This window comes from Bradyrhizobium sp. BRP19, from assembly GCF_020194195.1.
Taxonomy (GTDB): Bacteria; Pseudomonadota; Alphaproteobacteria; order Rhizobiales; family Xanthobacteraceae; genus Bradyrhizobium; species Bradyrhizobium yuanmingense.
The window spans coordinates 1-57671 of sequence record NZ_JADYVZ010000024.1; the positions used below are offsets into that span (position 1 = coordinate 1).

Consider the following 57671-nt stretch of genomic DNA (forward strand, 5'->3'; position numbering starts at 1 on the left):
TCAAATCATAACAAGCTCAGGAGGGAATTTAGATGTTGATGAGGAAACTCGCGCTTTCCATGGCCGCGCTTGCGGCATTTGTCGCGATGCCGGTTCATGCCGACACGCCCGGTGTGACGGAATCGGAAATCAAGGTCGGGGCGACTTTCCCATTCAGCGGTCCCGCGTCTCCGCTCAGCAACACCGGCAAGGGCCTCATCGCCTACGTTCGCTCGATCAACGACCGTGGCGGCGTCAATGGCCGCAAGATCAACCTCATGACCTATGATGACGCCTACAGCCCGCCGAAGGCCGTCGAGCAGACCAGGAAGCTGATCGAGGGTGACGAGGTGGCATTGCTGTTCAGCCCGCTCGGGACACCCGGTCTCAGTGCGACCGTGAAATATGTGAACGGGAAGAAGGTGCCACACCTTTTCGTCGTCAGCGGGGCGACCAAGTTTGCCAATTTCACCGACTTTCCGATGACGACCACGGGACTGCCGAGCTACAACACCGAAGGCAAGATCTACGCGAAGTACATTAGCGAGACCAAGCCCGACGCAAAGATTGCGATCCTGTACCAGAACGATGACCTCGGCCGGGATTTCGTCGCGGCGTTCAAGGAGGCGCTGAAAGCCGATTTCGACCGGAAGGTGGTCGCCTCGCCCTACGAAGTTACCGAACCCACCATCGAATCTCATGTGGTGTCGCTCAAGGCCTCGGGGGCCCAGGCCTTCGTGATCGCGGGCACGCCGAAATTCACCGCTCAGGCAATCAAGAAGGCGAACGAGATCGGCTGGTCGCCGCTGACCATCATCAACTATGTCTCGAGCTCGGTCTCCGCTACCATTGTGCCTGCCGGAGCGGACAAGGCGGTCGGGGTTATTGCAGCGACTGTCACAAAGGATCCGAACGACAAGCGGTGGGCCGACGACCCGGGTATGAAGTGGTATCGTGAACACTTCGAGAAATATCTTTCCGGCTCCGACATTGGCGACAACAATTACCTGTTCGGGACCCAGCAAGGTCAAATCCTGGAGCAGGTGCTCAAGCAATGCGGCAACGATCTGTCGCGCGAGAACATTCTGAAGCAGGCGCGCAGCATCAAAGGACTCGTGCTTCCGACGCTGATGCCTGGTATTGCGATCAACACCGGCCCGAGCAACAGTATGGCGTACACGCAGCTTCAGCTGCAACGCTGGACCGGAAGTTCCTGGGAGCAGTTCGGCAGTGTTCTGAGTGCCGACCAAAACTAATCAGCACTAGGGCGCCGGTGATGCCGGGCCCTCCGTATCGGCGTTGGGGGCCTGGAGATTGATTTTCTACCTCAAAGACTCCGCTTCGACACGGTCGGCTGACCAATTTCAGCCGAGCATTCTCGGACATCCAGAAATCGCGGATTAGTCAGTGCAGTCGAGGTTGATGGCATCACAGGCGCAAATGGAAGCTCCAATTGTTTTCTTTCACGCATGAAGCGCGGAAGCAGCTTCAGCGGATCAGCTCCGAGTGCCTCGGCAATGCTCGATGACGTCAAGGCGCCGATCGCCACCTTCGTACTTGGCTACGAAAGATTGCGGTTTGCGGAGTTTCTGGACAAGCGAAAACCGCCGCCAGCGGTTGCCCACATGGCGGCGGTTCACGGTTGAGCGAAGCTCGACTCCCGGCCAGTCGCTCCGGTGCCTTACCGCACGTACCAATATCCCCACCAGCGCTGGGACACCGGCCGGGCCTGCGCCTTCATGGCCGCGACGTCCGCAACCGGGCGAAGCTGCGGGCCGTAGATCGCGGGCGGGTAGACGTCGTCCCAGAACACAAGTCCGCCCTGGACGGCGGCCGCCCGCTGTGACGGAGCAAGTGCGAGCTCGGCGGCCGGCGCCATGGATGTCGCCAAAGTGAGGCCGAGAGCGGCCAGGGCAATGGATGAAGCAACGGCGCGGAAGTTCATTGGATTGAATCCCTCATCAAATGCGATGGGTGATAATGCGACGGGTTCCGGATGGTTGCAAGGGTACGGGCAGGCCGGCTGACGCCGAATTTCCGGTTGCAGGGGCGCATGGTCTCGCCGAGGCGCGTCGGATCGACCGTGACGGGCCTTGATGCATCGGACTGCGAGAACGTCTCTTAGATATGTGGTCGTCATATATAGAGAGTGTTCGATGATCACCTCCGGCCGAGACGAGATCAGGCAGAGGCTTGCAGCGTTGCCGCGTGCGCGGCATGCATGCAAAGGAGACCGAACCTTGAACATTTTTTCGGCGCTCGTGTATCCTCGAGAACCATGATGTCGACACACTGCTCACTCTTGATAGGACGCGCACGATCCAGGACGACTCCCAGGACGACTCTCATGACTTCTGCGTTTGTCTCTGCTTCCATTTTCGGCGCTGGTCTCATTCTCGGATACGCGCTACGCGCCTGGCGCGTCCAACGAAGAGCCGTGAGCTCATCCAGCAGCGCCTCGCGCCGGGCCTCGCGGCCCGCTCCGACCTCGACGTTCGGCCACGCCCGGCGAGCCTTTTAGGCATCATCCCATTCGATGACGGTATCCAGCTTCACACTGAACCCGATCGGACATGACGACATGAGTGAGCCCAAGAAGGATGCGCCGCGACGCTACATCGTGGACGGCGCCGGACAGCGCGTGCTTGTCGGTCTGACGATCTCGGAAACGATCGAGTTCGAAGCGCTGGACAAGCCGGACGCCCGTCCCGGCGCCGAGCTGCTCGGGGAGGCGGCGCGCGTCCGAGAGGCCAGGCTTGGCGAACGTTGGGTGGAGCTCTACGTCAAGCACGAGCGAGCGTGGAGTGACTGGATGGCCCAGACGCGTGCGCAGTCGCCGCTGCCGTGTCTCAACTGAAAATGGTGAACGTCCATTCCCTCCCCGAGACCGTCTCGCGCATCGGTGGCAAGAGGCTGAAGCTCATCACACCGCGAGCATGCGACTCCCCTGGATGCTCATCAGGGTGAGGTTGCCGGTCGCATAGGCGCCGGTGTCGATATTGGCGCGGTTGGCCAGCAATTCGGCGCTGCGGACCGGCGTATGGCCGTGGACGATATATTTGCCGAACTGCTCCTCACTGCGCAGGAATTCCTCGCGAATCCAGAGCAGATCGCGCTCGGTCTGCTGGGCGAGCGGCACGCCCGGGCGAACGCCGGCGTGGACGAAGAAGAAGTCTCCGCAGCTGAAGCTCAACCGCAGATTGTCCAGGAATTCCAGATGTTCGGTCGGCATGGCGCGAATCAAGTCGCGCAGGATCGATGCTGGCTCGTCGCGCTTGAGATCGGGGGGAGCAAGCCCGTAGGACATCAATGTCTGGGTCCCGCCGAAGGCAATCCAGTCCTCGAATAGGGAAGGATCTTCGAACACCCTCACCAGAAAGGCCTCGTGGTTGCCCTTGAGGAAGACCGCATTCCCCCGCCGGCTCCGCTCGACCAGGATGTCGAGGGTTGACCGCGTATCCGGGCCGCGATCGATGTAATCGCCCATAAAGACTTCGATGGCATAGCGCGGCCGGCTCCGCGCAACGTCGGCGTCGATCACCCGCAGCATGGGCTCGAGCAGATGCGCGCAGCCGTGAATATCCGAGATCGCATAGATGCGGACGCCGTCCGGCAATTGCGGTTTGGGAAGCGACGGGTGGGATCGCGCGAAAGATTTCATGGCGCTCATCGATCGGGTGGTCGGAAAAATATCCCCAAGTCACCGGCACCGGAGAGCGTCCATCCAACGCGAACAACGCGAGTTCCGTGGGGCCGCAGCTCGTTGTCGGTGCCGATCACGCCAAAAGAAGGGCACGGCATGTTTTGCCGACTTGTTTCATGGACTTCAGGAACGAGAGGGGTCCGCAGGAATTGCATCGCTGGCTCGAAGCATGCAGCAAGTCTGCATGACTCGTTGCAGATTCTCGCATACATCCGCAGATAGAAATCCCTGGAAACTCTCGCAAGTGATCCGATGTTTGCGTTCGTCGGCAGCAAGCAGCGCCTCAAACTTCAGCGAACAGCGGCCCGTGCAACGATGGCGTCGCATTGGATGCGGAACTTGATTCAAAATAGGGCAGTTCGCTCGCTCGTATGTCAGCACTGTGACGACATTTTCAGCGCACCGAATTTCGCCGCGCATCTCAACGCGACACATCGTCCGTGCGCCGCAAAAGTTTCGCGTGCAGCGCCACAATGTCGCTGCGATCGACCAACACTTTCCGTGCGGGGAATTGACGAGTCTTCAGCATCACGATGAGCGTCAGGCACTCTCTCGATACGCAGAGGTTCGAATGGCTGTTGCAACTTACGGTTCTGAAAGCGCTCATGCGCTGTCATCTGCGCGCGGCAGTGCGCTTCAGAGGCCCTTTCAGGTCGTCGTCATCGCTGCTGATTTTCTGTTGATCCTGCTGAGTTACGCGGCGGGGGCTTCGCTGTATGGCGTGGCGGTCGCGTCGCCGCCCGAGGGTGCATCGGTGGGAGCCGGATTGTTCGTCGGTGTGGTGTTCGTCGGGATCGCCTATTTCCGGGACGTCTATTCCACGCACCGCCTGCTCAATCTGGTTTGGCAGCTTCGAATGGCGGCGTTTATCTGGTTGACGTCGCTCACGATCCTCGCCGTTGCGGCCTTCCTGCTGAAATCGACGGATAATCTGTCGCGCGGCACCGTCATCGTCTTCGCCGTGATCGGCGGGCTCGGCCTGATCAGCCTGCGCTTCGTCTGGCAGGCCGTGTTCGGCACGAGCTTTGCCAGAAGCCGCCTGGTCGACCGCAAGGTGATCCTGCTCAGCCTGAAGCCGCTCGACTTCACCTCGAGCCGCTTCAAGGATTTGCGCAGGAACGGCTTCGACGTCATGCGCCATTTCGTGCTCGGAGAGGATCGGGATGACGGCCAATGGGAGCGGCAGATTCGCGACGTCATCCGTCAGTCGCGCGCGGCCAATGTCGACGAATATCTGCTCGCGATCGACTGGAACGAATTGCCGATGCTGCGCAAGCTCGGGCCATATTTGCGCGCCGTTCCGCAGCCCATTCGCCTGCTGCCGGACGATTCCGTTGCCGACCTCGTGACCCGTCCGTTCCTGCCGGTCAGCGGAACCGTCGCGGTCGAGATCCAGCGGCCGCCGCTCACCATTCTCGAGCGGCTGCAGAAGCGCTGTCTCGACGTCGGCGTCGCTCTGTTCGCGCTCGTGCTGCTGACGCCGCTGCTGCTGACGGTAGCCGTGCTGATCAAGCTGGATTCGCCGGGAAGCGTCATATTCCGGCAGTCGCGCCGCGGCTTCAACGGCAAGCCGTTCGAGATCTGGAAGTTCCGCACCATGACGGTGTCCGAGAACGGCGAGACGGTGACCCAGGCGACCAAGGGGGATGCCCGGGTCACCAAGATCGGGCGCTTCCTGCGCATGACCAGCATCGACGAGCTGCCGCAGCTCTGGAACGTGCTCCGTGGGGACATGTCGCTGGTGGGACCGCGTCCACACGCGCTCGCCCATGACAATTACTACGACGAGCTGATCAGCAAGTATGTCTACCGCCATCACATGAAGCCGGGCCTGACGGGCTGGGCTCAGGTGAACGGATTCAGGGGCGAAACGCCAACGATCGATCTGATGGAAAAGCGGGTCGAGTACGACGTCTGGTACGTCAGCAATTGGAGCATCTGGCTCGACCTGAAGATCATGGCCCGCACCGCGTCCGCCGTGATGTTCCAGGAGGCCTATTAGCCGCTCGATCTCTCAATCGCCGGAAACCTCCGTCCCGGGGCTCAGGTTCCATTTCGCGGCGGCCTGCGGAAGAGCCGCATGATCGCATCGCGCAGCGCGAGCAGCGGCGGCACGAGCACGAAGAAGGCTCCCATTGCGACGGAGACGATGACATGGCGGATCGAGAAAGGCTCGTCCTGCTCGATCTGGCGCCGGCTCGGGTCGATGGGCGCGGGTGAGAGCGTCGTCGCCATGGGGTGGCGGAGCGGCTTGCGTGGAGGGACCACGATCAACACGAACAGGATGTTGAGCAGGACCCAAATAGTCAAAATCGTCAGGACGATCAGCATCCGAGCCTACCGGAAAAATAACTGCGAGTAATGAGCCGAGATTAGCCCCGGGGAACGGAGAAAGAAAGATGCCTAAAGTTTCGGCATTTTCAGGCCTCAAGGCTCGGATTGTCTCGTCTTATCGATGGACGATGGCCCAAAAGCGCACTCTCTTGGCGACCACCGTATCCGTCAATCCTTGCTTTTGGCTAGAGCAATAACTGCAAGTTGTGGATTCCGGACGAATACGGAGCCCGCGAGCAGGGTCCGGAGCGCTCGCCGCATCTCGGTCCGTGCGCGAGGGCGCACGGGATGCCCTTCAAGCGACCGCCAAGCACGAATAAGGCCCGCTGCCAATCGGCAACGGGCCCGAGCTCATTCCAGTTGTTCAGTGGGAGCGGCGCCTCGCCTCCGCCTAGGCGTGCTCGACGTAATAGCTGTTGTGGTGCTTGCCCTTGTAGGCCTCGATGCGCTTGAGCATCTTCGGGTTCGCGCGGTTGAGCACGGCGCCGATCAGCTTCTTCTGGAGGACTTCCGAACCCGAAACCGACTCCTGCAGAGCGGTTCGCGTGGTCTGGCCCCATTCGATCACGTAGACCATGGCGTCGATCAGGAAGCTAACGGCCTTGGAATCGGCCACCGGCATCACCGGGGCGAGATCGATCACGATGTACTCGTAGTGCTCCCTCAGCACCTTGAGCAGCTCGGCCATTGCCTTGGATCCGATGACGTCGGCCGAATTGACCATGCGCGAGGCCACTACGGAGGGCAGGAAATCCAGTCCCGTCTCCTTGCTTCGCTGCACGTGGTAGCCGAGGTTCGCGGGATCGTTGAGAGCCTCCACGAGGCCGGTCTTGGCGTTGGGCGCGAGCTCCCGCGTCAGCGAGCGCGTGTGCAGATCGCCGTCGATCAGAACCGTGCGATGCCCGGTGAGGGCGATCAGCTGCGCGAAATTGGCGGCCACCGTCGTCTTGCCCTCCTTTGGTAGCGAGGAGACGATGCCGATCACCTTGATCTCGCGGGTCAGACGCGCGACGTCGATCGAAACTTTGATGTTGCGCAAGGTCTCGGCAAAGCGTGAGAACGGATGATCGACGACGTAGCGGGACAGATCGGGAGGGCCGGTCTTCGCTGACGTCGGGAGCAACGTGCCGGCCGTCGTCGGCGGACGTATGTCCGGCAGCACGCCGAGGCATTTCACGCCGAGCTCATCCTCGACCTCGCCGGGGGTCCGCAGCACGTCGCTCAGCAGTTCACGCGCAAATGCCGCGCCGAAGCCGAGGCAGAGGCCGCCGACCAGGCCGCCCACGAGGGCGAGGACCGTTCGCGGCGAGCTCTTGCGGTCCGGCTTGGTGGCGGTGCTGATGAGGCGGGCCTCGCTGAGGGGAAAGCTCTGGTTCTGCGTCGCGCTCTGCAGCTTTTCCAGGAAGTTGTTGTAGAGATTGCGGTAGGTGTCGGCGGCACTTTCGAGATCGCGCAGCTTGACCTCGGCCTGGCCCTTGTTGCCGGCCTGGGCGACGAGCTCCTTCACGTTCTTCTCGAGCGAGGCCTCCCGGCTCTTCGCGATCTCGTAGTCGCTGCGATAGGCGTCTGCGATCCGACGCAGTTCGTCGGCGATGTTCTTGCGCAGCTCCTCCATCTTGTTGGCCAGATTGACCGCCGCAAGGTGGGACTTGCCGTAGCGCCTGGACCAGTCGGCATATTGCGCCTGGAGGTCGAGATATTGAGCGCGCAGACGGGTGATCACCGAGTTGTTGAGGGCGTCCGTCACGGTTGATTGCGCAACATCCTGATCGGAGATCGTGTCGATCCGGTCAAGCCGGGCCTTGGCTTCGGCGGTCGCAGCCCGCGCCTGAACTAGCTGCGTGTTGAGGTCCGACAATTGCTGCTCGGACATCAGGCCGCGGCTGGTTCCGACGATGTTGTTCTCGGCCTTGAAGGTCTGGACGGCGCGATCGCTGGCCGATGCCTGCTCGCTCAGCTCGAGGCTGCGCTGCTGCAGCCATTCGGTGGCCCGCTTGGTGGACTGATATTTGGCCTCCAGGGCGCCGACGAGATAGGCATTGGCGATCGCGTTGGCGATCTTGGCGGCTTTGTCGGGGCTCCGCGCTTTATAGCTCAGCGACAGCACATATGTCGTCAGCACGCGCTCCGTACGCAGATTCTTCTGAATCTGCTGGACGACTGCATGTTCGATTCGCTCCTGGCTTGCTGGTTCGCCGGAGCCGAATAACGAAGTCAGCTTGCCGATGATGATAGAGAGCAGGCCGGGCTTGGAGCCGTTGAACTCCGGGTCTTCTGTCAGCTTCAGGCGGCGGACGACGGACAGAATGAGGTCGTCCGAGTTGATGATCTCCACCTGGCTGTCGACGTAGCCCGTGTCGATCAGGGCGCTGCTGGCGTTGCTGTCCTTGTCCAGAACTTGCGTCTGCCGCGTATCCATCATGATACGGGCATTTGCCGTATACATGGGCTGCGCCATGGCCAGGTAGACGATCACCAGGGCCAGCGAAGCTCCCGTACAGACCGCGATGATCGGCCATTGGCGGCGAAGGACGTCGGCCACCCGCTCGAAGCTGAGGACCGCCCCGCCGAATTCGATGCCGAATCGGTGCCCCGACTGGAAATGTTCCCTAGGCTGGTACATGTGCTAATTCGCTGCCTTTGACGATCATGGATCAATTCGGAAGGGGGACGGGCTTGAATGGATTGGCCAGCTTGGTTCTCCACTCGCCTTCGAGCAGTGCTCCGCCACGGCCCGGCTGCGGCGAGGTCTTGATTTGCGATTGGGCCTGGACGCCGGAGCCGTCCTCTCCGGCGCCGGAATAACCGGCCTGCACGTTGAGATCGCCGATCCGCTGCACGAAATCCCTGATCTTGCGCGCGGCGTCCGGCTTGGTGGACGTGCAACGTGCTTCGGCAAGGCGCAGCGCAGCGCCGATGGACGAGCGATCGGCTGAAGCCGACGCCGAGATGAGCGTCTGGACGGACGGCAGCACCGACGGATTCGTCGCGACATAGCGCGCGAGCCAATACCGCAACTTCTCCTTGTCATTGCGCAACCGCTCGAGGAGCGAGGACGGCGACTTCACGAAGGTGTCGAGTTCGAGTTGCGAGGCGCGGTCCGAGAATTCGACGCACTGCGCGCGGCAAGCACCAGCGCTCGACACGATCAGCGCAGAACCAATCAAGACAATCGCTAGCCATCGCGGCTGCGCATGACGACGTGTTAGTCCGCGGCCCATCCGTGTTCCTTGCTTCTGTTGCAATAGGAGAACAGGCGAAACTTGACAGGTAACTGTGTCATCTTTTTGTGCGACGCAAAAGCTGGTGCAAAGCTGGCGACAAAACAAACGCGAGCCCGCTTGTTCGCCGGTTGCAAAAACAAGTTCTACAATGCCTGCGAGATCGGCAAATCACGCCCATGAATGTTGCAACCTGAAAACATATCGGGCACTCGCGCAGCCGCTCGTCGCAAAACCGACACAAGTCACGACGCGCGTTTATTGTTCCCCATTGGCGAAAGATTTTTTCGCGCGACATTGGCACGCAGCAATCAATGTGCTGCAAGGGCCTCGATCGCAACAGTGCCGAATTTCGCGCACACTTTGCGCGCAAATACTCGCAATCATCCCATGCCGATTGGCTTGCGCGCCGAAGCAGGCGCACGTCGGATGAAAAGTGGCATGAACTTGGCGCTCGCATGTCCGAATGATCTGCAAGCTTTGAAATTATTGTCGGTCGTCATGCATCGAATGCGGCTCCGCGATTGCAGAGATTGATCACGCGTTGAGACCTGATACACACTGCTGCGGTGCAACAGCTACGGAATGTTGATGTGACGGAGTTGGTTCATCGTGAGAAGGCGCACGTCCTGCCGCTCGACAGCATCCGGGGGATCGCCGCGACTTCCGTGGTGATCCACCATCTGCTGCTGATGCCAACCTTTCTCGCGGCATTCCCGCACAACGCCTGGATCAACTGCTCCTTCTTCAGGAGTGCATGGCTGCTGGTCGATCTGTTCTTCGTTCTCAGCGGAATGGTCATGGCGCTCAGCTATGTCGAGAACGACTTCACGCGCTTCTCGCTGCGCGAATTTATGGTACGGCGCCTGGCGCGAGTCTACCCGCTGCATATCGTCATGCTGCTGGCAAACCTCGTCTTTCGCCTGCTGCGCATCGGCCTGGTCATGGCGGGGGTGGTCGTCGCCGCGCCTGCGGCGTTCGAAGTGAACAATGCCTATTCCTTCGGCCTCAACGTCCTGCTTCTCCACTCGATGGGGTTCATCGACTATCTCAGCTGGAATGCGCCGAGCTGGAGCATCAGCGTTGAGTTCTACACCTACCTGGTGTTTGGTCTGATCGTTCTCATTGCCCTGCGCATGCGCTCGCTGGCGTGGTTCTATGTCCTCTCCGGGCTGCTCGCGGTCGGAAGTCTCGTCTTCATCATCTTCGTGCTCGAAAAGAAGAGCATCGAGCTTCAGACGGATTTCGGCTTGCTACGCTGCTTCGTCGGCTTTTTCCTGGGCGTCTTGATGGTGAGGATCGTCGATCGCCTGCCGGCCAAGCCGGGGCCTGCCGTGCAGGGCGCATTGCAATTCGTCGCCATGATCGCGAGCATCGTCCTGGTGTCCCTGGCGGAGGCCAATCCTGCCGCGACCTTCCTCGCGCCAGTGATGTTCGCGATCTTCCTCGGCAGCCTGCGGGCCTTTCCGGATGCGCTGCTGGTGCCGCGGATTCTGGTGGCCAAGCCGCTGATCTGGTTGGGGCGTCGTTCGTATTCGATCTATATGGTGCACGCGCTCGTGGTGCTGCTGGCTGAATACTTCGTGCGGGGCGTGGGGGCGGGGCGAATCGCCGCCCTGGATTCGATCTGGGCAGGCCTGCCGGCGACGCTGAATCTCGTCGTTTCACTGGCCGCCGTGCTCGCGGTTTCGCACCTCACCTATCTCTATGTCGAAATTCCCGGCGGCAGGCTCCTGCGAAATGCATTCGGAAGCCCCCCGGATTTTGCGCCATCCCCCGCCCGATCGGCGCGGCTGAGCAACTGAGCCGCGCATGAGCACCTTCGCGCTGCAACCCCGCAGGATGATGCTGATCAGCCTCAATATCGAGGCGATCGCGCTCGCAGCCTATCTGGTCCGGGATGCCTTCGGCGGTATGATGCGGTACTACACCAGCATCATGCATTTGGACGCGCTTTGGTTCGTGCCGGATGGCATTGCGCTTCTGTGCCTGGTCCAGTTCATCGTGCATTGCATCTTGCGCAATCGCAGTATCATGGCTGCAGTTGTCCTCGTGCAGATCATGCTGTCGCTGGTGCTCGGCTACTTCATGCTGGGGACGGTCAACGCGGCGATGTCGTCGTTTAAGATGATGCTCCCGGTGTTCGTCGGATTTTGTTTCTGCGACACCAGTCTGGGCTCCTACAAGAAGTTGCTGTCGGTCATCGCCGCGACGTTCTACCTCTCGCTGATCGGCGTGCTGCTGACGAAATTCTACTTCATGCCCTGGGTCGGATACAAATATGAGTCCTTCGGCGCCGTTCGTGAGGCGGGTCGCTTATGGTGGGCCTATGGCGGTGACGATCAGCGTCTCACGGGCTTTGCTGCCGAAAGTACCATGGCGGCCTTCTTCATACTCGTGTCCTTCGCAATTACGTCGATCCGTAAGAGCACGCTTTGGTGCCTTCTGTACGGCTCCCTTGCGGTCTACATCATCCGTCTGACGACCAGCAAGACGACCATGATCGTCCTCGTGCTCTACTTGATTCTGCTGGTGTTCGTGCGGATGCTCCCGGAGAAGTCGCGCTTCTCCGCGATACGGAACATTGCATTGTGGTCGTTTGCCGCGATCCTGGTGCCGTTCTTCATGATCGTGCTCGCTTCGGGTACCGCCGCGGTGCCGCACACGACCCTGTTCAGCATCGTCGACCGCATCAACAACAGCTGGCAACTGCCGTTCGTCTACCTGAGCCAGCTCATGCCCGTTGGTCTCGTGACCGGCTGCGGCGTGGGCTGCTTCAACTATCCGCAGAAGCTGTTCTCGCCGCTCGCCGCCTTCTGGGTTCCCGTCGACAATTTCTACATCGGCACGTATCTGATGTTCGGACTCCCGTTCGTCGCATTCATGGTGATGGTATTCCGGGCGACGTTCGGCACGACCGACGTCTACAAGCTGACGCTGATCTTCGTCGTCAACTTGTTCACGATCACCGTTCTGAATTACGGCCCGGCGTCCGGCCTGCTGATCATCGCGTTGAGCTTCAGCGAGGTGTTCTCGCGGCGCGCGACCACCGCGCGGGCGGGCGACGCCGTGCCAATCATCGTACGGCCACCGATGCCGTCATTAGAAGGCTTCCGCCCGGATGTACCGGCGGCGAGCGGAAGCAGGTGAGAACGAACAATGCATAAACGGCTCGCATTCATCGACACGCTGCGCGGCATTGCCGTGCTGGCCGTCCTGGTCCAGCACGTATTCGAGGTCATCCTGGAAAAGCACCCGACGGGTGTCTATTACGGGCCCCTCCACGACATATTCGGCTACTACATGAACTTTGGCCGGTTCGGGGTCGTGTTGTTCTTCTTCGTGAGCGGCTTCGTCATTCCGTTCAGCTTCCCGGACAGCGCCACGCCTGTGCGCGATTTTACGATCAGCCGCTTCTTCCGGCTCTATCCGGCTTATTGGACTTCGATCGTTGTCGGGCTCGTGTCGGTGCAGCTGCTGGATTCGAAGAGTTTTCCGCTGGGGCAGATCGCCGCTAACGTGACGATGTTGCAGACTTTCGTGAACGTCCCGAATCTCTGGGTGTTCTATTGGACGCTGGCGATCGAACTCTTGTTCTACGTCGGATGCACCATTCTCTTTGCGATGGGGCTGCTCAACCGGCGCTTCACGGCGGTGACCATCGTCGTTGCCGCCGCGCTGGTGGGAACCACAGCTGCACTTTTCGTTGAGAGCAGGGCAGTCTCCTCGGTGATGGAGGTCGGCTTGAACCTCTCGGCGATGTTCCTGGGCAAGATCATCCGCGACACCGTCATTGGCGGCAAGCTGCGGTGGACGCATGTGACCGTCTGCACGCTTCTGTATGCGGTCTTCGCCGCCACCCTGTCCGACCGCCGGTTCGGCGGCGTGTATCACGAGAATTTCTTCTACAGTTATTCGATCGGATCGGCCTATATCTGCGCGGCGCTTGTCTTCATCGGCTTTGCCGTGTTCGGCGAACGGATGGCCTGGCGTCCGATGGCATTCGTCGGCGTGATCAGCTATTCGGTCTATCTGATGTCGCCGTTCGCGATCGTCTACGTCCACCGCCTGGTATGGTTCGGCGACGGACCCCTCGGATGGTCGATCTTCCTGGTCGTCATCCTGGCATTGTCGATCCTCGTCAGTTGGATGACATACACGTTCATCGAGAAGCCCAGCATTTCCTTCGGGCAAAGATTCCGCTCCGCGCGAAGAAAGCCTGTCGTCCTCGAGCCAGTGCTCAGCACCCAGGGTGCCGCAGAGTGATCAAGGCACCTCACCAGCCGGGCGCCGCCTATGATGGATCGTTCCTTCCTTCGGTCCAGGGCCTTCGTGCCATCGCGGCGCTGAGCGTGCTGATGGATCATTTCTACGACATGCCGAAGGCAGGCATGTACGACATCCCGAATCCCGGTTTTCTGCCGCCGCTCTGGCCCTGGCTGCAGTCGGTGATCAATGTCGGCGGGCACGGTGTCGAGCTGTTCTTCATGATCAGCGGCTTCCTGATCCCGGCCAGTCTGATACGCCACGGTTCGCTGTCGCGGTTCTTCTTCGACCGCGTCCTGCGCATCATGCCGGTGTTCGTCGTGCTGCATCTTGCGCTGTTCGCGATCGGGCCGATCGTGGCCTACAAGTTCTTCCGCGGCATCGATCTCACCAGCTATCTCGGGATCTTTGCGGCCAACCTGTTCTTCGTGCAGGACGCGCTCGGCCTGCCCATTGCCCAGCAGAATGCGTGGACGTTGACCTATGAGTGGGCATTCTACATCTGGTTTGCGCTGACATTCTCGATGTGGCGCGCCGGCGGCAGGCTGCTGGCTGCGCCTCTGATCCTGCTGGGCGTGGCCTGCCTGATGCGCTGGCCTATCACCGCGTTCTTCTGCATCGGGATGCTGTTCAGCGCGACGGGATTTCGCATTTCCATTCCCGGACGGCTCGGTCTGGTCGCAGGGCTCGTCTGCGGGGCCGCGCTGTATGCGAGCCTGGTGCTGTTTCATCCGTTCGTGGGCCTCATTCCCGGATTTCTGCTGTTCGCCATGGTGCTCGCCCCGGAATCAGGCCTCGGGAAGGCCCTGAGCACGCCGGCGCTCCAATATATCGGCAAGATCAGCTACAGCCTCTATCTCGTGCACCCCTTCGTGCTCTTCCCCTTGCAGGTGGTTGGCCTGAAGCTGGTTGCCGCCGGCGTCGACCGCTGGCTGCTATGGGCGGCTTTCATCGGACTCGGGCTGGTGATGTCACTGGCTGCAAGTGCGATCAGCTATGAACTGATCGAGGTCCGGCTGAGGCGCTTGCTGGACGGCGCGTTCCGCAGCACGTTCTTTCGACCGCTGAAAGTGGGGCAATCGGCTTGAGAAAGCGCGTGTCGCGCTCACTTCACGGTACGACCGGCGAGCCTGTGATAGGATCCAAGCAACCGTTCGGCAATGTGGTCCCAGTTCAGAGGGCCGGCCGCGGTCTGCCGCGCGCCGTCAGCCAACGTTGTGGCGAGTGAATTCGACGTCAGCACGCGCTCGAGTGCATCGGCGAGCGCAGTGGCATCGCCGGGAGGGACCAGGAGACCATTGACGCCGTCCGTCACGACGTCGGGAATGCCACCGGTGGCGCTGGCGACGACGGGACGCGCATTCCCATAGGCGGATGCGAGCACTCCGCTTTGTGATGCATCCTTGTAGGGCAAGGCAACCACCTTAGCAGATTGAAATAGACGTCCGGTATCCGCAGGCGAAATGTAGGCATTGATGGTCTTGACCGTCGGCATTGCCTCCATCCTGGCGCCGAGCCGTGTCATCTCGGGGCCGCGCCCGGCGACGATCGCTTCATGCGCGACGCCGCGCTGGGCCAACATGTCGATCGCGTCGATGAAGATGTCGAGGCCCTTGTAAGCCCACATCCGTCCAAAAAACAGGATGCGTCTGGATTCGGGCTCGGTGAACGAGCTTTTGTCCGGCGGAACCATCAGCACGCCGTGCATGCTGGAAACCGTCTCGCCCTTGAAGTCGGGCGAGGCGCGATGAAAATCTGCAATGCAGCTCTCGCCGTGCGTCGTGACGATCGAGGCGGCCGCACGCATGCGCCCGCGCCAGGCATCTTCACGGGGCGAGGTGCCGGAGCCGCCCTCCGAGTGCGGGATAGCATCGTGAACGGTCAGCACCAGGGGAATGCCGAGCGGACGCAGGAACTGAATCAGCTTGGACGTGTAGATCTCGGGAACTTCGTGACAATGGATCACGTCCGGGCGGAAGGAAATTATGTCGATGAACGAGGCAGGGATGCCGATTGCGCCGCCGCGCCGCAGACTGAGGTCGCGAATCCGTGTCTCGAACGGCGCCGTCACAGCGATATCGGCAAGCTCCCATTGCTGGTTCGCGTCTTTGCGGTTGAGCACAAGCCGAACGTCGCAATGATGCGCCAATCCCGATGCGAGGCGGTAGGAATATTCCGCAAAATGCGGCGCGTAGATGGCCACGCGGAGGCGCTGGGCCATGCTAGTTCTTTCCGCTCCAGAGGTCGATCGGGAATGCACTCATCAAGGCACGATGATCAAAGTTGAGGCGCGCAGCTCCCCCCATCTCGCGACCTTCGTCAATACTCGTCGCAAACTCGACGGCGAACCGGCCGGTGCCCTCATAATAGTCATGATACTTGAACTCGGCCTCTCCGCTGCTCAGCCGTACGTATCGAGCCGGTATCCCGAATGCCTCGGCGACGATGATGCCGTGGAGCGAGCTGGCCAGCACCAGTTCAGCTTCGAGAATGGCGTCAATTCGCCGGTTCCAGGATCCCAGCGGTGAGACCACCGTATCGGCGGCAGGGTCGACGATGTTCAAATCGTGCAAATTCGGAACAAACACCCACGGCTTCTTGGCAGTAGGGCGAAAACGATTTGGAAACAGCTGAGGAAGCAGCAAGGCCGGATCTCCGAACACTTCGGGAACCGCGATGCCCCGGCGCTGCAGAACTTCCCGGGTACGGGGGCCGCGCACCGCTCGCACGTCCAAATTCTGCACGCGATGGTTGAGGTCACCTTGGCCGGGGCGTCCGTTTACGCCGCTTCCCCAGATCACATCGCCATTTCGCGCGTAGTGGAGCACGGAGCCGATCGCGAACAAGCGCGCTTGCCGCGGCACCTCATCGGCGAGCGTATAGCCGAATTGCCGCAAGAGATGGTCAACGACAACGATCGAAAGATGATCACCGAAATTGATCGTTCCGTCGTCGGGACGCCAGAAGAACAAGTCCACGTGCGGATAGGGCAGTTGATGAATAAAGTCGCAGCCGACCTCGTTGATCAGCCGTCGTAGATTGCCTCGAAAATTCATGCTGCCTCGGATGTAGCTGCTTTCTTGCCGTAGTGTCCTCGTAAACAAGGCGACTATTGGACCATAGCAGCCAATGGCTCATCGACGAATGTCGACCTAACCCCGAATTGTGACAGGCTTCCAGTTGCGCCACGAGATTATCAAGCCGCGCTCGATCGTTTCGGGCGTCATTTGGTCGGCGCTCGATTCCGCGGTCGGGCAGGCGCTCACGCTCGCAATCTACATGATCATGGCGCGGCTGCTGTCGCCGCAGATTCTCGGCATCGTGGCAACGGGAGCGCTGGCGCTCGAGTTCTGCCGGGCGGTCCTGATCGAGAGCATCGCGATTGCCGTCCAGGCGCGTCCCGATCCGAAGGATGAGGATTACACTGCCTCGTTTTGGCTCATCGCGGGCCTCTCCTTGTTTGCAGCACTCGCACTGTTCGCCTCGAGCGGCGCCATCGAACGACTCTCGGGTCTTTCGGATATTGCCATCGTTCTCAAGGGATTTTGCATCGTCGTGGCCGTGCAAGGCCTGTCACGGACGCACGAAGCCTGGCTGACGCGCAATCAACTCTTTCGATCCCTCGCCATCCGTTCGCTTTCTTCAATCTCGGTTGGCGGAGCCGTAGGGATCGCGCTGGCGATACAGGGTTACGGGGTCGTTGCGCTGGTCGGACAGCTCGTCTCGACTTCGTTGATCTCGCTGGTCAGCCTTTGGGTCTTGACACCCTGGCGCCCTCGGCTCCGGGTCAGCCGGCAGGCTGTTATCGATCTCCTGAGCTATGCGCGCTACGTGGCACTGACGGGAATCACTAACTTTGCCAATGCCAATTCCGATCTGATTTTCGTCACGTGGTATACCGGCGCCGCCGGCGCGGGCTTCTACAGCCTCGCCAAGCGCCTGGTCAACGCCGTGAGTACCGTGATCGGGAATGCGTTGAACCGCGTGTTCTTTTCGACCATCGCTGGCCTCCAGCATGACCGGGAAGCATCGCGTTCGACGCTGGTCGACTTCGTCAAGTACACGTCACTGCTGACGGCCCCGCTTTTCGCGGGCATAGCGGCTCTGGCACCGGATCTCATCGTCGGTTTCTTCGGATCCAAGTGGGGCGAGGCCGCCCCTCTACTCGCGATCATGTCGATCACCGGGTTCTTGACCACGATCGGCCTCTACAATCACTCGGTGATCCTGGCATTCGGCAAACCGCACTGGCAGACTTGGCTGACGCTGATATACGCGGTTTCGAACATAGCGATCTTCATCGTCGCTGCGCCATTTGGCCTTATCGCCATCGCTGTCGGCTATGTCGTTCGCGCCTTGTTGCTGTATCCACTGTCCGCCGGAGCCTCGATGCGGATCTTGGCGCTCGGCATCAGGCCCTATGCCGCGGCGCTGATGCCGGCACTTGCGGGCTCCGCGGTGATGGCCTGCGCGGTGGTTGCTGCCTCCATTACCATGCCGGCCACGTCGCCATGGCTGCGTCTCTCCGCGCTCGTGCTGCTTGGTTCTTCGGTCTATCTTGCCGTTGTCATGGCGGTCGCCCGGCCGGCCGTGGTGCGGATATGCCAGGAAGTCTGGGGTCGTGTGCGGCGATCGTCTAAGACCTAGCCAGAATTCGGCCTGCACGCACCAGCTAGCTTGCGTTGGCCGCCTGTCTGGCCTCGGCAAGATCGAGCGGCTCGGGCTTCGGGACGCGGGCTGATCTTGCCCCGCCAGGCGCAAGCCGGTTGATCACTCTTCTAGCGGGATCTTCGACGTAGCGATATGTCACGTCGGCAACGACTGTCAGAACGATGCAGCAGACCAATGCAAACACCGGAAACATGCTTGGCTGAAGTCCGAAATAGTGCCAGGCCGGCTTGAAGAGCAGGATCAACAGCACTTCGTGCATCATGTAGATGGCATATGACGTGTTGCCGAGGCGGCCGAGCCAATCGGAGCCGGGAAACCGCGCGAAGGCGCTTTCTCCCGTGGCTGTGACGAGGATCGCGAGAGAGAACAGTATGATTGCAAGGTCGGGCTTGGCAAAGAAGTTGAGAACCAGAACCGAGACGGCAAACAGCGCTATTCCGGCGAATGCAACCGGCTTCTTGCGATAGCCGCTCGAGAGCCTGAACAGGACGGTTAGGAGAATCCCGTTCAGGAAGCTCGGAAGCGCCCGTAACATCCCGAAATCGAAAGTTGCCCCGTACATCTGAGAGCGTTCCTGCCAGATCGGCAGGTGAGCATGGGCAAGGATGCCGTAAGAGAGCGCGACGATGATCGCCAGCATCAGCGGCGAGATCCTCCCGGCCAGCAGCATGAACAATGGGAATAATAGGTAACAGAACAGCTCGGCGCTGATGGACCAAGCCGGCGAGTTGAAGCTGAGATGATCTGTAATACCCCACGCCTGCACGAGGAAGAGGTTTTGAATGAAATCCGTCAAGCTCGCGTGCGAGGTCGGACCGGATATGCCCATGAGAGCAAGGACCGCGAATATCAACAATGTGAGCAGATGCAAGGGGTAGATTCGCGCGATCCGCCTAATGAGGAAGCGCGCATAGGAGCGCGGGCCTGTCGAGGTTGAAGGATAGGAGTAGGAAATCACGAACCCGGACAGGATGAAGAACATGTCCACGAACAGGCCATAGGACCCGTTCCAGGCCGGTGAGATGCCCTTGTCGATCAGCTTCAGGTGGAAGATGAAGACCCCGAGCGCGGCGACGAAGCGGTAGAAGTCGAGAACGACAAAACGTCTTGCTTCACTGGCTTCCATCGGGGCTCGGTTTCCTTGCACGTTTCGTCGCTCTTCTAGAGACGAATTGTGACGCAAGTTCGCAAGCGCGGCGGCCGATGGCGGCACAACCCGACGATCCCTCCGAATTCATGGGGCTCATCCAATTGCGGATGGCAGAGAGCCCTTTGCTCATCGATGAGGCAGGCGCCCGACCAACGAGCGATCAGGGGCCGGGACATGGTCCCGGCCCCCAGCGACGTTGGCGCCCGTTTGGGCAGGTCTCACTGGCTCAAACGAACACGAAGTCGTGGCTCGTCAGGCTGGAGACGTAGACGTTCTTCAGCAGAATCGAGTCGGTCGCCGAGAACGTGATGAGCGCGTTCGTGCCGGACTGCGTGATCTGGAGGTGGCTGTAGTCCTCCGCCAGCAGTTTCGAGATCGCGATCGTGTCGTGCGTCGTCCCGCTGCCGGCCTGGAAGTTGAGGATCTGGTCCTGGCCGTGGTCGTACGCGATGGTCGTCGAGTTCGGCGCCGCCGAGAACACGTCATTGCCGGCCCCGCCCTGGATCGTCACGCCGCTGGCGACGGCCGTGACGTTGTGGGTGCCATCGGACTTGGTCTGATCGATGAACTCGAGCGCCTTGGCGGTGTTGTAGCTCTCGTGCTGCGTGACGCCGGCCTGTCCGTTGAAGTTGAACAGGAAGACGTCCCTCGAGCCGTCGGCGTGGCTGGCGATCTCCTGGGTCTTGATGCCGGCGCTGTTATAGATGTCGGTCAGCTTGCTGCCGTCATTGTTGATGACCTGGGTATAGTCCAGAGTGCCGTCGGCGTGGGTCCTTGTGATCTCGACGATCTTGCCCGAGGCATCGAGGTGCTGGTGCTGCGTCGTGTAGGACTGGCCTGTGATGTTGTAGTTCCAGTTGTCCGACGTGCCGTCGGCGTTCTTGATGTAGGCAGCGGTCTTGATACCGCCGGTGTAGACCGTGGTGGAACTGTAGCCGTCGCTCTTGGTCGTCACCTCGCTGGTGATAATTCCTTTGGCGTCATACCAGCCCGAGGTCTTGGTGCCGTCGGCGCTCTGCACAAGGGTGAATGCCAGGCTGTCGTCGGCGTGGGTCCGCACGATGTGCGTCAGGAAACCGGTGGTATCGTAGGTATCGTGCTCTTTCGTGTAGTTCTGACCGATGACGTTGAAGAGATAGACATCCCTCGAGCCGTCGGAGTGATAGTCGGTTTGTGTCTTCTTGAGGCCTGAAGCGTCGTAATTGGTCACGACGCTGCCACCGTCGCTGCCGACGACCTGGGTATAGTCGAGCGTGCCGTCGGCGTGCCAGCGGGTCACCTCCGTCGTTTTGCCGGTCGGATCGAGATGCTGGTGCTGCGTGGCATAGCTCTGACCGGTGATGTTGTAGGTGTAATTGTCTTGGCTCAGGTCGGCATTGGTGATGTAGGCCGCAGTTTTCAGGCCGTTGGTATAGACCGTTGTCGAGCTGTAACCGTCGGCCTTCGTGATCACCTCGCTGGTGAGGACCCCCTTGGCATCGTACCAGTCCGTCGTCTTGGTCCCGTCCTTGCTCTGCACCAGCTTGAACGCCATGCTGCCGTCCGCGTGCTTCCGGATCAGCGTCGTGAGGAAGCCGGTTGCATCGTAGACATTGTGTTCGGTCGTGTAGTTCTGGCCGGTGATGTTGTAGAGGAAGACATCCTTGCTGCCATCAGCGTGGTACTCGGATTGTTTCGTCCGTACTCCCGTCGAGTCATAGATGGTGACGACGCTGCTCCCGTCGTTGTTGACGACCTGGGTATAGTCGAGCGTGCCGTCCGCGTGCTTGCGGGTGACGGACGTGACCTTGCCGGACGGATCGATGTGCTGGATCAGCGTGGTGTAGCTCTGGCCGGTGATGCCATAGGCATAGTTGTCCAGACTACCGTCGGCGTTCTTGATGTAAACTTTTGTCTTGACGCCGTTGCTGTAGAGGGTTGTCGAGGCGAAGCCGTCGGCCTTTTGGACCACCTCGCTGGTGAGGCTGCCGGCGGCATTGTACCAGTTGGTCGTCTTGGTGCCGTCGGCGGTCTGCATCAGCTCGAAGGCCAGGCTGCCGTCGGCATGCAGGCGCGTCAGGGTCGTGAGGAATCCGGTCGAATCGTAGACGTCGTGCTGGGTCGTATAGTTCTGGTCCTTGATGTTGTACGTCCAGACATCCTTGCTGCGATCGGCATGGTAGGCCGTCTCGATCAGTTTCACTCCCGTGGCGCTGTACAACGTGATCACGCTGCTGCCGTCACTATTGTAGACCTGGGTCGAGTCCAGCGAGCCGTCGGCATGGCTGCGGATCACCGAAGTGACCTTCCCCGAAGCGTCGAGATGCTGCACCTGGGTGGTGAAGCTCTTGCCCGTGATGTTGTAGGTATAGTTGTCCTGCGAGCGGTCCGCGTTCTTGACGTAGGCGGCTGTCTTCACGCCGTTGGTGTAGAGCGTGGTGGAGTAATAGCCGTCGGGCTTCTGGACGACTTCGCTCAGCAGGGTGCCGGCCGTGTTGTAGGTGTCGGTTGTCCGGGTTGCGTCGGTTCCGACATGAACGAACTTCGTCTGCACGCCGCCGGTGTAGCTGATCACGTCCTTGGAGCCGTCGCTGTGGACGATGGTGGTCGAGGTCGGCTGTCCGCTTGAATTGAGGCCGGTGTCGGATTTCGAGAGCAGCTTGCCGCTCGAATCGTAAGTCCTCGTGCTGGTCCAGGTCGCCGCCGAGTTCGTCACCGAGAACGAATATCCGCCCTGGATCTTCGAGAGCGCGTTGCCGTAATGGGCGATCATGTAGTCCATGGTCGCCTTCGACGCGACCTGCAGGACGTGGGAGTCGGTCAGGGTGATTGTCTGCAGCGCCGTCGAGTCGCTCAGATCGGACAGTTGCGGTACGATCTCCGCAGCCGTTCCGGTGACGCTGGTCCTTGTGTCCGGGGCGGGCGGCGTGGTCGGGGGCGCGTCGATCTCGATGATCACAGGGTGATCGCTGACCGGAATGGTGATGGTGCTGACGTCGGTGTAGCTGGCGATCGCTGTGGTGCCGGTCAGCGTGTCGTACACCTTCACGGTATGATGGACGGCGCCGAGGTTCACCGTCACCGTCTGGGCCGCATTGGACAGCTCGGTATCGGTGGCATCGTTCCAGAGCTTCGGCTCGGCCCAGACGACGAGTTCGTAGGCGCCATTGCTCTTGCCGAGCACCATGCTGTTGCCGGTGGCCGGCATGTTGCTCAACGTGTAGTTCAATGGGTCAGTCGGCTGCAGGCCGCCCTTGCCGTCGTCGGCCAGAATGGTCGTCAGGTTGTGAATCGCCGTCGCGGCGAGCTTGGGCGTGCCGTCGGAATTGAACAGGCCGAAATTGGCTTCGGGATTGGTGTTGGCTGCAGACGAGTCGCGGTCGAACAGCTCGTAGAGGTAAGTTGCACTCACGCCGGCCTTGTAGGCGACGACAAGCGTGTTCAGGATCGATTTGGCCTGCACCATCTCGTTGGCGCCGAGATACTGGGTGTTGTTTTGCGTGGTGTAGCCGGTTTCCGTGATGACGACAGGCTTTCCCGGAGCCGCGGCCATGACGGCGCTCAGCGTCGCCGCAATGGAGCTGCTCGGATTGAGGCCGGTGCTGACATAAGCGTGGGCGTTGGCATAGTCGACCGAGCCCGACATGTTGCCGAGCTGGCTGTAGCCTTGCGGATCGTTGTAGGCCAGTGACAGATTGTAGACGGGGATGCTGGCGAGCGTCGCGTTGGCATTGACGGCCTGATAGAGCGCACTCTGGAACTGGGCCGCGGCCGAAAGGCTGGAGCTGCCATTGTAGCTGAAGGGCTGGTGATTGGCCTCGTTGAGCCCCTCGATGGCGGTGATGCTGCCCGAATAGCTCGTCGCGAATTTTTGGAGCGAGGCGATGTAGTTCTGCAACCCGACCGTACCGGACTGGGGCAGCGCAGACGATACCAGAAAGTCGAACTTGTAGCCGGCGGCGGCCAGGCCCTCGACGACCGGCTGCGCAGCGGGGTTCGTCCCCATCGCGTCGCGGAGATGGGTGACGCCGATATATTCGAGGCTGTCGGCCATCAGCGCGAGGTTGTTGTAGCCGGTCCATCCGAAACCGGCGTGCGTGTTGACGCCGATGGAGTTGATGAAGCTGCTGGCGGACAGGATTGTTTGATCAGGCATTGCAAACTCGGGTTTCAGCGCGAACGAAATTGCTCGCAGGGATTTGCGTCGAAGCTTCTCTGTCGAGTGTGAATTTCAGATAAAAATCGAAGCTACAAATCGCGAGTGAAATGCGGTTCCTTGTGCAGGAACAGCTCGACTCGTATTGCAGCAGAATGCTGATGCGATGCCCGTGCAGGATGGCGTGAGAATGGCGCTTTCAAGATTTCCACGATTCACGCTGCTAAATATATGCGCAAGCTGTGCGAGTTCGATCCAACGCTTCGGCTTGAGAGCGTGTCATACGAACGCGGCGGTGGGGTGCGACTCTTTCGTCTGCGTCATCGGATGGCACAGGGAGTCGGCAGATGCCATTTTCATGGGCGATCAATCTGAAAGATTTTATCGCACTGGTTGTATCCGTATTTTCCCGGATATGACCGCTTGGTTTGATCGGGAAGGCGCAATGGTTCCGTCCAGGACCTGAATTTGAGCCGTGGCCCAACGGCTCAGTTGCTCGCCCGCTGTGTTCCGATCCGTGCCGGATGCGGCGAATTGGGCTAGCCGCGACGGGCCAGCATCAGAAAATCGCCGCGCCATCCGACGATCGCCGTTGCGAGCGCGGCGATCACGATCTTGCCGGCAAGCCATGTCGCGGGCTCGGTCGGCATCGCGCCGAGTGATCCGATCAGGACGGCGGCCACCAGCGCCTGCGCGACCAGTGACCAGCGCGGGAATGCCTCGAACCGCAGGGTCGGACCGAGCGCAAACAGAATCGCTGCCAGCGTGGCGAGGCAAGCGCAGCCGACCGCCTGTTGCGGCGACAGGCCGGCCCATGCCGCGGCCAGCGCGACGGCAGCGACGATCGCGAGCTGGCCGGCCGCAACGATCACGAGCCTCGTTGCGAGCTTCTCTAGGTGCGGAACGACCGCGACGGTCGCTTGGAGATGCGTGTGCAGGAAATAGAAGACGGCCACAACAGGTGCCGTCGTCAGGAAGCCATCAAGGCTCTCCCGCGGCACCAGGATACGGGCTGCATCCGGAATGAAGCCGACGAGACCGCCGAGCAGCACGAGGGTCGTGCAGACCATGAACTCGAACATCCGCCGCGTCGATTGCACCGACTTCATGACGGTTCCGTGCTCGAAATCCTTCACGACATCGGGATAGCTCACGGTGTGGATCGCTGCATTGAGGACCCAGAACGGGCGTTGCAGCAGGTCGAGCGCAATCGAGAATCCGGCGCCGGCGCCCGTCGCGCCCAGCCGGCCGATGATGATGAACCGGAGCAGCACCGGCACCGAGAGATGGATGACGGACGCACCCGCCGCCAGCATGCCGTAGCGGGAGAAATCCTTCCAGTCAGCCAGCATCGTCCGCAGCGGAACGCGCTCCAGGGGGGTGCGATAGGCCACCAGCCCCGCGAGCAGGCCCAGGGCGTGGCCCGCACTGACGCCGAGCAGCGCCGCTTCCGCCGTTCCCCAAATCGCCGCACCCGCGGCGGCTCCGGTCAGAAGGGCGGTAGCGCGAAACGCCAGGAGAGAGGAGGCGACACCCAGCCGGTCGGACAGGCGGACCGACAGCAAATAGAGGTCGGTCAGGCCCTGAAGCACGGATATGCCGAGGCCCAGCGCGATGATCCCTGCCGGGAGCACGCTGGCCAGAGATGCGCAGCCGCCGACCACGACGAGCGCGCCCGCGCTCGACAGGCCCGCGGCAAAGAGCGACCACCTCAGCCGCGCCGCCTCGTTCTCCCCGGCTGCTGCCAGAAAACGCAATCCGGCGAGCTGCAGCCACTCGAACATCAGGACGCAGAGCAATTGGCTCGAGGCCAGTGCCAACGAGAAATTGGTGTAGTCGGCGGCGGGCAACAGATGACTGATCGCGAAGATCAGGATGATCGCCGCGGCGCTCTGATAGAGGTAGCCCGCCATCGCGAAGAGGCGTGTCATCTCGGAATGAGGCGCTCCTTGCCGACGGCCCGCGGCGCTTCAGTCGTTGCTGCGCGCACGCGCGACATCCGCTGCTCGCGCAATTGCTCATACAGATTCTTGTAGGATGACAGCACGTCGGCAAATACCCATTTGTTGGTATCTGCGATCAGGCGCCGGCTGATCTCGTCGATCTTGTGCGGATCAGACGCGACTGCAAGCATGCTGTCGGCCAGGGATTGGGGATCGGCTTCGGTCAGCCAACCCGTCACGCCGTGCTCGATGACCTCGGGCATGCCGCCAAAGCGCGTTCCGAGCAGCGGCCTGCCGGCCGCCTTGGCATCTGCGACGACGAGTGGACCGGGGTCGTGCCAGATCGAGGGCGCGACCACCACGTCGACCTGCCTGTAGAAATCGTCCGGCGCCACGAAGCCCATGAACTCGATGCGCGCATCCGGCGCGAGCGCCTTGAGGCGGCGCTGCTCCTCCTCGCTGACCCGGCCGGCGATCATCATTCGGATGCGGTCGGGGGGCAGCATGGCAAGGGCATGCATCAGGTTGTCGATGCCCTTCTCCTCAGTGAGGCGGCCGATGAACCCGAACGTCACTTCCGTGGTGCAGACCGGGCGAGGGTAGGGCTCGCGCGGCGGCTCGGTCGAGGCGTTGCGGATCACGGTTCGGATCGGCGTCTCCGCGAACATGCCCATGTCGGTATGGATCGACAGCACGCGCTCGCTCACGCCGACCACGGCGCTCAGCCAGTGCGTCGCCCGCTTGCGATGGAAGGTCAGGATCCCGCAGCTCGTGCAGGTGTGCTCGCAAGAGCGTCCCTTGTCGAAGCGCGAGCAGCGCGGGCAGGTCAGATAATAATCGTGAAGCGTATGCAGCACCGGCACGCCGAGCTGGGCGGCGACGCGCCAGATCGCGGTGGTGAGACCCGACAAATTGTTGGAGTGCAGCACGTCCGGCTTGAAGGCCCGGATGCGTTCCGCTATCAGCGGCGCCTGCATCTGCCAGTCGTCGACCGCATGCCAGATGCTGCGCTTTACGATGTTCTTCGGCAGCGAGAAGGGCAGATGGAAGTTGCGCACCGGCGCAGAATAGACGTTGATGCCGTTGCAGCTTTCACGAGCCTGCTCGGGCGCGGATGCGCTGCGGATCACCTCGACCTCGTCTCCGCGCTGCACCAGGCCTTCGGCGAAGCGCCGCGCGAAGATCTCCGCACCGCCGACGATCTTGGGGGCCTGAGGCGTCGGATAAAGAGTGGACGTCAAAAGAACTTTCATCACTGAACCTCATGTCTTGCAAAATCGCGCTTACCGCGCCGGCCTTATCTCCAAAGCGGGCATGGCACCGTTGCTCGCTGCAATGAGAACCGGCGTGGTCGAAACCGGAATCCAGGCACCGGACGCAGGTCTTGCGGCCGAGTCGCACGGCATCGCAAAGGTTGCGCCGTCCTGATCCCCCTTGATCCGGACCTCGTAACGCCGCTCGGGAGTCTCGGACCATACCGCAACTCTGGCGCCGGACGTCGTCGTTGCATTGATCGACACGACGCCACTGGCGAGCTCGCGTTTCTCGGCGCTCAGGCTGGAGCGGATGAAAGCCCAGGCGCCCTGAACCGCGCAGGCGACGGGCTTCGGCGAATTGTCGAAACGGTAGAGCCCGAAATTGTGCTCCAGATCCGATGCGTCCTTTCCACTGTCCTTGAGTTCGTAGAACCACATTCCTTTGAGCCAGCGCGCCGCGGTTGATGCCCACAAGATGAGCTGCGCACTATTGTCGGACTGGGCTTGTTCGCTGACGCCGCATTTATTGGTGGCAGCCGTGGTCCACCCGGTCTCGGTGACATAGATCGGAAAATCGGGGTTTCCGCTCGCCTGGCCGACCAGGCGGTGAAACGCCGTCAGCCTGTCGATGATTTCGGCCGAGGTGCGTTTGCTCGGGCCCATGCAGAAATTGTAGAGATGGATCGATGCGCCGTCCGCATATTGAAGAATGCCGGTCCGCAGCATCTTCTCGGTCCATGTCCAGCCCAGATCGTCGCCGAGCGCGCCGACCAAAAACGGCGCATTTGGCGCCACCCGCTTGACCACCGGCCGCGTGACCTCGGCAAGCGCCCGATAGTTTTCCGGCGAGAACGCAGGATCCTTCTTCGCCGCCAGGTTCCATTCGTTCCAGAGCTCGAACAGCGGATGCTGCGCCACCACCGATTGCGCCGCCGCCGCCGCATAATCGGCGAACCGCTGCCGCGCCTCGTCCGTCGTCGGTGGCGAGGAATTCGGAACGAGATGATGGCCGAAGGCGAGGATCAGGAGAGGGCGCGCGACGCCGGACTTGACCTGCGCTTCGAGCCTGCCAAGTCGGGGTGTGAAGCCCATCCGGCGTCCCCCAACCTCGAACTCGGACCAGGGAAAATCATCGCGAAAGGAATTGAGACCGAGTTGCTTGATCTGGGCGACGTTTTCCGAAGGCACGTATCCGCGCGCGCTCACCGGGCCGCCCAGCCCCTGATGTGTGCCGACCCCGAGCAGGAATCGGGCATCGAGCGGTTGCGCCTGCTGTGCGCAGACCGGGACCGGAAGGAGAATGGATGCGATGAGGCTCGCGAGGCGGAGACTGTCGCGAACCAAGGTGCGTGGGAGCGGTGCAGCCATCAGAAATTCTTGGAGAGATCCGACTGCAGCGCCGCCTTCGCTGCGACGGGCGTCTGGTCGTCCTGAAGCAGCTCGACATAGACCTGCTGCAATTGCGCATGCGTCTTCTCAACGTCGTAGAGCTGCTTGAACCGGTCGTAGCCGCGCTGCCCCAGCACCTTGAGATCGAGATCGAGTGCGCGCCGGAAACCATCCACGAGCGGCTGAACCGCGACGGGCTCGCAGAGCACACCGGTGACGCCATCGACGACGATCTCGGGCAAAGCGCCGCTGCGGAATGCCAGGATGGGCTTGGCCGCGCGCATCGCTTCGAGCGCAACGAGGCCGAAGGCTTCCCAACGTGACGGAATCACGACGAGGTCGGCGGCCTCGAGCTGGGTCTCGATGGTCGGGCGGTCGAGCCAGCCCAACAGGGACACGTTGGACGGGACGGTCGGACCTTCGTACTTGTTGACGACGGAGGCGCCGATCATGCGGACGTCCAGCACATCCTCGAGCGCGCGTGCCGCTTCGATCAGCAGATCGAACCCCTTCTGCCGGTCCAGGCGTCCGATGAACAGCACCTTGACCTTCTTCGAGGTCCAGTCAGCCGCGACGGGCTGCGGCGTGCGGCTCTTCGAGATGCCGTTGTGGACCACGGTGAGGCGGTCGGCAGGAATTCCCGCGCGCACCGCCTCGCTATACTCGTCGCCGGAGATGCAGATGATTCGGTCCGAGGTGCGCGCAAGCAGGTTCTCCGCCGCCTTCGTCAGCTTATGACTGAAGCGGCCGGTCTCGCGCGAAAATGCCCAGCCGTGCGGACAATAGACGACGCGCGGTCCGCCCGAGCGGGCTGCCAGCGCGGGCCGGAGCACGAGCCCTGCAAAGGAAGAATGCAGGTGCACCACGTCCGGTCTGAAGGCATCCAGCGCTTGCATGCTGGCACGCAGCATCTGGAATAGGCCGGCGACGCTGCGGCCGGATCGCTCGAATGTTGTAATCTGGTTGTCATCGATTGCGCCGAGGTCGCCCCGATGATCCGACGGCACGACATAATGCACGTTCTCAGCACCGAAGCTGGCCTGTTGTTGAGGATGCAACTCGTTCAGATAGCTCGCGATCCCGCCACGGATCGTTTCGGCGATGTGCAGCACTTTCATCGTTTGCCTTGCGTAGGGCCGCGTTGGAGAGCCGGACATCTGTATCCCTGTTCTGTGTTCGCTAGTGCGAAACACAATTCCTCGAATACGTAGCGATATTGGGGCAGCGATGTGGTGATGTTGCGCCAAGGCGCTCGTGCTTGCGATCATCGCAAGAACGAAGAAGAAATTTCATGGAACCAGGCAAAGAGCCGCGAGTTGCAAATCGTTTGTGCAAAAACCGTTGCGCGCGATAGGCGAACCGCGCCGCGTTTCACGCGGCGCTGGCGACGTTCGCCGGCACTGCGAGGTGATCGAGCAACGTCTTCGCCGATTTCTTCCACGAATAGAGTGCAAGGCGATCCTGTTGCCGTCGGCGTTCCTGGTCCGAGATCGCGCCGATTGCCAATCTTTCGAGCATGAGCTGCTTCAACGCCTCGGCATCCGTGGCGTCAAAATACGCAGCCGCGTCGCCGCACGTCTCCACGACGGCGTCGGCCCTCGAGGCGATGACCGGGCAGCCGAAGATCATGGCTTCGAGCGGCGGCACGCCGAACCCCTCGTAGAGCGAGGGAAACACGAAGGCCGATGCATGCGCATAGAGCGCGGCAATCTCGCTATCGGTCAGACGGCCGGCCAGCACCAGGCCGGAAGCCCCTTCGCCCGAATTATCCTGAAAGACCTTGCTATTATCGCCGCCGACGATGACCAGGGGAACGTCAGCCCGGTCGAGCAGCTGGATGGCGCGGATCGCGACGGACAGATTCTTGTTCTTGGTTTTCGAGCCCACGAAGAGGAAGAACTTCTGCGGCTGAACGCCAAGTCGGGCCAGGATGCCGGGATCGGGCTTCGTGGCTGCAAAGTGCTCGGCGCTGTTGGGGAAGACGGGAATGCGCGATGCCGAGAGATTCAGCACGTCCGCAAGCTCCTTGCGGGAAAATCCCGACACCGTTGCGATGCTTGCGTGCCGGGCGAGCATCCGCCCCATCGTGCGATGGACGGTCAGATAGCGCCAGTTGAAGAAGTCGGGCCTGCGAAAGACCTGGGCGTCGTGAATCACGACGATGTGGTCGCGATGGAAGACCGGTCCGGAATTGGCCAGGCTGATCAAGCGGCCTCCGGCGGCAGCGCGGGCGAGATCGATTTGATCCCACGCGTGCCCATGCAGCCGGCCGACAGCGCGAATCTTGATCCGGTCGAGATCAAGTTCCTCGCTTGCATCCGCGGGCTTCAACAATTGCCAGTCTGCGTTGCGCAGCGAGGCCGGAATCTGCTCCGACGCGAGCAGCACGTCGATCGCCTTGACCATTTCAGCGGCATAACGCTGCACGCCCGTGAGCTTTTGCGACAGAAAGCGGCCGTTGATGAAGAATTTCAATTGGGGACCACGATGGTTCATGGAGTTCCGGCCGGGTTCGCGGGGAGCTCGCGGTGGAGGAGCCGCACGTGAGCAATCGTTAGGTACAGAAATATGACGCAGCCGGGCATGGCTCGGAGGCGCCGCCTGCATGGCCCGGCGTCGCCTTGCTGCGTGCCAGGCCGGGGTGTAGAGGTCGGCCATGACCGATGACACCCACTCCTTCCGCTGCGGCTCGCTCACCGCGACCGTCAAGGCGCACGGCGCCGAGCTCTGCTCGCTGAAGGGCGGCGGCACCGAATTCCTTTGGCAGGCGGGGCCGGAATGGCCGCGTCACGCGCCGCTGCTGTTCCCGATCGTCGGGCGCCTTGCCAACGACGAATTGCGGCATCAGGGCAGGACGTATCGGATGACGCAGCACGGCTTCGCCCGCGACAGCCGCTTCGTGTGGGCAGAACGCGGCGAGAGCCGCTGCACCCTGGTGCTCGATGATAATGAGACGACGCGCGCGCTCTATCCGTTCCCGTTCCGGCTGACGGCGGCCTATGCGATCGATGAGTCCGGCCTCGATCTGACGCTCACGATCGCCAACACCGGCAAGGAGACGTTGCCGGCCTCGCTCGGCGGTCATCCCGCCTTCAATTGGCCGCTGCAGCCCGGCGCGGCGAAGGAGAGCCATGCGCTGACTTTCGCGTGCGCCGAACCGTCTCCGGTCCGCCGTCTCGAAGGTGGATTGCTGCGGCCGGCAGCGGAGCCGAGCCCGGTCAAAGGCACCTCGCTTCCCTTGTCGGACTCCCTGTTCGTCGACGACGCCATCATCTTCGACCGCATCGAGAGCACTTCGGTCCGCTATGCCGCGGCGGGCGGTGCATCGACCGGGCCATGGCTGAAAATGTCCTGGCGCGGATTTCGCGAGCTCGGCGTCTGGTCGAAACCGTCAGGCGCGCCGTTCCTCTGCATCGAGCCCTGGCGCGGCTACGCAAGTCCCGCCGACTTCCAAGGCGAGTTCACCGACAAGCCGGGACTGATGCACATCGCAGCCGGCGCGGAAGAGCAATTGTCGTTCCGCATCGAGGTCGGATCGTCCTGAGGCCGGCGAGCTGATCGATGATGCCTAGAGCATGATCCGGAAAAGTGTGAAGCGGTTTTCCGAAAAGATCATGCTCAAACAACAACCTAAAGCGCGATGACGATTCATCCTAATCGCATCGGGCTTTAGACCTCGACGCGCGTGAGATCCTCGCCGAGCACGACCGGTCCTGCATAATCCCGCCTGACGTCATCAAGCAATGCGTTCAGCATGGCATCGTCGGTGCGCGGACGGTGATGGGTCAGCGCGAGCTTCTTGACGCCGGCTTTGGCCGCGATCTTCCCGACGGTGTCGCCGCAGGCGATCGTGTATTTCGCAAGCCGGCGCAAATGCTCGTTGTTGATCTCCGGCGTGGCGAGGAAGCAGCACTGCACCAGCAGGTCGGCTCCCTCGGCCAGCCGCTCGAGCCCGGGGCAGGGGACGGTGTCGCCGGAAATAGCAATGACCTTGCCTTCCGCTTCGAAGCGATAGCCGAGACAGATCCAGCGCGCAAGAAAGGCCGGCGGCATGTCGAGGCCATCGCCATGCGAGACCAGTTCGGCACTGATCTTCCAGCGACCGGTGTCGAGCACGGGGCCTGGGATGATGTCCGTTGCGGCGACCGGCTTCCAGCCGCCGAAGCTCGGCTCGCCCTGGTCCCGCCAGGCGATGTCCTTGTCGTAGACCTGCGTGACGAGCGTGTTGACGAGCCGCTCAGTGTCCGGCGGCCCATAGATGCGGAGATCGTCCTTGCGCCCGTGCATCCACGAATTCAACATCACATCGTAGAGATCGCCGATGTGGTCGAAATGGTGATGGGTGAGGAAGACCGTGTTGATGGCGCCGAGCGGCACGCCGGCCTTGTGAAGCTGCACCATGACGCCACGGCCGGCGTCGAACAGGATGTTCTCCTCGCCAAGCCTGATCAGCGTGGTCGTCGCCATGCGGCGCGGGTCCGGGCGCGGGCCGCCGGTGCCGAGCAGTATGACCTCCATGCGCCACCTCCGAGTGCAGGCTTTTGGAGGCACAGTAGATGCGAAGCTCACAGGGGAGCAAGCCGCAGAGCGCCGCCCGAAGTACGATCTGCTTTTCCGAAAATCGGGAGACTGCCGGCGCGACGGTGCGCGGAATGAGAATTGTGGGCCAATTCATACTTAATGTGCCAAGAGCATGACCAATATTGTTTGCGCATCACAACGCGCCTAGTATCGCGGCAGGCAATTTCGGGGGCTCGAACAGGCTGTGAATGCCCGTTCACATGACGGCGCGTTGCGCGGCGACTTGAATCTGCAGGTCGGGACGCAGGCACATGGGACCGCCAGGACGGCGGTAGCTTCCGCTCGTCCGCCCGGCCGCGAGCGGCTGATCGTCGTCGAGGACGATCCGGTGACGCGGACCATGCTGGTCGACTATTTCAGCGACAACAATTTCGACGTGGTCGGCGCCGGCACCTGCACGGAGTGCCGTCAGGCGCTGCGCGCGCGCACCGATCTCGTCTTCCTCGACGTGCAACTGCCTGACGGGGACGGCTTCGAGCTCGCCAAGGAGATCCAGGCCACCAGCAACGCGGGCATCATCTTCGTGACGCGGCGCGACACCGACGTCGACCGCATCCTCGGCCTCGAGGTCGCCGGCGACCATTACGTCACCAAGCCGATCAACCTGCGCGATCTGCTCGCGCGTGCGCGCAGCGTGCTGCGGCGTCGCTCGATCGACCGCAAGGCGGCGCGCAACCACAATTCGATCGCGTTCGGCGACGGGATCATCGACCTGACCCGGCGCGAATTGCTCGGCAACGACGGCAAGCCGGTGGCGCTGACGCGCGCCGAATTCGACCTGCTGGCGGCGCTCGTCGGCGCCGACGGCAGGCCGCTCAGCCGCGACTATCTGATCGAGGTGGTCAGCAATCGCCAGGCCGAAGTCGACATCCGCACCGTCGATGCGCTGGTGGCGCGGCTGCGCCGCAAGCTCGTCGGCAGCGGCACGCCCGTGATCGCGACCGTCACCGGCGTCGGCTACAAGCTCGCGCTCAGCGAGCGGCTGTAGCGCAAGATCCGGAAAAGCGTGCAGCGGTTTTCCGGCAAGATCATGCTCAGACAATAGCAACATCGCCGTCAGCGCGATGCGACGCGCTTCGAACGTGCTTCGATGCGCGCCTTGATCCGGCTGACCCTGGCCTCATGGGCCGCCCAATAGGCGCGGCTGGCGGCCGCGGTGCCTTGACGATAGCGGGCATAGACCGCCTTCGGCTGCACCGGCATCTTCGGGCGGCTCGCCGGTTTCACGGGCGCCGCAGCCGCAACCGCAACGGCAGCTGCAACCGTGGACGCCGGATCCGGAGCAGCCGCAGCTTCGCGTTCTCCCGGCATCGCGCTCATCGCGACAAGCCGGTTGCGGGCCCGGTTGCAATAGACCTGCGACCGCGCGCTCATCTCCACTTCGCCATGACCCGCCCGGTATTTCATCAGCGCGCGGCAGAGGTCCCCGCCCGAAAGCCGCCAGGCTTGGCTGAGATAGAGCACCCCGTAATGGATGTTGACGTCGGGTTCGGCCAGCTCCGCGCTGCTGCCGCGGAAGCCCAGCATCGCCGCGGTCTCGGGGCGCACCTGCATCAGGCCGATTTCGCCCGCGCTGCCGATGGCCGCCGGGTTGTAGCCGCTTTCGACGAAGACGACCGCCTCGGCGATATCGGCCGGCAGATTGGTGCTCTTGGTTTCCCTCTCGATGATCTTCCGGATCGTGGTCCGCGACGACGGCGTTTCGCCGGCGCCGAGCTCGCTGCTGCCGTCAGCCGCATGTGCGCCGATCGGAGCCGACACGAGCAGGACGACCGCGACGTGCCTCCACGTCGCGCCGAGAATGAAGCGTGCCCAATCCCGCAGCATGGGCTTGTCATAGAGCGCCGGAGTTAACAAACCGGCCTCAGGCGTGTGTGCGTCACGGTCGCGCGCGGGCGCTCTGGTCGGTGGATCTGGCCTGCGACGGCTCCGCCAGCTGGTCATCGACCGCATAGAGCGTGCAGCTGGGCGACCATTTCATGCAGGCTGCCAGCGAGTCGCGCCGGGCCTCCTCAGTCGTCGCCCGTCCGGCGCGCCAGCCGTAGCCGCCGTTCGGCGACACCGCAAAGGCCTTGTGCGGCAGCAGGCTGGCGAGATAGCGCGCGAACTCGGCCCGCGCGGCCTCGTTGAGCTGGCGTGGCGGCGGCAGCGGATCGGGCAGGCTCAGGAGGTCATGGCCGAGCCCGCGCTCGCGCAGGAAGGCGTCGAGATACGGTGTCCATTGCGGCCGGCCCGCGACCGAATAGAGATAATGCCCGTCTTCGCCGTAAGCCGGCGCCGCGACGAACCTCGCATTGCCGCCGCCCGCGCGAAATCCGTCATGGAGCCGGCGCGCGAGGTCGGGACCGAAATAGGAATCGTTGCTGGCATAGACCCACAGCATGGGCACGTGCGAGGTCTTGCCGAAGGTGGCGAAGGCCTGCACCAGCCCATCCGGATTGCAGACATCGTCGTCGTTGCGCGAGCCGCGGCCGCCGGCAAAATTGATCGCGGCGACGAGGCCCGCCGGCGCCTGTGCGCTCAGCGCCACCGTTGCAAGGCCGCCTGCGGAATGGCCGGCCGCGATCATGCCCGATGTCGTCACGTCGCCCCGGTGCGCCATCGCATCGATCGCGGCGCGCAGATCGGCAACCGCGACGGCGGCCGCCGGCAGGTACGCGGCCTTTGCGCAACCGCCGACGCTGTCGACGCGCCCGCCCGGCGAGGTGCCGTAGCCGCGCCGCATCACCACTAGCGCCGCAAAGCCGCGCCGGGCGTATTCCAGCGCGATGCCATAATATTTGTGCGCCGACATGGTCGCGCGGTCCTCGAACTTGCGCGGCGAGCCATGGCTGAGCAGCGCCAGCGGATATCGCTTGGTCCCGACTGGTCGGACCAGAAAGGCCTCCAGCCCCTGCGGTCCGGCCTCCGCCATCGGGATGCGCAGGTCCTCGGTGTAGAACTCCGCGGCGCGCGCCGGTGCACCGGCCAGGATGAGGCTGGCGATCAGCACGAGCAGCTTGCGCGATGGGATCATCAGACGATTCGAAAGGGCGGTGCTGCCGAGCATAGCACGAAGGCCGCTCATGGGGACTGCAGCGCCTCCAAGGAACGCCTTCCCCCTCGCGCGTGTTGTGCCCTTGGCGGGGGCTTGGCCGATGCTATGGTGTCCCGCACTCACGACAGGACGAGGGTATTCCAGTGGCTGATGTTCATCCCGCGGCGGGCAAGCAGGCCTCGCCGGACGCGCTCACCAATATTCCGCGGCTGGTGACGGCCTATTTCGCCGGCAAGCCGGATGCGTCCGATCCGGCACAGCGCGTGGCGTTCGGCACGTCGGGCCATCGCGGCACCTCGTTCAAGAACACCTTCAACGAAGGCCACATCCTCGCGACCACGCAGGCGATCTGTGATTACCGGAAAGAGAAGGGCCTGACCGGCCCGCTCTTCATCGGCATCGATACCCATGCGCTGGCCGAGCCGGCGCTTACAAGCGCCGTCGAGGTGTTCGCAGCCAACGGCGTCGAGGTCATGATCGACAAGGATGGCGGCTACACGCCGACGCCCGTCATCTCGCATGCGATCCTCACCTATAACAAGGGCCGCACCTCTGGTCTTGCTGACGGCGTCGTCATCACGCCGTCACACAATCCCCCCGAGGACGGCGGCTACAAGTACAATCCGCCTCATGGCGGCCCGGCCGATACGGACGTGACCGCTGCCGTCGAGAAGTGCGCCAACGCCTATCTCGCCGGCGAGCTCGAGGACGTGAAGCGCATCGACTATTCGAGGGCGCGCAAGGCCGCGAATGTCCACGCCTACGACTTCGTCACGCCTTACGTCGCCGATCTCGGCAATGTCGTCGATCTGGACCTCGTCAAATCCGCCGGCGTCAAGATCGGCATCGATCCGCTCGGCGGCGCCGCCGTGCATTACTGGCATCCGATCATCGAGCGCTATGGCCTCAACGCCAATGTCGTGAACGAGGCGATCGATCCGACCTTCCGTTTCATGACGGTGGACTGGGACGGCAAGATCCGCATGGACTGCTCCTCGCCCTACGCGATGGCGAGCCTGATCGGCATGCGCGACCGCTTCGACGTCGCCTTTGCCAACGACACCGACGCCGACCGTCACGGCATCGTCACGCGCACCGGCGGGTTGATGAATCCGAACCATTACCTGGCGACCGCGATCTCCTACCTGTTCGCGCACCGTCCGGACTGGGGCAAGGATGCGGCGATCGGCAAGACCGTGGTGTCGAGCTCGATCATCGACCGCGTCGCCAAAAAGCTCGGCCGCAAGCTGGTGGAGACGCCGGTCGGCTTCAAATGGTTCGTCGACGGCCTCGTCACCGGCGGCTTCGGCTTCGGCGGCGAGGAGAGTGCAGGGGCCTCGTTCCTGCGCCGCGACGGCGCGGTGTGGACCACCGACAAGGACGGCGTCATCCTCGGCCTGCTCGCTGCCGAGATCATGGCCAAGACCGGCCGCGATCCCAGCCAGATCTTCAATGATCTCACCGCCGAATTCGGCATGCCGCATTACGCGCGCATCGACGTTGCCGCCACCGGGCCGCAGAAGAACATCCTGAAGTCCCTCACGCCAGAGCAGCTCGGCCTCAAGGAGCTCGCTGGCGATCCGGTTCGTGCGACGCTGAGCAAGGCGCCCGGCAACAGCCAGCCCTTCGGCGGCATCAAGGTCGAAACCGATTTCGGCTGGTTCGCCGCGCGGCCGTCCGGCACCGAGGACGTCTACAAGATCTACGCCGAAAGCTTCCGCAGCCCCGAGCACCTGAAACGGATCCAGGAGGAAGCCCAGGCGGGCCTAGCCAAGGTGTTCGCGGCGTAAGTTGTTCCGAGAGGTCGCCGCTGTCTTACCCCCCAGGGGAGGGTAAGCGGAGCCGGAGCCGGACGCGGTCATTCCCGCGTTATGTATACAATCACGAGGATAAAGGTATTAAGGTAGAGCTGATTCCATCTTGAACAATTCCATCACCCAAGCTATTGTATACAGAACGTATTCATAAGCCGTGGGAGTGAGACATGACAAAACCCTTCCCCATGAATGCCTGGTACGCCGCGGCGTGGGACGCCGACGTCAAGGCGGCGTTGCTGCCGCGGACGATCTGCGGCAAGCATGTCGTGATGTATCGCAAGGCCGACGGCACGGTGACCGCGCTGGAGGACGCCTGCTGGCATCGCCTGGTGCCGCTGTCCAAGGGCCGGCTTGAAGGCGACACTGTCGTCTGCGGCTATCATGGCCTCAAATACAACGCGCAGGGGCGCTGCACCTTCATGCCCTCGCAGGAGACCATCAACCCCTCGGCCTGCGTGCGTGCCTATCCCGTGGTCGAGCGTCACCGCTACGTCTGGCTCTGGATGGGCGATCCCGCACTTGCCGATCCCGCGCTCGTCCCCGACATGCACTGGAATCACGACCCGGCCTGGGCCGGCGACGGCAAGACCATCCACGTCAATTGCGACTACCGCCTCGTGCTCGACAATCTCATGGATCTCACCCACGAGACCTTCGTGCACGGCTCCTCCATCGGCAATGACGCCGTCGCCGAGGCGCCGTTCGACGTCACCCATGGCGAGAAGACGGTGACGGTGACGCGCTGGATGCGGGGCATCGAGCCGCCGCCGTTCTGGGCCAAGCAGCTCGGCAAGCCCGGCCTCGTCGACCGCTGGCAGATCATCCGCTTCGAGGCGCCGTGCACCATCGCGATCGACGTCGGCGTCGCGCCGACGGGCACCGGTGCGCCGGAAGGCGACCGCTCGCAGGGCGTCAACGGCTTCGTGCTCAACACCATCACGCCGGAGACCGAGAAGACCTGTCATTACTTCTGGTCCTTCGTCCGCAATTATCGGATCAGTGAGCAGCGCCTCACCACCGAGATCCGCGAGGGCGTCTCCGGCATCTTCCGCGAGGACGAGCTGATCCTCGAAGCGCAGCAGCGCGCGATGGACGAAAACCCCGATCGCATCTTCTACAACCTCAACATCGACGCCGGCGCGATGTGGTCGCGCAAGCTGATCGATCGGATGGTGGCGAAGGAAAACGCCCCAAAGCACCTTCAGGCCGCGGAGTAGAACATGGCCGAGCGTGAGGTCGACCGCTCCATCTCGCAGACCGTGAAGGCGCAGCTCGCGCTGCGCGACCAGATCCTGTCGGGCGCCTTGCGCCCCGGCGAGCGCATCTCCGAGCTGCAGGCGGTGGAGACCACAGGCGCCTCGCGCACGCCGGTGCGCATGGCGCTGGTGCGGCTGGAGGAGGAGGGGCTGTTGGAGGCGATCCCCTCCGGCGGCTTCATGGTGAAGGCGTTTTCGGAGCGCGACATCTCCGATTCCATCGAGCTGCGCGGCACGCTGGAAGGCCTGGCGGCGCGCTTTGCCGCCGAGCGCGGCGTCTCTGCGCGCGAGCTCGAGCCGCTGAAGGAGTGCCTCGCTGCGATCGACGAGCTGCTGCGGCAGGTCCCGATCTCGGTCGATGCTTTCTCGTCCTACGTCGCGCTGAATGCGCGCTTCCACGCCCAGCTCACGGAGCTGTCGCGCAGCCCCCCGCTGATCCGGCAGATCGACCGCGCCTCGGCGCTGCCGTTTGCCTCGCCGAGCGGCTTCGTGATGGCGCAATCGGCGTTGCCGGAGGCACAGCAGATCCTGATCATCGCCCAGGAGCACCATCGCGTCGTGATCGACGCCATCGAGAACCGCGAAGGCGCGCGCGCCGAGGCCGTCATGCGCGAGCATGCCCGGCTGGCGGTGCGAAACCTGCGGCTCGCGCTGCGCAACCGCACCCATCTCGACCTCTTGCCGGCGCTCGCGCTGATCAAGACCGCAACCGATTGAGGGCAGTCACCATGCGCTTCATCGAGACCTGGACCCCAGCAACGCTCGTCGCCACCCGCGATCTCACCCCGAACGTCCGCGAATTCCTGATCAAGCCGGATCAGTTCGAGGCCGCGGCCTATCCGGTCGGCAGCCACATCAATGTCAGCGTCACCATCGACGGCCTGCCGGAGACGCGGTCCTATTCGCTGGTTGGCGAGGCCTCGTCGCACGGCCTCCGAATTGCTGTGCGCCGCGCGAAGGATTCCCGTGGCGGCTCCCGCTACATGTGGTCCTTGCAGCCGGGCGCGCGGCTCGACATCACCCAGCCCGCCTCGCTGCTCGCGGTGGATTGGACTCGCGAGAATTATTGCCTGATTGCCGGCGGCATCGGCATCACCCCGATCCTCGGCGCCGCGCAGGCGCTGGCGCGGCGCGGGGCGGATGTCACGCTGCATTATGCCGTACGCTCGCGCCGCGAGGCCGCCTATCTCGACGATCTCGCCGCGATGCTTGGCGATCGCCTCGTCGTTCATGCCAGCGAGGAAGGCAGCCGGCTCGATCTCGACGCGCTGTTCGCCTCATTGCCGCAAGGCACGCTGACGCTGTTCTGCGGCCCGATGCGCATGCTCGACGCCGCACGCCATGCCTGGATCGGCGCCGGCCATCCGCTCCCCGATCTCCGCTACGAGACGTTCGGCTCCAGCGGCACGCTGCCCACCGAAACGTTCAGGGTGCGCCTGAAAGACTCCGGTGTCGAGCTCGAGATCCCGCGCGAGCGCTCGATGCTCGACGTGCTCAATGCCAGCGGCTTTGAGGTGATATCCGATTGCAAGCGCGGCGAATGCGGCCTCTGTGCCATCGACGTGGTCGATGTCGACGGCGAGATCGACCATCGCGACGTCTTCTTCAGCGACCATCAGAAACAGAGCAACCAGAAGATCTGCGCCTGCGTCTCCCGCGCGCGGGGCACCATCACGGTGGACACGCTGCTGCGGGCGGATGCGGTTTAACACTGGGAAAGGTCATCGTGCCCGGGTTTGTCCCGGGCATCCACGTTCTTCCGCGTGAGGTTAGGCGTGGATGGCCGGGACATAGGCGAGCGGAAGCGACGCCGTCCTTCGGACGGCTATGCCCGGCCATGACGCTGTCGAAGCGTGAGCATCCCAAACTGGTGCTTACGCCGCGTAAATCGCCCGGTACTTCTTCGTCTCCAGCAGCGCCATCACCCCGTCCGCGGCCACCGGCCGGCTGATGAGATAGCCCTGCACCTCGTCGCAACTGATCTGCCTGAGATATTCGAGCTGGTCGGCGGTCTCGACCCCCTCCGCCACGACGCCGATCCGCAAATCGCGCGCAAGCGAGATCACCGATTTCACGATGGCCGCGCAGTCCGGCTGCACCAGCATATCGCGGATGAAGGACTGGTCGATCTTGATGCGGCTGAACGGCAGCTTGCGCAGGTAAGTCAGCGAGGAGAAGCCGGTGCCGAAATCGTCGAGCGCGAGGGTGACGCCGAGCTCCAGCAGCGCGTTCAGGACCGTCGCGGCCGAACCGTATTTCGCCAGCAGCATCGATTCCGTGATCTCGATCTCGAGCCGATGCGGGGCGATCCTGGCCTCGGCGAGCGCCTGCACGATGGTCTGGAGGATGGCCGTGTTGTGAAATTGCGCGGCCGAGAAATTCACGGCAACCCTGATGTCTTCGGGCCAATCCGCCAGCGTCGCGCAGGCGCGGCGGATGACCCATTCGCCGATCTCGTGGATCAGCCCGGTCTCCTCGGCGATTGGTATGAATTCACTCGGCGGCACCAGCCCGCGCGAAGGATGCTGCCAGCGCAATAGCGCCTCGAAGCCGGTGATCCGGTTGGTGCCGAGATCGAGGAACGGCTGGAACACCAGGAACAGCTCGTTGCGCGCAATCGCGCCTGCGAGGTCCGCTTGCAGCGCCTTGCGCTCGCGGGACGATTTGTCGTCGGCCTGTTCGAAGAAGCAGACCGTGCCCGGCCCCGCCTTCTTGGCGCGGTAGAGCGCGGCGTCGGCATTCTTCATGAGGTCGAGCGGTGTGTTGCCGTCGCGTGGCGCCAGCACGATGCCGACGCTCGTCGCGCCGACGATCTGGCGACCCTCGATCTGGAACGGCTCGCTGAAGGCCGCGACGAAGCGTTCGGCGATCTCGAGCGCATCCTCGGGCCGTGTCAGATTGGCCATCACCAGCGCGAACTCGTCGCCGCCGATCCGCGCGACGTGCTCGGCGGCGCGCGTGCAGCGTTGCAGGCGGCTGGCGACCTGGACCAGGAATTCGTCGCCGGCGGGATGGCCGAACTGGTCGTTGACCTCCTTGAAGCGGTCGAGATCGAGCAGGAGCACCGCGAATTCCTCGCCCGATAGCGCCAGCCGCTTGAGCGCGGCATCGAGCGTTTCGTTGAAGGCGACGCGGTTGGGCAGGTGGGTCAGGGGATCGAGCCGCACCGTGCGCTCGGCCTCGATCTGCCGCATCATGCGCCGGGCGAACGAGAACGAATTGACGAACACGCCGCGCAAAAGGACGCTGCCGTAGACCACGACGAGAAAGGCGATGAGGAGAAAGGCGAGATCGCCGTTCTGGCCGAGGCAGATGGCGATGCCGAGGAAGATCGGCGCCGTGAAGGCGATCGCCGCGATCGGAATGGTGGCGAAGGCGAGCGCGCCGCCGGCCAGCATGCCCGCGCACAGGCAGGTAATGACGAGCTGGCCGCCGCTGGAAGCGTCGGCGAAGAAGGCGACCGGGACGATGCCCCAGGCGGCGCCGAGGATGAAGGCGTTGCGCACCAGCCGGTACATCGCGCGACGCGAGACGAATTGCGGCTTGGTGATGCGGCGCGCGACGTGGGATTGCAGGCCAAATCCGATCGCGGCGGCGGCGACAGCCGCCGCCCAGATCAGGGCGGGCATCCTGTCCGGCGACTGCCACAGCGCGATGGCGAGCACGATGGCGTTGCAGGCATTGGCCAGCATGATGCCGACCGAATAGCCGAGCACCAGCGACATCTGCTCGGCGCGGATATGCCCGGCCACGGCCTCGTCCGTTGCGGGACCGCCAAAGGCCGACAGATCGCCGGCGAACAGCCGTGCGACATAGCTGGTCGTTTGAGTCCGCATTCAATAGCCTAGCAGCACGGGCCGTTCTTTTCGGCTCGATCCGGAGAATTCGCCGTAAACCTTTGACGAACTATGAATTATCCCCGCTTGCCGCGCCGGCCGCGACCACTTCTGCGTGCTCTTCACGCAGTATCGATAACAAATCGATACAAATGCCCGACAGGCCGGACATCAAAGGGGGCGGGGGCGCGGTCTCAGCTGGGCGATGGCGACCCCGGAGATCGCGAGCAGTCCGCCGACGATCAGCTTGGGCGTAAGCCGGTCGCCGAGAAACAGTACGCTCGAAAGCAAGGCAAACACCGGAAGTAGCAGACCGAAGGGCGCGACGCGCACCATCGAGCAACGGGCGATCAGCCAGAACCAGAGGCCAAACCCGACAATTCCCCCGGCGAAGATCGTGTAGGCGAGCGCCAGCCAGCCAAGTTCGCCCGCCGTCACAAGGCTCGCCGCTTGTCCATGTTCAAGGAGCAGCGACATCAACATGACCTGCGGTACCGTGAGCAGCGAGGACCACCCCATCAACATCAAGGGATCGAAGGGGCCATAACGCTTCGTCAAGACGTTGGACACCGCGAAGGCGAAAGCCGCTCCGACTACAAGCAGCAGCGGAAGCGGGTTGGCGGACTGGTCAGGCTCCGCTGCCAACACCGTCACGCCGACGAAAGCAAGCATCACTCCGGCGCAGGTGGCGAGTGACGGTCTCTCCGCGAGCAGCAGCCATGCGAGCAGGACGGTGAAGGGCGTGGCGAGTTGGTATGCGACGGCCGACATGCTTCCCGAGCCGAGCCCAAGGCCAACGTAGAACAGCCCGAAATTCAGTCCACCAAGGAAGAGCGAAATAGCTGCGACAGGGCCGAGCTGTTGACGCGTGGGCCTGTCCACGAACGGAACAAGCAGCAGCGCAATGGCCAGAAAGCGCAGTGCGAGGAAGAAGAGCGGTGGAAACTCCGCAACGCCCACTTTGATGGCCACGAACTGATAACCCCAGATCAGGGGAACGGCGATCGCGCAGACGATCTGGATGGCAGACATGGCGGATGTCCTTTTTAAAGACCGATCAGTCCAAATATGGGCGCACCATCAGCGCAGGCGTCACGGGGTTGCTTACCTGACGAAACGACCGATGAGAGCGTCGACGGCCGCTTGCGATGTGGTCCGTGCCGGTGCCGTCTTGCCGACCACGCGCAGCCCTTCAACGAAACAGACGAGAACCCGGGCGGCCGTTGCGGGCTCAACACCATCGGCCAACCTGCCCGCCGCTTTCGCGCGGGACAGTGCATCGGTCACTTTGGCCTCCATCGCCTTGAAGAAGCCCGCAACGCGTCGACCGACGTCGGCATCTCCGCCAGCCAATTCCATGGCCGTGGCCACCAGGAGACATCCGCGCCGGCCGTTGCTTCCGCTGGTGCGCTCGACGTAGCCGGCCAGGCAGGCCCGCAGGCCGTCGACCGGATCGTTTCGGGGGTCGAATTCGCCATCCATCCGCGCCAAGGCATCCGCGATGTAACGATCGAGCGCCCGCAAGAACAGCGAATGCTTGTCACCGAAAGCGGCGTAGAGGCTGCCCCGCGACAGCCTGGTCGCGCGCAGGAGATCGGGCAGCGCCGTGGCGTGATAGCCGCGCGACCAGAACACATCCATCGCGCGTTCGACGGCAGCGTCCACGTCGAAACTTCGCGGCCGGCCACGGGGCATCGGCGTTGCAGTATTTTGCCTCATGCCGATATATAGACCGATCAGTCATTAAATGACAAGCCCAAGCTCCGGGGATCATCAGCCTCCTATCCGGACCTCAACACCGGAATCTGCGCTGATGTTTTCTTCTCGTCAGCGGATCGAGACGCCCCCTCGATCGCGTGATACGTTTCGTGGACCGGCAGGCCACCGTGCGCCGCGTCGGCACCGGATGCGTTCGAAATTCCGAGGGCCTGTCCATGAGCGAGCCTTCAGCCGATGTGTCGGCAACGGTCGAATACACGATGGACAAATGGCGGATGGACCGGGTCCCCTGGGCCCTGTGGGCTTGCGTCGCCGGCCTTGCGATCGCGGTTCACGCCGAGAGCCGTGGCCAGAATGGAGCGGTTTTGGCAGTCGTCTATGTGGCTCTGCTGGGGCTGGCATTCGCAGGCTATGCCCTGACGAGCCTGATCGGGCGGGCCGGCCTGCCCTTGCTGCTTGAGTTGTTGATCGGTGTCCTTGTCCTGATCATCGTCTCCGGCGTGATCGGTGTGATCAGCGTGTTGGTCGGCGGGCCAAGCGGCCGCTCCAGCTATGTCGGCACCATGCCCAGTCTCTATTGGACTCATCTCGTGAACCCATCGCTGAACGTTTTCGGCTGGATGTTGCTCTATCTGGGTTTCGGATGGATCGCGTTTTCAGCTTACCGGCACTTCTACGCGGATCGGGCGGTCGTCTCCATGTCTTCCGCGGGCATCCACTTTCACAGGCCATGGCTCAAGGGTCTCTTCATTCCCTGGCAGGAGGTGCGCGGGGTGGGCCATCTGGTCGTTCCCGGCATCTCGGGGGTGCCGTATGTCAGTCCATACGCTGCGGCCGTCACGGTCGGTCAAAACTTCTATGAGCAGCATATCGCCCCGAAGCGCAGCTTCTTCTCGCCACCCGGGGCCGAGGCCATGTTCCAGCCGAAAGGCGAGGCGATCCAGGTGGTGCTGAGCAGCGCCGACATGGCGGTCAAAGCGGAAGATTTTCTCGAGCCTGCCGAGGCGCGGTGGAAGACATTTCGGGATCAACCGGCATCGCCATCCCAACGCGGCGGCACCGTCTTCTACGGACGGTGGTCGATCGATGGCTCTCGGTGGCAGGCCGTTCAGTTTCTTGCGCCTCTCGTCGGTCTGGCCGTGGTCATGCTGTACCGATAGGGTAATCCCGCTCAGCGTCCGAGTTGCTTCGGATCGTAGAAGAAGCGCTCCTCGATGATCTCATTGCCTCGCCAGGTCTGCCATGCGATCTCCTCCAGCGTCCGCGTCGCGCCCTCGGCGTCGGTGAAGGAGAACTTCCAGCGGCTGGCGACGACGTCGCCATCGATCAGGCTCGGGCCGAGGCGCACGGCCGTGACCTCCTTGAACGCCGCCAGCACGCCGCGCTCCTTATCCGCGAGCTTGTCGCGCCCGACCACCGGCGCGGCGAGGTTCTCATAGGTCGCGGTATCAGCGGTGTAGTAGTCGAGGATCGCGCCGACGAAGTCGCCATCCTCCAGTCGCTTCGTAAAGGCTTCGACGATCTCACGGCTCGGCATGGCGACCTCACAATTTAAAACCGACTGATAGTCGGTAATTACCGACCGATAGTCGAAAAGTCAACTGGCCGGCTCTCGCGAATTCGACTAGACGAGAGCTTATGGCCAAACAGGCGGAGCGGCGGGCGGCGACATCGGAGGCGATCCTGACGGCGGCGCGGCGCCTGTTCGGGACGCAAGGCTTTGCCGCGACCACTATGGACGACATTGCCGAAGGCGCTTCGGTGGCCAAAGGCGCGGTCTATCATCACTTCAAGACCAAGGAGGCGGTGTTTGAGGCTGTGTTCGACCAGGTGTCGCGCGACCTCGTTGCCGAGATCGACCGCACGGCACGCGCCGAGAAGGACGTGCTCGCCGCCATGGTCGCCGGCACCCAGCATTACTTTGCCGCGACCGCGAAGGGGCCGACCGGCCAGATCATTCTGCGTGACGGGCCGGCCGTGCTCGGCTGGGAGCGCTGGCGCGAGATCGACGCGCAGCACTTTGGCGGCAAGATGCCGCGTGCGCTCTCCGCCGCGATGGAGGCCGGCCTGATCGCGCGGCAGCCGGTCGAGCCGCTGGCGCGGCTGCTGCTCGGCGCGGTGACGGAGGCCGCGGTCGCCTGCGCCGGCCGCGCCGATATCGCCAAGGCCGGCGCGGAATATGCCCGTGCGTTCAAGTCGCTGGTCGAGGCGCTGCGCGTCAAGGCCTGAGTGTGCTACTCACAAACTCGAAACGCCCGCTCTAACAAGAAGAACAGTAGCGCATGAACGCAAATTCCGCCCTCACACCCACCGATCCCGAATTCGACTACATCATCGTCGGCGCCGGCTCCGCCGGCTGCGTGCTCGCCAACAGGCTCTCGGCGAACGGCAAGTACAGCGTGCTGCTGCTCGAGGCCGGCCCGAAGGATTCCAACATCTGGATCCACGTCCCGCTCGGCTACGGCAAGCTGTTCAAGGAGAAGAGCGTCAACTGGATGTACCAGACCGAGCCGGAGCCGGAGCTGAAGGGTCGCCAGGTGTTCCAGCCGCGCGGCAAGACGCTGGGCGGATCGAGCTCGATCAACGGCCTGCTCTATGTCCGCGGCCAGCACGAGGACTACGACCGCTGGCGCCAGCTCGGCAACACCGGCTGGGGCTATGACGACGTGCTGCCCTATTTCAAGAAGGCCGAGAACCAGTCGCGCGGCGCCGACCAGTATCACGGCACGGGCGGGCCGCTGCCGGTGTCCAACATGATCGTGACCGATCCGCTGTCGAAGGCCTTCATCGACGCTGCCGTCGAGAGCGGTCTGCCCTACAATCCTGATTTCAACGGCGCGACCCAAGAAGGCGTCGGTCTGTTTCAGACCACGACGCGCAACGGCCGGCGCGCCTCGACGTCGGTGGCCTATCTCGGTCCCGCGAAGGCGCGCAGCAATCTGAAGATCGAGACCTCCGCCCACGCTCAGCGCATCCTGTTCGAAGGGCGCCGAGCCGCAGGCGTCGAATACCGGCAAGGCGCCACCTTGCGCCGCGCCCGCGCGCGGCGGGAAGTCGTCGTGTCGAGCGGCGCCTACAACTCGCCGCAGCTGCTTCAGCTCTCCGGCGTCGGGCCCGGCGATCTCCTGCGCAAGCATGGCATCGAGGTGGTGCTCGATGCTGCCGGCGTGGGGCATGATCTGCAGGATCACATGCAGGTCCGCATCGTCATGCGCTGCTCGCAGAAGATCACGCTCAACGACACCATCAATCATCCGCTTCGCCGCACCATGGCCGGCGCACGCTATGCGCTGTTTCGCAAGGGATGGCTGACGATCGCAGCCGGCACGGCGGGCGCCTTCTTCAAGACCAGTCCGCGCCTCGCCTCGCCCGACATCCAGGTTCATTTCCTGCCGTTCTCGACCGACAAGATGGGCGAGAAGCTGCACGATTTCTCCGGCTTCACCGCTTCGGTTTGCCAGCTCCGTCCTGAAAGTCGCGGTTCCCTCCGCATCAAGAGTGCCGACCCGGCCGTGCCGCCGGAAATCCGCATCAACTACATGTCGACCGAGACCGATCGCACCACCAACGTCGAGGGCATCAAGATCTTGCGCAAGATCCTGAACGCTCCGGCGCTGAAACCGTTCGTGGTCAGCGAGTACGACCCCGGCGCGGAGGTATCTTCGGATGCCGAGATCCTGGATTACTGCCGCGAACGCGGCAGCACCATCTATCATCCGACCTCGACCTGTCGTATGGGCAATGACGCGCTCGCGGTGGTCGATCAGCGGCTGAAGGTGAGGGGACTCGAAGCCTTGCGTGTCGTCGACGGCTCGGTCATGCCCGATCTGGTGTCAGGGAACACCAATGCGCCGATCATCATGATCGCCGAAAAGGCCTCCGACATGATATTGGAGGATGCGCGTTAAATTCGCGCTTTGAAAGGATTTGGACTTGGCTACGCGACTGAAGATCGGCACACGCAAGAGCGCCATGGCGCTGGCACAGACGGAAGAGATTGCGCGCCGCCTGACCGCCGCGGTGCCCGGTCTCGACGTCGAGATCGTCAAATTCGATACCACGGGCGATCTCGACCAGACCAGCAAGCTGCTGCCGCATGGCGGCAAAGGCGGCGCCTTCGTGGCGCAGATCCGCGCCGCCGTGCTGTCGGGTGAGCTCCAGGCGGCGATGCATTCGTTAAAGGACATGCCTGGTAACGAGGACACGCCGGGTCTCGTCATCGGTGCCACGCTGTCGCGCGATCCGCCTGGTGATGCGCTGGTGCTGCGCGAGGATGTGACGCTGGAGGCGCTGCGGCAGTCCCGCGGCAAGGGTTTCAAGATCGGCACCAACGCGGTGCGCCGTGCAGCCTATGCGCGGCGGCTGTTCCCTGATGTCGAGGTGATCCACTTCCGTGGCGCCGCCGACACGCGCGTGCGCAAGCTCGACAATGGCGAGAGACAGCGCCTGCCGGATGGCGGCGCTGTGGGGCCCGCCGATGCGCTGATCATGGCGCGCTCGGGCCTCGATCGCGTCGGCCTGTCCCACCGCATCGCGTACGAATTCACAGCAGTGGAGATGTTGCCGGCGGCAGGGCAGGGCATCGTCGCGGTCGAATGCGCCGCGCAGGATTGGCAGACGCGGCAGATCCTGTCGTCGATCGACGACTCCGCTGCGCACGCCTCCGCCGACGCCGAGCGCGAGGTGCTGTGGGTGCTCAACGGCCACTGCAATTCACCGGTGGCGGGCTTCTCGACCATCACGGGCGATCGGATGTCGCTCACCGCCTCGGTGCTCGATCTCTCCGGCAACACCATCATCGAAGCCTCGCATACGGGGCCGGCCAACCGTCCGCGCGAGCTCGGCCGCGCGGTGGGATTGGACCTGCTGACGAAGGGTGCGGCGGAGATCATCGAGCGCAGCCGGCCGCGGTAAGCATGCCGAAATCACGATCTCTGATGACGTCATTTTGCACCTGTTTTGCCCGACAAGTCAAAACGCACGGGCGAGTCATGCCCGCCTAATATTTTCAACGACTTGCCTACTGTGCATGGGGTTGTTTTTTGCACTTTTTGCAAGACCCGATCACAACGGCTCGTCATCCCCGGGCTTGTCCCGGGCATCCACGTTCTTCGCGTCGCATGGCAAGGCGTGCATGGCCGGGACAAGCCCGGCCATGACGACGTGGATAGACGGCCCTCACCCCCGCACGCGCCGGATCATCTGCTCGACATGGGCGATCGGCGTCTCCGGCTGGATGCCGTGGCCGAGGTTGAAGATCAGCCGCCCGGCAGCAAAATTGGCCAGCACGTTGTCGACCGCGCCATCGAGCGCGGCGCCGCCCGTGATCAGCACCAGTGGATCGAGGTTGCCCTGCACCGCGACCTTGCTCTGCACCCGCTCGCGGATGAAGGCGGGCTCCGCGGTCCAGTCGATGCTGACGGCATTGACGCCGGTCGCTTCGACATAGCCGGGCAGTTGCGCTCCCGCGCCGCGCGGGAAGCCGATGATCTTCGCGTCCGGCACCTTGGCCCTTACGCCCTCGACGATGCGCCGCGTCGGCTCGACCGACCAGCGCGCGAACTCGGTCGGCGGCAGCACGCCGGCCCAGGTGTCGAAGATCTGCAACGCGTCGGCCCCGGCGTCGAGCTGTGCCAGCAGATACTGAATAGAGTTCTCGACCAGGACGTCGATGATCTGCGAAAAAGCTTCCGGATGCCGGTACGCCATCATCCGGGCCGGCGCCTGGTCCGGCGTGCCGTGGCCTGCGACCATGTAGGTCGCCACCGTCCACGGTGCGCCGCAGAAGCCGATCAGCGCGGTCCTGGGATCGAGCGCGCCGCGCACGATCTTCAACGCGTCGAACACCGGCTCGAGCTTGCCGAAATCGGCGCGCGGCGCCAGCGTCGCCACCTTGGCCGGATCGTCCAGCGGCTCGAGCCGCGGGCCCTCGCCGACCTCGAACCGCACCGAACGTCCGAGCGCATAGGGGATCACCAGGATGTCGGAAAAGATGATCGCCGCATCGAAACCGAACCTTCGGATCGGCTGCAGCGTGACCTCGGCGGCAAGCTCCGGGTTGAAGCAGAGGTCGAGGAAGCCGCCCGCCTTGGCGCGCACCTCGCGATATTCCGGCAGGTAGCGCCCGGCCTGGCGCATCATCCACATGGGCGGGACAGCTTGGTGCTGGCCGGAGAGGACGTCGATGAAGGGTTTCGTCGAAGACTGGGGCACGAATGGTCCTGAAGCAGGTTGTGCTTCCTGATACACCGCCGCGGCCCGCAGCGGAACAGGGGAACCTGGATGATCGGGCCGCGTTGACCAGCCAATGGAGGAGATCATGGCTGAGACATTCAATCCCGCGCCGCACGACAAGCACGCCGAAGACCTGCGCGAGGCGCTCGCTGCCGATCGGCAGTCCAAGCTCGACGACGGGCTGAGGGACACGTTCCCAGCGTCCGATCCCGTGAGCGTGGCGCAGCCGACGCCCTCGAAGGCCGACGCCGATGCCGAGCATCCTTCGCTCTGGGCCAAGGTCAAGGCCATCTTCAGCTAGCGGCGGCGGGCGCCGGATTCCGATCGGCCCGCTAATATCTTGTTAGCGATGCACCGATCGCCGCGTCCGTAAGACTACTGGAAAGGGCGGAAACCGCCGCGTAGTCCGGTAGCGATTTCAGAATTAAATAACAGAAGCGGCAGAGGTTTCCGAACGATCGGAGAACCCTGCCACATGAGCGCTACCCAACGAGCCGGATGGAGCCGCCTGCCGCTGCGCGCGGCGGCCTTCGTGGCGCTGACCTGCGCGACGATCCTCGGCGTCAGCGGTTGGCGTGAATGGACGGCACGCGATGCGGTGCTCAAGGCCGCCGAGATGGAGATGGCGAACGTGGCCCGTTCGCTGACCCAGCATGCCGAAGACAGCCTCGATCTCCTGGATTCCGGTGTCGTCGGCGTGGTCAGCCGGTTGGAGATGGACGGCACCGCACCGGTCACGATCGCGAAGCTGCGTACCTTGCTGGATGTGCGCAAGAAGGCGATCGCGCGCATTCACAGCCTCGCCATCATCGACGATCAGGGCAACTGGCTGACCTCACCCGGTACGATCGGCACGACCTTCAGCGACGATGCCTTCTTCCGACATCACCAGCTCTCGCCGAAGCGCGAGGCCCATGTCGGCCGTCCCGTGAAGAGCCTGCTGGACGGCGAATGGGTCGTCACCCTGTCACGCCGCTTCAGCAAGCAGGACGGCAGCTTCGGCGGCGTGGTGCTCGCGACCATCAGCTCGAACTATCTGTCGCACTTCTACAAGCAGTTCGAGATCGGCCGCAACAGCTCCGTGTCACTGGCGCATGGCGACGGACTGATCGTCGCGCGCAATCCCAGCAACGAGACATTCGTCGGGCGCAGCGTCGCCGACAAGCCGTTGTTCCGCGAGCCGAGCCTGCAACGGCCGAGCGGCGCCCATCATTTCACCTCGTCGCTGGACGGTGTCGAACGCGTCAGCTTCTTCAATCGCAGCGGTCGGTTCCCGCTCCTCCTGCTCGCCACCGTCGACAAGGACGAGCTGCTCGCGCCGTGGCGCGCGGCGGCGATCTCCCGCATGCTCTACGTGTTCGCGCTGGTGATGCTGATCGCAGTCATCGGCGGCGTGCTGGTGCGGCAGTTGCAGCGCGGCCAGCGCATGGCTGTCGCGCTGACCGAGACGGAGGCGCATTTCCGCCTGCTCGCCGAAGGCTCCAGCGACATGGTGACGCGGATCGGCCTCGATGAGCGACTGCGTTATGTCTCGCCCTCGTCGGTCCGCATCGTCGGCTGGCGTCCCAATCAACTGATCGGCACGCCGGCTCTTGCGGGTATCAATCCGGAGGACCTGCCGGAAGTCCAGGCGATCGTCGACGCGATGAAGCGCGGTGAGAAGGAGGAGGCGCGTCTCACCTACCGCAACTCGCATCGGCAGAACGGCGAGATCTGGCTCGAATCGACCATGCGGGTGACGCGCAAGGACAATGGCCAGGTCGATGGCGTGGTCGCGATCTCCCGCGACATCACCGAGCACAAGAGGCTGGAAACCAGGCTCGAGACGCTGGCGATCGAGGACAGCCTCACCGGCCTTGCCAATCGCCGCCGCTTCGACGAGCGCCTAAAGGAGGAATGGGCGCGTGCCTATCGCGACCGCTCCAGCCTTGCTTTGCTGATGATCGATGTCGACCACTTCAAGGCCTACAACGACGAATATGGCCATCCCGCGGGCGATGCCTGCCTGCGCCTGATCGCCAAGATCATCGCGGCCGAAGCGCAGCGCGCCGGCGATCTGGCGGCGCGTTACGGCGGTGAGGAATTCGCCATGCTGCTGCCGAACATCGATGCCGCCGGCTGCGCCCGGATCGGCGAACGGATCCGCAACGCCATTCACGAGGCCGGCCTCGCGCATGGCAGCAATGAGGCGGCTGGATGCGTCACCGCTTCGCTTGGCGGCGCAGCCTGCCGGCCGGCGTTCGAACGAACCGCGGGGGTCGCTGCGCTGGTCGAAGCTGCCGACCGGGCGCTCTATGCCGCCAAGGCCGCAGGCCGCAACCGCCTGGTAATGTCCGGCGAGGTCATGGATCTGCTGCCCAAGGCGTCCGGCCAGTAACACCGTTCAATAATGCGGCGGAGGCTCGTTGGCAGGCCCCGGCGCATTTGCCTCGGCGTCCTGCAGCCGAGCATTGAGCTCGGTGATCTGCCGCGTCAGCCTGTCGATCTGCTTCCACTGCGCGGTGATGGTCTGGTTCAACGTCTCGATCGTATCGTCCTGATAGGCGAGGCGCGTCTCCAGCGTGTCGATGCGCTCGCTCAGCGTCTTGATCTCATTCGTCACGCGTTACGTCCTTGTTTCGCTCGCGCAAGCCGTGGCCGAGCGCCACGCGCTCGTCGAACACGAAGCATTCGCCGCGCCAGCGGCTCTCCGCCTCCGGCACCTCTTCCAGATATCTCAGGATGCCGCCCTTGAGGTGATAGACCTCGCCAAAGCCGCGCGCGAGCAGATGCGCGCTCGCCTTCTCGCAGCGGATGCCGCCGGTGCAGAACATCGCGATCCTGCGGTGCCGTGCCGGATCGAGCCGCTCGGCGGCAAAGTCCTTGAACTGGCCGAAGCTCTTGATGCCGGGATCGAGCGCGCCCTCGAACGTGCCCATCGCGACCTCGAAGGCGTTGCGGGTGTCGAGCACGAGCGTATCGGGTGCTGCGATCAGCGCGTTCCATTCGTGCGGATCGACATAGGTGCCGACCTGACGCGTCGGATCGGCGGCCGCATCGCCCAGGGTGACGATCTCCTTCTTCAGCCGCACCTTCAGCCGTCCGAACGGCATCGCCTCCGCGGCGGAGAATTTCAATTCGAGATTGTCGAGCCTGCCGCCGAACATGTCGCCGCGTGCGAGCTCATGAGCGAAGGCGTCGATCGCCTCCGGTGCGCCGGCGACCGTGCCGTTGATGCCCTCCTGCGCCAGCAACACGCTGCCCTTCAGCCCAAGACCGGCGCAGCAGGCGCGCAGCGGCTCGCGCAGCTCGCGGTAATCCGGGAGGGCGACGAATTGATAGAAGGCGCAGACCTTGTAAGGCGTATTGCTGGACGTCATGGCCGTTCGTTTAGCAGGCGGCCCGCGCCCGGAAAACCCGCATCGCAAAAGCTTGCAAAAGGTCCATACGCCCAGCGGATGGCAGCCATTTTCCTGGTATGCCAGCATTGCCCCGCGGGGCGGGAATGTGTCATGTAGACGCGGTTTTCGAGATGGCGCGCCAACCGCGCCGACGGCCAAGAGAGCAAGACATTCGATGAGAAACTTCCATTTCCCCGGCAGGTCCACGGTCCACGCCACCAACGCGATGGTGGCGACCTCGCATCCGCAGGCCTCGCTCGCCGCGATCGAGGTGCTGCGCGAGGGCGGCACCGCGGTGGACGCGGCGGTTGCCGGCTCGGCCCTGCTCGGCGTGATCGAGCCGCAATCGACCGGCATCGGCGGTGATTGCTTTGCGCTGATCCAGCCGCGGGGCGAGGGCAAGATCGTCGCCTATAACGGCTCCGGCCGCGCGCCAAAGGCGGCGAATGCCGACTGGTATCTCGAACGCAAGATCAATTCCGTGCCGCTCACCTCGGCGCATGCGGTCTCGATCCCTGGCGTGATCGATGCCTTCGCGACCGTGCTGCGCGATCACGGCAAGTTCGGCTTCGACCGGCTGCTCCAGCCCGCGATCAAGGCGGCCGAGGAGGGCTACGTCGTCGCGCCCCGCATTGCCTTCGATTGGAAGAACCAGTTCGAGAAGCTGAAGAACGGTACCAACACCGTGCGCTATTTGTTGCCGGGCGGCCAGCCGCCGGTCGCCGGCGACGTCATTCGCCAGGCCGAGCTCGGCAAGACGCTGCGCGCGATCGCCAGGGACGGCCGCGACGCGTTCTACAAGGGCGAGATCGCGGAGGACATGGTCGAGACCCTCAGGGGCATCGCGGGCCTGCACACGCTCGACGATTTCGCCGCGCACACGACCGAAGTGACCACGCCGATCGGCACCATGTACAAGGGCTATGACGTCTGGCAGTGCCCGCCGAACGGCCCGGGCGTCACCGCGCTGTTGATGCTCAACATCCTGTCGCAGTTCGATCTGACCAAGTACGCGCCCGTGAGCGTCGAGCGCTTCCATCTCGAAGCGGAAGCGGCGCGCATCGCCTACATGAACCGCGAGATGCATGTCGCCTCTCCCGAGCACATGAAGATCAACGTCGCCGAGATGCTCGAGAAGGGCTTTGCCGACGAGTACATCAGCAAGATCCGCCTGGACGGCATGCTCGACCTGCCGAACGTCGCGCCGCCGATGAATCCCTCGACCATCTACATCACGGTCGTGGACAAGGACCGCAACGTCTGCTCGTTCATCAACTCGGTTGCGCATTCCTTCGGCTCGGCGATTGTCTCGAACAAGACCGGTGTCCTGTTCCAGAATCGCGCCGGCGGCTTCCGAATCCAGCCGGGCCATCCCAATTGCATCGAAGGCGGCAAGCGCCCGCTGCACACGATCATGCCGGGCCTGCTCACCAAGGGCGGCCGTTCCACGATGTCGTTCGCGGTCATGGGCGGCCAGTACCAGCCGACGGGCCAGACTCATCTCCTGACCAACATCCTCGACTACGGCTGCGACGTGCAGGAAGCGATCGACATGCCGCGCGGCCTGCACTACGAGGGACAGTATCAGCTCGAGGACAGCGTGCCGGCGGCCGTCGTCGAGGGCCTGAAGAAGCTCGGCCACAAGACCACCAGCGTGGTCGGCCCGCTCGGCGGCGCCCAGGCGATCTGGATCGATTGGGACAAGGGCACGCTCACCGGCGGCTCCGATCCGCGCAAGGACGGCTGCGCGCTGGGTTATTGATCGCCGGCGCAGTTCCCCACGCGAAATCAGGAAAAGTTGACGAAGGGCGGCGCGGCATTTGCTGCGCCGCCCTTCTCTCATCCGGAACTGCGCCCATTGCTCCAGGTTAAGGGGCGATGAGCGGTGCAGGCGTGCGCTGCTTTGCAGATCAGCGGCGGAGGCCTGCCATGCCCGACAAACCAGGTTCCAGATCATCCGGATTCGACCGGCGCGCCTTCATGACCGGCGCGGCGGGCAGCGCGCTGATCCCGATCACGGCGCGCGCGGCGTCGGAGGATGCCCGGGCGCCGGCCGCGCAGGATCCGTCGCTTCCCGTCGAGGTCACGCTGCGCGTCAACGGCAAGGACAAGCGCCTGACCATCGATGCGCGCACCACGGTGCTCGATGCCTTACGCGAACATCTCAAGCTCACCGGCAGCAAGAAGGGCTGCGACCACGGCCAGTGCGGCGCCTGCACGGTGCTGATCGACGATCGCCGTGTGCTATCGTGCCTGACGCTGGCACTCGCCGCCGAGGACCAGGAGATCACGACGATCGAGGGCCTCGCCACCGACGACCGCCTGCATCCGATGCAGCAGGCCTTCATCGACAACGATGCGTTCCAGTGCGGCTATTGCACGCCCGGTCAGATCATGTCGGCGATCGCGTGCGTGAAGGAGGGCCATGCCGGCAGCGAGGCCGACATCCGCGAATACATGAGCGGCAACATCTGCCGCTGTGCCGCCTATCCCAATATCGTCGCTGCCGTGAAGCAGGCCGCGCCCGAGATCATGAAAGGCTAGGCGCATGCGACCGTTTTCGTATCAGAGAGCATCAGACCCCGATATGGCCGTGCAGGCGCTCGGCGTCGCCGCAGCTGCAAACAATCCGCTGACGAAGGCGGCGGCGCAGCCGCTTGCCGGCGGCACCACCCTGATCGATCTGATGAAGCTCGACGTGATGCGACCCACCGCGATCGTCGACATCAATCCGCTGGCCCCCGCCTGGTCGGCGATCGCGCCAGGCGGCGACGGCTTGCGCCTCGGCGCGCTCGCCAAGATGTCCGACGTCGCCGCGCACGCCGAGATCCAGCGCAGCTATCCCGTGATCGCGGATTCGCTGAAGCTCGCCGCGAGCGCCCAGCTGCGCAACATGGCAACGCTCGGCGGCAACGTGATGCAGCGGACGCGCTGCAACTACTTCCGCGATGTCTCCTATGAGAACTGCAACAAGCGCAATCCAGGCTCCGGCTGTGCCGCAATGGACGGCGTCAATCGCATTCATGCGGTGCTCGGGACCTCCGATCAGTGCATCGCGACGTATCCTGGCGATTTCGCGCAGGCGCTGATCGCGCTCGATGCCATGATCGAGATCACCGGCAAGGCCGGTACGCGCAGCATGCCGTTCGCGCAGCTTCACAGGGCACCAGGCAGCACGCCCGACATCGAGACTGCGCTTCAGCCCGGCGAGCTGATCTCGGCGTTCTCGATCTCCGGCCGCTGGCCACGCTCCGTGTATCTGAAGGCCCGCGACCGGCAATCCTACGAATTCGCGCTGTCGTCAGCCGCCATCGCGCTCGACGTCCAGGACGGCACGATCCGCGACGCGCGCGTCGCGCTCGGTGGCGTCGCCACCGTGCCGTGGCGGGCGCGTGAGGCCGAGGCGCTGTTGAAGGGACAGAGGTTCGACGAAGCTCTGGCACAGCGCGTCGCCGATGCAGCTTTCGCAGACGCCCGCGGGCGCCGGCACAACAGCTTCAAGATTGCGCTCGGCAAGCGTGTCGTGGCACGCGCGCTCCAGCAGGCCGTAACGATGGAGATCTGACCATGACCGCTGCAGCTCCCGGGCCAAGGACGAATATGGGGCAGCCCGTGCCGCGCTATGATGCGGCCGCAAAGGTGACGGGGCGGGCGACCTATGCCTCGGACATGCCGCTGGACAATCCGGCCTACGCATTCCTGGTCACCAGCGCCATCGCCAAGGGCCGGATCGACCGCTTCGACCTCGACGATGCCAAGCGCGT

The 57671-nt window shown here is 63.2% G+C and carries 49 protein-coding genes (1 of these 49 running past the window's edge); 25 read left to right on the forward strand and 24 right to left on the reverse strand.

Features of this window, described 5'->3' with window-relative positions; all coding sequences use genetic code 11:
- The first annotated feature begins 32 nt into the window (after positions 1-32).
- Together I6F36_RS34990 and I6F36_RS39785 are read left to right on the forward strand one after the other, a co-directional pair.
- Positions 33-1235, forward strand: a complete 1203-nt coding sequence (locus I6F36_RS34990; protein ID WP_225173015.1) for an ABC transporter substrate-binding protein — start codon at positions 33-35, stop codon at positions 1233-1235.
- A gap of 261 nt (positions 1236-1496) precedes the next feature.
- Positions 1497-1625 carry a hypothetical protein gene (locus I6F36_RS39785; protein ID WP_275945402.1) on the forward strand — a complete coding sequence of 43 codons (129 nt, stop codon included), beginning with the start codon at positions 1497-1499 and terminating at the stop codon, positions 1623-1625.
- 35 nt (positions 1626-1660) lie between these two features.
- Here the strand turns inward: I6F36_RS39785 and I6F36_RS34995 are convergent, their stop codons facing one another.
- Positions 1661-1924 (reverse strand): hypothetical protein, encoded by a 264-nt coding sequence (locus tag I6F36_RS34995; RefSeq protein WP_225173016.1) that lies wholly within the window; start codon positions 1922-1924, stop codon positions 1661-1663.
- A 636-nt stretch (positions 1925-2560) separates the two neighbouring features.
- On the opposite strand from I6F36_RS34995, the gene I6F36_RS35000 reads away from it, so the two are divergent.
- Positions 2561-2836, forward strand: a complete 276-nt coding sequence (locus tag I6F36_RS35000) for a hypothetical protein (protein ID WP_225173017.1) — start codon at positions 2561-2563, stop codon at positions 2834-2836.
- Between the two features lie 66 nt (positions 2837-2902).
- Here the strand turns inward: I6F36_RS35000 and I6F36_RS35005 are convergent, their stop codons facing one another.
- Positions 2903-3640 carry a metallophosphoesterase gene (locus I6F36_RS35005; RefSeq protein ID WP_225173018.1) on the reverse strand — a complete coding sequence of 246 codons (738 nt, stop codon included), beginning with the start codon at positions 3638-3640 and terminating at the stop codon, positions 2903-2905.
- A 613-nt stretch (positions 3641-4253) separates the two neighbouring features.
- Between I6F36_RS35005 and I6F36_RS35010 the strand changes: the two genes are divergently transcribed.
- Positions 4254-5684, forward strand: a complete 1431-nt coding sequence (locus I6F36_RS35010; RefSeq protein WP_225158277.1) for an undecaprenyl-phosphate glucose phosphotransferase — start codon at positions 4254-4256, stop codon at positions 5682-5684.
- A 41-nt stretch (positions 5685-5725) separates the two neighbouring features.
- Here I6F36_RS35010 and I6F36_RS35015 read toward each other — a convergent pair whose 3' ends face one another.
- The 3 genes from I6F36_RS35015 to I6F36_RS35025 form a co-directional block, all read right to left on the reverse strand.
- The gene (locus I6F36_RS35015) at positions 5726-6013 is read right to left on the reverse strand and encodes a hypothetical protein (RefSeq protein WP_036013954.1); all 288 of its coding nucleotides are present in this window, start codon (positions 6011-6013) and stop codon (positions 5726-5728) included.
- Between the two features lie 394 nt (positions 6014-6407).
- On the reverse strand, positions 6408-8639 hold the full coding sequence (locus tag I6F36_RS35020) for a Wzz/FepE/Etk N-terminal domain-containing protein (RefSeq protein WP_057026201.1): 2232 nt from the start codon (positions 8637-8639) through the stop codon (positions 6408-6410).
- A 31-nt stretch (positions 8640-8670) separates the two neighbouring features.
- Positions 8671-9261, reverse strand: coding sequence for a hypothetical protein (locus I6F36_RS35025; protein WP_225173019.1), 591 nt, complete (start codon positions 9259-9261; stop codon positions 8671-8673).
- Positions 9262-9830: 569 nt separating this feature from the next.
- On the opposite strand from I6F36_RS35025, the gene I6F36_RS35030 reads away from it, so the two are divergent.
- The 4 genes from I6F36_RS35030 to I6F36_RS35045 are packed head-to-tail and all read left to right on the forward strand — an operon-like array spanning position 9831 to position 14591.
- The gene (locus I6F36_RS35030; protein ID WP_225173020.1) at positions 9831-11042 is read left to right on the forward strand and encodes an acyltransferase; all 1212 of its coding nucleotides are present in this window, start codon (positions 9831-9833) and stop codon (positions 11040-11042) included.
- A gap of 7 nt (positions 11043-11049) precedes the next feature.
- Positions 11050-12387 (forward strand): hypothetical protein, encoded by a 1338-nt coding sequence (locus tag I6F36_RS35035; RefSeq protein ID WP_225112413.1) that lies wholly within the window; start codon positions 11050-11052, stop codon positions 12385-12387.
- 9 nt (positions 12388-12396) lie between these two features.
- The gene (locus I6F36_RS35040; RefSeq protein ID WP_225112414.1) at positions 12397-13503 is read left to right on the forward strand and encodes an acyltransferase; all 1107 of its coding nucleotides are present in this window, start codon (positions 12397-12399) and stop codon (positions 13501-13503) included.
- The gene (locus I6F36_RS35045; protein ID WP_225151646.1) at positions 13500-14591 is read left to right on the forward strand and encodes an acyltransferase; all 1092 of its coding nucleotides are present in this window, start codon (positions 13500-13502) and stop codon (positions 14589-14591) included. Before I6F36_RS35040 ends, I6F36_RS35045 begins: the two co-directional genes overlap by 4 nt.
- A gap of 17 nt (positions 14592-14608) precedes the next feature.
- On the opposite strand, the gene I6F36_RS35050 is transcribed toward I6F36_RS35045, so the two are convergent.
- Both I6F36_RS35050 and I6F36_RS35055 read right to left on the reverse strand, forming a co-directional pair.
- On the reverse strand, positions 14609-15724 hold the full coding sequence (locus I6F36_RS35050) for a glycosyltransferase family 4 protein (protein ID WP_225173021.1): 1116 nt from the start codon (positions 15722-15724) through the stop codon (positions 14609-14611).
- Position 15725: 1 nt separating this feature from the next.
- Positions 15726-16559, reverse strand: coding sequence for a polysaccharide pyruvyl transferase family protein (locus I6F36_RS35055; protein ID WP_050991696.1), 834 nt, complete (start codon positions 16557-16559; stop codon positions 15726-15728).
- 124 nt (positions 16560-16683) lie between these two features.
- Between I6F36_RS35055 and I6F36_RS35060 the strand changes: the two genes are divergently transcribed.
- Positions 16684-18150, forward strand: a complete 1467-nt coding sequence (locus I6F36_RS35060; protein ID WP_225173022.1) for a lipopolysaccharide biosynthesis protein — start codon at positions 16684-16686, stop codon at positions 18148-18150.
- A gap of 25 nt (positions 18151-18175) precedes the next feature.
- Here the strand turns inward: I6F36_RS35060 and I6F36_RS35065 are convergent, their stop codons facing one another.
- From I6F36_RS35065 to I6F36_RS35095, 7 genes are all read right to left on the reverse strand, one after another.
- Complete coding sequence (locus tag I6F36_RS35065) at positions 18176-19300, reverse strand: acyltransferase (RefSeq protein ID WP_225147031.1); 1125 nt, start codon at positions 19298-19300, stop codon at positions 18176-18178.
- 250 nt (positions 19301-19550) lie between these two features.
- Positions 19551-23459: an RHS repeat protein gene (locus I6F36_RS35070; RefSeq protein ID WP_225173023.1), complete on the reverse strand. Its 3909-nt coding sequence runs from the start codon at positions 23457-23459 to the stop codon at positions 19551-19553.
- Between the two features lie 539 nt (positions 23460-23998).
- Complete coding sequence (locus I6F36_RS35075) at positions 23999-25390, reverse strand: hypothetical protein (RefSeq protein WP_036013939.1); 1392 nt, start codon at positions 25388-25390, stop codon at positions 23999-24001.
- A complete protein-coding gene (locus tag I6F36_RS35080) occupies positions 25387-26655 on the reverse strand; it encodes a glycosyltransferase family 4 protein (RefSeq protein WP_036013938.1) in 1269 nt (422 codons plus the stop codon). The genes I6F36_RS35075 and I6F36_RS35080 overlap by 4 nt, the downstream gene beginning before the upstream one ends.
- Before the next feature lie 30 nt (positions 26656-26685).
- Entirely contained in the window at positions 26686-28026 is a 1341-nt protein-coding gene (locus I6F36_RS35085; RefSeq protein ID WP_225173024.1) for a hypothetical protein, read from the reverse strand.
- Positions 28026-29165 (reverse strand): glycosyltransferase, encoded by a 1140-nt coding sequence (locus I6F36_RS35090; RefSeq protein WP_225173025.1) that lies wholly within the window; start codon positions 29163-29165, stop codon positions 28026-28028. The genes I6F36_RS35085 and I6F36_RS35090 overlap by 1 nt, the downstream gene beginning before the upstream one ends.
- A gap of 253 nt (positions 29166-29418) precedes the next feature.
- Positions 29419-30522 carry a glycosyltransferase family 1 protein gene (locus tag I6F36_RS35095; RefSeq protein WP_036013934.1) on the reverse strand — a complete coding sequence of 368 codons (1104 nt, stop codon included), beginning with the start codon at positions 30520-30522 and terminating at the stop codon, positions 29419-29421.
- Between the two features lie 181 nt (positions 30523-30703).
- On the opposite strand from I6F36_RS35095, the gene I6F36_RS35100 reads away from it, so the two are divergent.
- The gene (locus I6F36_RS35100; RefSeq protein ID WP_225173026.1) at positions 30704-31591 is read left to right on the forward strand and encodes an aldose 1-epimerase family protein; all 888 of its coding nucleotides are present in this window, start codon (positions 30704-30706) and stop codon (positions 31589-31591) included.
- Between the two features lie 125 nt (positions 31592-31716).
- On the opposite strand, the gene I6F36_RS35105 is transcribed toward I6F36_RS35100, so the two are convergent.
- The gene (locus I6F36_RS35105) at positions 31717-32565 is read right to left on the reverse strand and encodes an MBL fold metallo-hydrolase (RefSeq protein ID WP_225173027.1); all 849 of its coding nucleotides are present in this window, start codon (positions 32563-32565) and stop codon (positions 31717-31719) included.
- A 247-nt stretch (positions 32566-32812) separates the two neighbouring features.
- Between I6F36_RS35105 and I6F36_RS35110 the strand changes: the two genes are divergently transcribed.
- Positions 32813-33616: a response regulator transcription factor gene (locus tag I6F36_RS35110; RefSeq protein ID WP_225112423.1), complete on the forward strand. Its 804-nt coding sequence runs from the start codon at positions 32813-32815 to the stop codon at positions 33614-33616.
- A gap of 68 nt (positions 33617-33684) precedes the next feature.
- On the opposite strand, the gene I6F36_RS35115 is transcribed toward I6F36_RS35110, so the two are convergent.
- The gene (locus tag I6F36_RS35115; protein ID WP_225173028.1) at positions 33685-34572 is read right to left on the reverse strand and encodes a transglycosylase SLT domain-containing protein; all 888 of its coding nucleotides are present in this window, start codon (positions 34570-34572) and stop codon (positions 33685-33687) included.
- Positions 34508-35644, reverse strand: a complete 1137-nt coding sequence (locus I6F36_RS35120; protein WP_225173029.1) for a S9 family peptidase — start codon at positions 35642-35644, stop codon at positions 34508-34510. Before I6F36_RS35120 ends, I6F36_RS35115 begins: the two co-directional genes overlap by 65 nt.
- 164 nt (positions 35645-35808) lie before the next feature.
- Between I6F36_RS35120 and pgm the strand changes: the two genes are divergently transcribed.
- From pgm to I6F36_RS35140, 4 genes are all read left to right on the forward strand, one after another.
- On the forward strand, positions 35809-37455 hold the full coding sequence (gene pgm, locus I6F36_RS35125) for a phosphoglucomutase (alpha-D-glucose-1,6-bisphosphate-dependent) (protein ID WP_225173030.1): 1647 nt from the start codon (positions 35809-35811) through the stop codon (positions 37453-37455).
- 194 nt (positions 37456-37649) lie between these two features.
- Entirely contained in the window at positions 37650-38699 is a 1050-nt protein-coding gene (locus I6F36_RS35130; protein ID WP_036013919.1) for an aromatic ring-hydroxylating dioxygenase subunit alpha, read from the forward strand.
- 3 nt (positions 38700-38702) lie between these two features.
- Positions 38703-39455 carry a GntR family transcriptional regulator gene (locus tag I6F36_RS35135; protein WP_036013918.1) on the forward strand — a complete coding sequence of 251 codons (753 nt, stop codon included), beginning with the start codon at positions 38703-38705 and terminating at the stop codon, positions 39453-39455.
- A gap of 11 nt (positions 39456-39466) precedes the next feature.
- A complete protein-coding gene (locus I6F36_RS35140) occupies positions 39467-40447 on the forward strand; it encodes a PDR/VanB family oxidoreductase (RefSeq protein ID WP_036024744.1) in 981 nt (326 codons plus the stop codon).
- A gap of 165 nt (positions 40448-40612) precedes the next feature.
- On the opposite strand, the gene I6F36_RS35145 is transcribed toward I6F36_RS35140, so the two are convergent.
- From I6F36_RS35145 to I6F36_RS35155, 3 genes are all read right to left on the reverse strand, one after another.
- Entirely contained in the window at positions 40613-42574 is a 1962-nt protein-coding gene (locus I6F36_RS35145; protein ID WP_036024745.1) for a bifunctional diguanylate cyclase/phosphodiesterase, read from the reverse strand.
- A 171-nt stretch (positions 42575-42745) separates the two neighbouring features.
- Complete coding sequence (locus tag I6F36_RS35150; RefSeq protein WP_036024747.1) at positions 42746-43606, reverse strand: DMT family transporter; 861 nt, start codon at positions 43604-43606, stop codon at positions 42746-42748.
- A 72-nt stretch (positions 43607-43678) separates the two neighbouring features.
- Positions 43679-44293 carry a TetR/AcrR family transcriptional regulator gene (locus I6F36_RS35155; RefSeq protein ID WP_036024748.1) on the reverse strand — a complete coding sequence of 205 codons (615 nt, stop codon included), beginning with the start codon at positions 44291-44293 and terminating at the stop codon, positions 43679-43681.
- A gap of 149 nt (positions 44294-44442) precedes the next feature.
- On the opposite strand from I6F36_RS35155, the gene I6F36_RS35160 reads away from it, so the two are divergent.
- Positions 44443-45453, forward strand: coding sequence for a hypothetical protein (locus I6F36_RS35160; protein WP_225148847.1), 1011 nt, complete (start codon positions 44443-44445; stop codon positions 45451-45453).
- An 11-nt stretch (positions 45454-45464) separates the two neighbouring features.
- Here I6F36_RS35160 and I6F36_RS35165 read toward each other — a convergent pair whose 3' ends face one another.
- Positions 45465-45830 (reverse strand): nuclear transport factor 2 family protein, encoded by a 366-nt coding sequence (locus I6F36_RS35165; protein WP_036024749.1) that lies wholly within the window; start codon positions 45828-45830, stop codon positions 45465-45467.
- A 101-nt stretch (positions 45831-45931) separates the two neighbouring features.
- Between I6F36_RS35165 and I6F36_RS35170 the strand changes: the two genes are divergently transcribed.
- From I6F36_RS35170 to hemC, 3 genes are read left to right on the forward strand one after another with little or no spacing between them, the layout of a single operon-like run.
- Complete coding sequence (locus I6F36_RS35170) at positions 45932-46522, forward strand: TetR/AcrR family transcriptional regulator (protein WP_036024750.1); 591 nt, start codon at positions 45932-45934, stop codon at positions 46520-46522.
- A 53-nt stretch (positions 46523-46575) separates the two neighbouring features.
- On the forward strand, positions 46576-48201 hold the full coding sequence (locus tag I6F36_RS35175) for a GMC family oxidoreductase (protein WP_036024751.1): 1626 nt from the start codon (positions 46576-46578) through the stop codon (positions 48199-48201).
- Positions 48202-48226: 25 nt separating this feature from the next.
- Positions 48227-49207, forward strand: coding sequence for a hydroxymethylbilane synthase (gene hemC, locus I6F36_RS35180; RefSeq protein WP_225148846.1), 981 nt, complete (start codon positions 48227-48229; stop codon positions 49205-49207).
- Positions 49208-49471: 264 nt separating this feature from the next.
- Here hemC and hemE read toward each other — a convergent pair whose 3' ends face one another.
- Positions 49472-50506 carry a uroporphyrinogen decarboxylase gene (hemE, locus tag I6F36_RS35185; RefSeq protein WP_225136286.1) on the reverse strand — a complete coding sequence of 345 codons (1035 nt, stop codon included), beginning with the start codon at positions 50504-50506 and terminating at the stop codon, positions 49472-49474.
- A 106-nt stretch (positions 50507-50612) separates the two neighbouring features.
- Between hemE and I6F36_RS35190 the strand changes: the two genes are divergently transcribed.
- Both I6F36_RS35190 and I6F36_RS35195 read left to right on the forward strand, forming a co-directional pair.
- A complete protein-coding gene (locus I6F36_RS35190) occupies positions 50613-50828 on the forward strand; it encodes a hypothetical protein (RefSeq protein ID WP_036013926.1) in 216 nt (71 codons plus the stop codon).
- Between the two features lie 174 nt (positions 50829-51002).
- Positions 51003-52904, forward strand: a complete 1902-nt coding sequence (locus I6F36_RS35195; RefSeq protein WP_036013907.1) for a diguanylate cyclase — start codon at positions 51003-51005, stop codon at positions 52902-52904.
- Between the two features lie 6 nt (positions 52905-52910).
- Here I6F36_RS35195 and I6F36_RS35200 read toward each other — a convergent pair whose 3' ends face one another.
- Entirely contained in the window at positions 52911-53129 is a 219-nt protein-coding gene (locus I6F36_RS35200) for a SlyX family protein (protein ID WP_036024763.1), read from the reverse strand.
- Positions 53119-53886: a rhodanese-related sulfurtransferase gene (locus I6F36_RS35205; RefSeq protein WP_225138970.1), complete on the reverse strand. Its 768-nt coding sequence runs from the start codon at positions 53884-53886 to the stop codon at positions 53119-53121. The genes I6F36_RS35200 and I6F36_RS35205 overlap by 11 nt, the downstream gene beginning before the upstream one ends.
- Positions 53887-54082: 196 nt before the next feature.
- Here I6F36_RS35205 and ggt point away from each other — a divergent pair, with 196 nt between their 5' ends.
- The 4 genes from ggt to I6F36_RS35225 form a co-directional block, all read left to right on the forward strand.
- Positions 54083-55669 (forward strand): gamma-glutamyltransferase, encoded by a 1587-nt coding sequence (gene ggt / locus I6F36_RS35210; protein ID WP_225173031.1) that lies wholly within the window; start codon positions 54083-54085, stop codon positions 55667-55669.
- Between the two features lie 167 nt (positions 55670-55836).
- On the forward strand, positions 55837-56451 hold the full coding sequence (locus tag I6F36_RS35215) for a (2Fe-2S)-binding protein (RefSeq protein ID WP_225158257.1): 615 nt from the start codon (positions 55837-55839) through the stop codon (positions 56449-56451).
- A gap of 4 nt (positions 56452-56455) precedes the next feature.
- Positions 56456-57472, forward strand: coding sequence for a xanthine dehydrogenase family protein subunit M (locus I6F36_RS35220; RefSeq protein ID WP_225173032.1), 1017 nt, complete (start codon positions 56456-56458; stop codon positions 57470-57472).
- 2 nt (positions 57473-57474) lie between these two features.
- On the forward strand, positions 57475-57671 hold the start of the coding sequence (locus I6F36_RS35225; RefSeq protein WP_225138968.1) for a xanthine dehydrogenase family protein molybdopterin-binding subunit. It continues 2095 nt past the right edge of the window; 197 of the gene's 2292 nt are visible here — the first part of the coding sequence; its start codon is at positions 57475-57477; its stop codon lies beyond the right edge, outside the window.

Coding starts and splice junctions, on each gene's coding strand:
- I6F36_RS35080 (WP_036013938.1), bottom strand. CDS start 26,655: ATGAAAGTTCTTTTGACGTCCACTCTTTATCCGACGCCTCAGGCCCCC.
- I6F36_RS35155 (WP_036024748.1), bottom strand. CDS start 44,293: ATGAGGCAAAATACTGCAACGCCGATGCCCCGTGGCCGGCCGCGAAGT.
- I6F36_RS35050 (WP_225173021.1), bottom strand. CDS start 15,724: ATGGCCCAGCGCCTCCGCGTGGCCATCTACGCGCCGCATTTTGCGGAA.
- I6F36_RS35175 (WP_036024751.1), top strand. CDS start 46,576: ATGAACGCAAATTCCGCCCTCACACCCACCGATCCCGAATTCGACTAC.
- I6F36_RS35100 (WP_225173026.1), top strand. CDS start 30,704: ATGACCGATGACACCCACTCCTTCCGCTGCGGCTCGCTCACCGCGACC.
- I6F36_RS35105 (WP_225173027.1), bottom strand. CDS start 32,565: ATGGAGGTCATACTGCTCGGCACCGGCGGCCCGCGCCCGGACCCGCGC.
- I6F36_RS35205 (WP_225138970.1), bottom strand. CDS start 53,886: ATGACGTCCAGCAATACGCCTTACAAGGTCTGCGCCTTCTATCAATTC.
- I6F36_RS35055 (WP_050991696.1), bottom strand. CDS start 16,559: ATGAATTTTCGAGGCAATCTACGACGGCTGATCAACGAGGTCGGCTGC.
- I6F36_RS35020 (WP_057026201.1), bottom strand. CDS start 8,639: ATGTACCAGCCTAGGGAACATTTCCAGTCGGGGCACCGATTCGGCATC.
- I6F36_RS35070 (WP_225173023.1), bottom strand. CDS start 23,459: ATGCCTGATCAAACAATCCTGTCCGCCAGCAGCTTCATCAACTCCATC.
- I6F36_RS35145 (WP_036024745.1), bottom strand. CDS start 42,574: ATGCGGACTCAAACGACCAGCTATGTCGCACGGCTGTTCGCCGGCGAT.
- I6F36_RS35015 (WP_036013954.1), bottom strand. CDS start 6,013: ATGCTGATCGTCCTGACGATTTTGACTATTTGGGTCCTGCTCAACATC.
- I6F36_RS35130 (WP_036013919.1), top strand. CDS start 37,650: ATGACAAAACCCTTCCCCATGAATGCCTGGTACGCCGCGGCGTGGGAC.
- ggt (WP_225173031.1), top strand. CDS start 54,083: ATGAGAAACTTCCATTTCCCCGGCAGGTCCACGGTCCACGCCACCAAC.
- I6F36_RS35135 (WP_036013918.1), top strand. CDS start 38,703: ATGGCCGAGCGTGAGGTCGACCGCTCCATCTCGCAGACCGTGAAGGCG.
- I6F36_RS35035 (WP_225112413.1), top strand. CDS start 11,050: ATGAGCACCTTCGCGCTGCAACCCCGCAGGATGATGCTGATCAGCCTC.
- I6F36_RS34990 (WP_225173015.1), top strand. CDS start 33: ATGTTGATGAGGAAACTCGCGCTTTCCATGGCCGCGCTTGCGGCATTT.
- I6F36_RS35195 (WP_036013907.1), top strand. CDS start 51,003: ATGAGCGCTACCCAACGAGCCGGATGGAGCCGCCTGCCGCTGCGCGCG.
- I6F36_RS35120 (WP_225173029.1), bottom strand. CDS start 35,644: ATGATCCCATCGCGCAAGCTGCTCGTGCTGATCGCCAGCCTCATCCTG.
- I6F36_RS34995 (WP_225173016.1), bottom strand. CDS start 1,924: ATGAACTTCCGCGCCGTTGCTTCATCCATTGCCCTGGCCGCTCTCGGC.
- I6F36_RS35115 (WP_225173028.1), bottom strand. CDS start 34,572: ATGACCAGCTGGCGGAGCCGTCGCAGGCCAGATCCACCGACCAGAGCG.
- I6F36_RS35005 (WP_225173018.1), bottom strand. CDS start 3,640: ATGAAATCTTTCGCGCGATCCCACCCGTCGCTTCCCAAACCGCAATTG.
- I6F36_RS35165 (WP_036024749.1), bottom strand. CDS start 45,830: ATGCCGAGCCGTGAGATCGTCGAAGCCTTTACGAAGCGACTGGAGGAT.
- I6F36_RS35065 (WP_225147031.1), bottom strand. CDS start 19,300: ATGGAAGCCAGTGAAGCAAGACGTTTTGTCGTTCTCGACTTCTACCGC.
- I6F36_RS35085 (WP_225173024.1), bottom strand. CDS start 28,026: ATGGCTGCACCGCTCCCACGCACCTTGGTTCGCGACAGTCTCCGCCTC.
- I6F36_RS35040 (WP_225112414.1), top strand. CDS start 12,397: ATGCATAAACGGCTCGCATTCATCGACACGCTGCGCGGCATTGCCGTG.
- I6F36_RS35150 (WP_036024747.1), bottom strand. CDS start 43,606: ATGTCTGCCATCCAGATCGTCTGCGCGATCGCCGTTCCCCTGATCTGG.
- I6F36_RS35140 (WP_036024744.1), top strand. CDS start 39,467: ATGCGCTTCATCGAGACCTGGACCCCAGCAACGCTCGTCGCCACCCGC.
- I6F36_RS35215 (WP_225158257.1), top strand. CDS start 55,837: ATGCCCGACAAACCAGGTTCCAGATCATCCGGATTCGACCGGCGCGCC.
- I6F36_RS35220 (WP_225173032.1), top strand. CDS start 56,456: ATGCGACCGTTTTCGTATCAGAGAGCATCAGACCCCGATATGGCCGTG.
- I6F36_RS35090 (WP_225173025.1), bottom strand. CDS start 29,165: ATGAAAGTGCTGCACATCGCCGAAACGATCCGTGGCGGGATCGCGAGC.
- I6F36_RS35010 (WP_225158277.1), top strand. CDS start 4,254: ATGGCTGTTGCAACTTACGGTTCTGAAAGCGCTCATGCGCTGTCATCT.
- I6F36_RS35170 (WP_036024750.1), top strand. CDS start 45,932: ATGGCCAAACAGGCGGAGCGGCGGGCGGCGACATCGGAGGCGATCCTG.
- I6F36_RS35075 (WP_036013939.1), bottom strand. CDS start 25,390: ATGACACGCCTCTTCGCGATGGCGGGCTACCTCTATCAGAGCGCCGCG.
- I6F36_RS35000 (WP_225173017.1), top strand. CDS start 2,561: ATGAGTGAGCCCAAGAAGGATGCGCCGCGACGCTACATCGTGGACGGC.
- I6F36_RS35190 (WP_036013926.1), top strand. CDS start 50,613: ATGGCTGAGACATTCAATCCCGCGCCGCACGACAAGCACGCCGAAGAC.
- I6F36_RS39785 (WP_275945402.1), top strand. CDS start 1,497: ATGCTCGATGACGTCAAGGCGCCGATCGCCACCTTCGTACTTGGCTAC.